The 57671-nt window shown below is 39.4% G+C and carries 57 protein-coding genes and 3 tRNA genes (2 of these 60 cut by a window edge); 27 read left to right on the forward strand and 33 right to left on the reverse strand.

Annotation, left to right across the window (positions count from 1 at the left end; translation table 11 throughout):
- From AACH28_RS24155 to AACH28_RS24165, 3 genes are all read right to left on the reverse strand, one after another.
- Positions 1 to 135, reverse strand: partial view of a dienelactone hydrolase family protein gene (locus tag AACH28_RS24155; RefSeq protein ID WP_341831763.1) — the beginning only. It extends 609 nt beyond the left edge of the window; only the first 135 of its 744 coding nucleotides appear in the window; its start codon is at positions 133 to 135; its stop codon lies beyond the left edge, outside the window.
- Between the two features lie 118 nt (positions 136 to 253).
- A complete protein-coding gene (locus AACH28_RS24160; protein ID WP_341831764.1) occupies positions 254 to 1099 on the reverse strand; it encodes an NAD(P)-dependent oxidoreductase in 846 nt (281 codons plus the stop codon).
- Between the two features lie 60 nt (positions 1100 to 1159).
- Positions 1160 to 1789 (reverse strand): Crp/Fnr family transcriptional regulator, encoded by a 630-nt coding sequence (locus AACH28_RS24165; RefSeq protein WP_341831765.1) that lies wholly within the window; start codon positions 1787 to 1789, stop codon positions 1160 to 1162.
- Positions 1790 to 2218: 429 nt separating this feature from the next.
- Here AACH28_RS24165 and AACH28_RS24170 point away from each other — a divergent pair, with 429 nt between their 5' ends.
- The 4 genes from AACH28_RS24170 to AACH28_RS24185 all read left to right on the forward strand — a co-directional run bounded on the left by AACH28_RS24170 (position 2219) and on the right by AACH28_RS24185 (position 8232).
- The gene (locus tag AACH28_RS24170; RefSeq protein WP_120332596.1) at positions 2219 to 4831 is read left to right on the forward strand and encodes a TonB-dependent receptor; all 2613 of its coding nucleotides are present in this window, start codon (positions 2219 to 2221) and stop codon (positions 4829 to 4831) included.
- A 102-nt stretch (positions 4832 to 4933) separates the two neighbouring features.
- The gene (locus AACH28_RS24175) at positions 4934 to 5317 is read left to right on the forward strand and encodes a hypothetical protein (protein WP_088162243.1); all 384 of its coding nucleotides are present in this window, start codon (positions 4934 to 4936) and stop codon (positions 5315 to 5317) included.
- 49 nt (positions 5318 to 5366) lie between these two features.
- Complete coding sequence (locus tag AACH28_RS24180; RefSeq protein ID WP_341831766.1) at positions 5367 to 6587, forward strand: tetratricopeptide repeat protein; 1221 nt, start codon at positions 5367 to 5369, stop codon at positions 6585 to 6587.
- A gap of 109 nt (positions 6588 to 6696) precedes the next feature.
- Positions 6697 to 8232: an IS1182 family transposase gene (locus AACH28_RS24185; protein ID WP_341831387.1), complete on the forward strand. Its 1536-nt coding sequence runs from the start codon at positions 6697 to 6699 to the stop codon at positions 8230 to 8232.
- Positions 8233 to 8391: 159 nt separating this feature from the next.
- Here AACH28_RS24185 and AACH28_RS24190 read toward each other — a convergent pair whose 3' ends face one another.
- On the reverse strand, positions 8392 to 9231 hold the full coding sequence (locus tag AACH28_RS24190; RefSeq protein WP_075993419.1) for a prephenate dehydrogenase: 840 nt from the start codon (positions 9229 to 9231) through the stop codon (positions 8392 to 8394).
- Between the two features lie 131 nt (positions 9232 to 9362).
- Complete coding sequence (locus AACH28_RS24195; protein ID WP_120332598.1) at positions 9363 to 10523, reverse strand: pyridoxal phosphate-dependent aminotransferase; 1161 nt, start codon at positions 10521 to 10523, stop codon at positions 9363 to 9365.
- A gap of 265 nt (positions 10524 to 10788) precedes the next feature.
- Here AACH28_RS24195 and AACH28_RS24200 point away from each other — a divergent pair, with 265 nt between their 5' ends.
- The 4 genes from AACH28_RS24200 to AACH28_RS24215 all read left to right on the forward strand — a co-directional run bounded on the left by AACH28_RS24200 (position 10789) and on the right by AACH28_RS24215 (position 15287).
- A complete protein-coding gene (locus AACH28_RS24200) occupies positions 10789 to 12624 on the forward strand; it encodes an ABC transporter ATP-binding protein (RefSeq protein WP_341831767.1) in 1836 nt (611 codons plus the stop codon).
- A 103-nt stretch (positions 12625 to 12727) separates the two neighbouring features.
- Positions 12728 to 13927 (forward strand): aminofutalosine synthase MqnE, encoded by a 1200-nt coding sequence (mqnE, locus tag AACH28_RS24205; RefSeq protein WP_341831768.1) that lies wholly within the window; start codon positions 12728 to 12730, stop codon positions 13925 to 13927.
- Between the two features lie 12 nt (positions 13928 to 13939).
- Entirely contained in the window at positions 13940 to 14566 is a 627-nt protein-coding gene (locus AACH28_RS24210; protein WP_341831769.1) for a histidine phosphatase family protein, read from the forward strand.
- Positions 14559 to 15287 carry a menaquinone biosynthesis protein gene (locus tag AACH28_RS24215; RefSeq protein WP_336838599.1) on the forward strand — a complete coding sequence of 243 codons (729 nt, stop codon included), beginning with the start codon at positions 14559 to 14561 and terminating at the stop codon, positions 15285 to 15287. Before AACH28_RS24210 ends, AACH28_RS24215 begins: the two co-directional genes overlap by 8 nt.
- A gap of 475 nt (positions 15288 to 15762) precedes the next feature.
- Here AACH28_RS24215 and AACH28_RS24220 read toward each other — a convergent pair whose 3' ends face one another.
- From AACH28_RS24220 to AACH28_RS24245, 6 genes are all read right to left on the reverse strand, one after another.
- Positions 15763 to 17016: a DEAD/DEAH box helicase gene (locus tag AACH28_RS24220; RefSeq protein WP_236590099.1), complete on the reverse strand. Its 1254-nt coding sequence runs from the start codon at positions 17014 to 17016 to the stop codon at positions 15763 to 15765.
- Between the two features lie 237 nt (positions 17017 to 17253).
- Entirely contained in the window at positions 17254 to 18300 is a 1047-nt protein-coding gene (gene asnA, locus AACH28_RS24225; protein WP_341831770.1) for an aspartate--ammonia ligase, read from the reverse strand.
- A gap of 252 nt (positions 18301 to 18552) precedes the next feature.
- Positions 18553 to 18879: an iron-sulfur cluster assembly accessory protein gene (locus tag AACH28_RS24230; RefSeq protein WP_201667755.1), complete on the reverse strand. Its 327-nt coding sequence runs from the start codon at positions 18877 to 18879 to the stop codon at positions 18553 to 18555.
- Positions 18880 to 18960: 81 nt separating this feature from the next.
- Entirely contained in the window at positions 18961 to 20139 is a 1179-nt protein-coding gene (locus tag AACH28_RS24235) for a cysteine desulfurase family protein (protein ID WP_341831771.1), read from the reverse strand.
- A gap of 26 nt (positions 20140 to 20165) precedes the next feature.
- A complete protein-coding gene (locus AACH28_RS24240; RefSeq protein WP_046675442.1) occupies positions 20166 to 20591 on the reverse strand; it encodes a DUF983 domain-containing protein in 426 nt (141 codons plus the stop codon).
- A gap of 2 nt (positions 20592 to 20593) precedes the next feature.
- A complete protein-coding gene (locus tag AACH28_RS24245) occupies positions 20594 to 21460 on the reverse strand; it encodes a helix-turn-helix transcriptional regulator (RefSeq protein WP_341831772.1) in 867 nt (288 codons plus the stop codon).
- 143 nt (positions 21461 to 21603) lie between these two features.
- On the opposite strand from AACH28_RS24245, the gene AACH28_RS24250 reads away from it, so the two are divergent.
- On the forward strand, positions 21604 to 22461 hold the full coding sequence (locus AACH28_RS24250) for a mechanosensitive ion channel family protein (RefSeq protein ID WP_341831773.1): 858 nt from the start codon (positions 21604 to 21606) through the stop codon (positions 22459 to 22461).
- On the opposite strand, the gene AACH28_RS24255 is transcribed toward AACH28_RS24250, so the two are convergent.
- The 7 genes from AACH28_RS24255 to AACH28_RS24285 all read right to left on the reverse strand — a co-directional run bounded on the left by AACH28_RS24255 (position 22458) and on the right by AACH28_RS24285 (position 27866).
- Entirely contained in the window at positions 22458 to 22616 is a 159-nt protein-coding gene (locus AACH28_RS24255; RefSeq protein ID WP_167450500.1) for a hypothetical protein, read from the reverse strand. The two genes, AACH28_RS24250 and AACH28_RS24255, sit on opposite strands and share 4 nt — an antisense overlap.
- Positions 22613 to 23200, reverse strand: coding sequence for an NAD(P)-dependent oxidoreductase (locus tag AACH28_RS24260; protein ID WP_341831774.1), 588 nt, complete (start codon positions 23198 to 23200; stop codon positions 22613 to 22615). Before AACH28_RS24260 ends, AACH28_RS24255 begins: the two co-directional genes overlap by 4 nt.
- Positions 23170 to 23586 carry a hypothetical protein gene (locus AACH28_RS24265; RefSeq protein WP_341831775.1) on the reverse strand — a complete coding sequence of 139 codons (417 nt, stop codon included), beginning with the start codon at positions 23584 to 23586 and terminating at the stop codon, positions 23170 to 23172. The genes AACH28_RS24260 and AACH28_RS24265 overlap by 31 nt, the downstream gene beginning before the upstream one ends.
- Before the next feature lie 153 nt (positions 23587 to 23739).
- Complete coding sequence (locus AACH28_RS24270; RefSeq protein WP_341831776.1) at positions 23740 to 25170, reverse strand: serine hydrolase domain-containing protein; 1431 nt, start codon at positions 25168 to 25170, stop codon at positions 23740 to 23742.
- Positions 25171 to 25201: 31 nt separating this feature from the next.
- Positions 25202 to 25942 carry a LytTR family transcriptional regulator DNA-binding domain-containing protein gene (locus AACH28_RS24275; protein ID WP_341831777.1) on the reverse strand — a complete coding sequence of 247 codons (741 nt, stop codon included), beginning with the start codon at positions 25940 to 25942 and terminating at the stop codon, positions 25202 to 25204.
- Entirely contained in the window at positions 25935 to 26981 is a 1047-nt protein-coding gene (locus AACH28_RS24280; RefSeq protein ID WP_115050663.1) for a sensor histidine kinase, read from the reverse strand. The genes AACH28_RS24275 and AACH28_RS24280 overlap by 8 nt, the downstream gene beginning before the upstream one ends.
- Positions 26982 to 26984: 3 nt before the next feature.
- The gene (locus AACH28_RS24285; protein WP_341831778.1) at positions 26985 to 27866 is read right to left on the reverse strand and encodes a LiaF transmembrane domain-containing protein; all 882 of its coding nucleotides are present in this window, start codon (positions 27864 to 27866) and stop codon (positions 26985 to 26987) included.
- A gap of 266 nt (positions 27867 to 28132) precedes the next feature.
- Between AACH28_RS24285 and AACH28_RS24290 the strand changes: the two genes are divergently transcribed.
- The gene (locus tag AACH28_RS24290; protein ID WP_075993406.1) at positions 28133 to 28468 is read left to right on the forward strand and encodes a DUF3276 family protein; all 336 of its coding nucleotides are present in this window, start codon (positions 28133 to 28135) and stop codon (positions 28466 to 28468) included.
- Positions 28469 to 28573: 105 nt separating this feature from the next.
- Here the strand turns inward: AACH28_RS24290 and AACH28_RS24295 are convergent, their stop codons facing one another.
- Entirely contained in the window at positions 28574 to 29407 is an 834-nt protein-coding gene (locus tag AACH28_RS24295) for an alpha/beta hydrolase (RefSeq protein ID WP_341831779.1), read from the reverse strand.
- 187 nt (positions 29408 to 29594) lie between these two features.
- On the opposite strand from AACH28_RS24295, the gene AACH28_RS24300 reads away from it, so the two are divergent.
- The 9 genes from AACH28_RS24300 to eno all read left to right on the forward strand — a co-directional run bounded on the left by AACH28_RS24300 (position 29595) and on the right by eno (position 35378).
- A tRNA-Arg gene (locus AACH28_RS24300) sits at positions 29595 to 29668 on the forward strand.
- A gap of 29 nt (positions 29669 to 29697) precedes the next feature.
- A tRNA-Arg gene (locus AACH28_RS24305) sits at positions 29698 to 29771 on the forward strand.
- A 172-nt stretch (positions 29772 to 29943) separates the two neighbouring features.
- A tRNA-Arg gene (locus AACH28_RS24310) sits at positions 29944 to 30017 on the forward strand.
- A 74-nt stretch (positions 30018 to 30091) separates the two neighbouring features.
- The gene (locus AACH28_RS24315; RefSeq protein WP_046675448.1) at positions 30092 to 30661 is read left to right on the forward strand and encodes an adenylate kinase; all 570 of its coding nucleotides are present in this window, start codon (positions 30092 to 30094) and stop codon (positions 30659 to 30661) included.
- Positions 30662 to 30697: 36 nt separating this feature from the next.
- Complete coding sequence (obgE, locus tag AACH28_RS24320; protein ID WP_046675449.1) at positions 30698 to 31696, forward strand: GTPase ObgE; 999 nt, start codon at positions 30698 to 30700, stop codon at positions 31694 to 31696.
- Between the two features lie 177 nt (positions 31697 to 31873).
- A complete protein-coding gene (locus AACH28_RS24325) occupies positions 31874 to 32230 on the forward strand; it encodes a TM2 domain-containing protein (RefSeq protein ID WP_046675450.1) in 357 nt (118 codons plus the stop codon).
- Complete coding sequence (locus AACH28_RS24330; RefSeq protein WP_333621677.1) at positions 32230 to 32541, forward strand: DUF2752 domain-containing protein; 312 nt, start codon at positions 32230 to 32232, stop codon at positions 32539 to 32541. The genes AACH28_RS24325 and AACH28_RS24330 overlap by 1 nt, the downstream gene beginning before the upstream one ends.
- A gap of 228 nt (positions 32542 to 32769) precedes the next feature.
- Positions 32770 to 33870 carry a glutamine-hydrolyzing carbamoyl-phosphate synthase small subunit gene (carA, locus tag AACH28_RS24335; RefSeq protein ID WP_112376111.1) on the forward strand — a complete coding sequence of 367 codons (1101 nt, stop codon included), beginning with the start codon at positions 32770 to 32772 and terminating at the stop codon, positions 33868 to 33870.
- 212 nt (positions 33871 to 34082) lie between these two features.
- The gene (eno, locus tag AACH28_RS24340; protein ID WP_046675452.1) at positions 34083 to 35378 is read left to right on the forward strand and encodes a phosphopyruvate hydratase; all 1296 of its coding nucleotides are present in this window, start codon (positions 34083 to 34085) and stop codon (positions 35376 to 35378) included.
- Between the two features lie 121 nt (positions 35379 to 35499).
- On the opposite strand, the gene AACH28_RS24345 is transcribed toward eno, so the two are convergent.
- Genes AACH28_RS24345 through AACH28_RS24355 form a run of 3 tightly spaced genes read right to left on the reverse strand, consistent with a single transcriptional unit; the run spans position 35500 to position 38224 of the window.
- On the reverse strand, positions 35500 to 36387 hold the full coding sequence (locus tag AACH28_RS24345; RefSeq protein ID WP_286767145.1) for a DUF72 domain-containing protein: 888 nt from the start codon (positions 36385 to 36387) through the stop codon (positions 35500 to 35502).
- A gap of 1 nt (position 36388) precedes the next feature.
- Positions 36389 to 37576 carry an MFS transporter gene (locus tag AACH28_RS24350; RefSeq protein WP_341831780.1) on the reverse strand — a complete coding sequence of 396 codons (1188 nt, stop codon included), beginning with the start codon at positions 37574 to 37576 and terminating at the stop codon, positions 36389 to 36391.
- A 6-nt stretch (positions 37577 to 37582) separates the two neighbouring features.
- Complete coding sequence (locus AACH28_RS24355; RefSeq protein WP_341831781.1) at positions 37583 to 38224, reverse strand: YceH family protein; 642 nt, start codon at positions 38222 to 38224, stop codon at positions 37583 to 37585.
- A gap of 157 nt (positions 38225 to 38381) precedes the next feature.
- Here AACH28_RS24355 and AACH28_RS24360 point away from each other — a divergent pair, with 157 nt between their 5' ends.
- The 3 genes from AACH28_RS24360 to AACH28_RS24370 are packed head-to-tail and all read left to right on the forward strand — an operon-like array spanning position 38382 to position 41459.
- Entirely contained in the window at positions 38382 to 39287 is a 906-nt protein-coding gene (locus AACH28_RS24360) for a histone deacetylase (protein ID WP_341831782.1), read from the forward strand.
- Between the two features lie 10 nt (positions 39288 to 39297).
- A complete protein-coding gene (locus AACH28_RS24365; protein WP_070567795.1) occupies positions 39298 to 40356 on the forward strand; it encodes a nucleoid-associated protein in 1059 nt (352 codons plus the stop codon).
- A gap of 20 nt (positions 40357 to 40376) precedes the next feature.
- Positions 40377 to 41459, forward strand: a complete 1083-nt coding sequence (locus AACH28_RS24370; RefSeq protein WP_341831783.1) for a DUF3810 domain-containing protein — start codon at positions 40377 to 40379, stop codon at positions 41457 to 41459.
- Between the two features lie 66 nt (positions 41460 to 41525).
- Here AACH28_RS24370 and AACH28_RS24375 read toward each other — a convergent pair whose 3' ends face one another.
- The 3 genes from AACH28_RS24375 to AACH28_RS24385 all read right to left on the reverse strand — a co-directional run bounded on the left by AACH28_RS24375 (position 41526) and on the right by AACH28_RS24385 (position 44892).
- The gene (locus tag AACH28_RS24375; RefSeq protein WP_046675459.1) at positions 41526 to 42161 is read right to left on the reverse strand and encodes a hypothetical protein; all 636 of its coding nucleotides are present in this window, start codon (positions 42159 to 42161) and stop codon (positions 41526 to 41528) included.
- Between the two features lie 57 nt (positions 42162 to 42218).
- Complete coding sequence (gene lpxB / locus AACH28_RS24380) at positions 42219 to 43334, reverse strand: lipid-A-disaccharide synthase (RefSeq protein ID WP_341831784.1); 1116 nt, start codon at positions 43332 to 43334, stop codon at positions 42219 to 42221.
- Positions 43335 to 43695: 361 nt separating this feature from the next.
- Positions 43696 to 44892 (reverse strand): IS110 family transposase, encoded by a 1197-nt coding sequence (locus tag AACH28_RS24385; RefSeq protein ID WP_341831097.1) that lies wholly within the window; start codon positions 44890 to 44892, stop codon positions 43696 to 43698.
- Positions 44893 to 45067: 175 nt separating this feature from the next.
- Here AACH28_RS24385 and AACH28_RS24390 point away from each other — a divergent pair, with 175 nt between their 5' ends.
- Positions 45068 to 45373: a septum formation initiator family protein gene (locus AACH28_RS24390; RefSeq protein ID WP_070567789.1), complete on the forward strand. Its 306-nt coding sequence runs from the start codon at positions 45068 to 45070 to the stop codon at positions 45371 to 45373.
- A gap of 86 nt (positions 45374 to 45459) precedes the next feature.
- Here the strand turns inward: AACH28_RS24390 and AACH28_RS24395 are convergent, their stop codons facing one another.
- The gene (locus tag AACH28_RS24395; RefSeq protein ID WP_070567787.1) at positions 45460 to 46170 is read right to left on the reverse strand and encodes a DUF4397 domain-containing protein; all 711 of its coding nucleotides are present in this window, start codon (positions 46168 to 46170) and stop codon (positions 45460 to 45462) included.
- A gap of 326 nt (positions 46171 to 46496) precedes the next feature.
- Between AACH28_RS24395 and AACH28_RS24400 the strand changes: the two genes are divergently transcribed.
- On the forward strand, positions 46497 to 46865 hold the full coding sequence (locus AACH28_RS24400) for a YkvA family protein (RefSeq protein ID WP_053003880.1): 369 nt from the start codon (positions 46497 to 46499) through the stop codon (positions 46863 to 46865).
- A gap of 54 nt (positions 46866 to 46919) precedes the next feature.
- Here AACH28_RS24400 and purH read toward each other — a convergent pair whose 3' ends face one another.
- The 6 genes from purH to AACH28_RS24430 form a co-directional block, all read right to left on the reverse strand.
- Positions 46920 to 48446, reverse strand: a complete 1527-nt coding sequence (gene purH / locus AACH28_RS24405) for a bifunctional phosphoribosylaminoimidazolecarboxamide formyltransferase/IMP cyclohydrolase (protein WP_286841610.1) — start codon at positions 48444 to 48446, stop codon at positions 46920 to 46922.
- A 122-nt stretch (positions 48447 to 48568) separates the two neighbouring features.
- Positions 48569 to 49207, reverse strand: a complete 639-nt coding sequence (locus AACH28_RS24410) for a uridine kinase (protein ID WP_046675464.1) — start codon at positions 49205 to 49207, stop codon at positions 48569 to 48571.
- A 32-nt stretch (positions 49208 to 49239) separates the two neighbouring features.
- Positions 49240 to 50163 carry a LysM peptidoglycan-binding domain-containing protein gene (locus AACH28_RS24415; protein WP_341831785.1) on the reverse strand — a complete coding sequence of 308 codons (924 nt, stop codon included), beginning with the start codon at positions 50161 to 50163 and terminating at the stop codon, positions 49240 to 49242.
- An 11-nt stretch (positions 50164 to 50174) separates the two neighbouring features.
- On the reverse strand, positions 50175 to 50930 hold the full coding sequence (locus AACH28_RS24420; RefSeq protein ID WP_112376119.1) for a hypothetical protein: 756 nt from the start codon (positions 50928 to 50930) through the stop codon (positions 50175 to 50177).
- 163 nt (positions 50931 to 51093) lie between these two features.
- On the reverse strand, positions 51094 to 52686 hold the full coding sequence (locus AACH28_RS24425; protein WP_312741441.1) for a hypothetical protein: 1593 nt from the start codon (positions 52684 to 52686) through the stop codon (positions 51094 to 51096).
- A gap of 70 nt (positions 52687 to 52756) precedes the next feature.
- Positions 52757 to 53902 carry a hypothetical protein gene (locus AACH28_RS24430; RefSeq protein ID WP_341831786.1) on the reverse strand — a complete coding sequence of 382 codons (1146 nt, stop codon included), beginning with the start codon at positions 53900 to 53902 and terminating at the stop codon, positions 52757 to 52759.
- A 178-nt stretch (positions 53903 to 54080) separates the two neighbouring features.
- Between AACH28_RS24430 and proS the strand changes: the two genes are divergently transcribed.
- The 3 genes from proS (at position 54081) to agaR (ending at position 57339) form a co-directional block, all read left to right on the forward strand.
- Positions 54081 to 55553 (forward strand): proline--tRNA ligase, encoded by a 1473-nt coding sequence (gene proS, locus AACH28_RS24435; RefSeq protein ID WP_046675471.1) that lies wholly within the window; start codon positions 54081 to 54083, stop codon positions 55551 to 55553.
- Positions 55554 to 55568: 15 nt separating this feature from the next.
- Positions 55569 to 56357: a GDP-L-fucose synthase gene (locus AACH28_RS24440; protein WP_341831787.1), complete on the forward strand. Its 789-nt coding sequence runs from the start codon at positions 55569 to 55571 to the stop codon at positions 56355 to 56357.
- 220 nt (positions 56358 to 56577) lie between these two features.
- Entirely contained in the window at positions 56578 to 57339 is a 762-nt protein-coding gene (gene agaR / locus AACH28_RS24445; protein ID WP_341831788.1) for a transcriptional repressor AgaR, read from the forward strand.
- Positions 57340 to 57447: 108 nt separating this feature from the next.
- On the opposite strand, the gene AACH28_RS24450 is transcribed toward agaR, so the two are convergent.
- Positions 57448 to 57671, reverse strand: the 3' portion of a protein-coding gene (locus AACH28_RS24450) for an agmatine/peptidylarginine deiminase (RefSeq protein ID WP_286753757.1). It continues 853 nt past the right edge of the window; 224 of the gene's 1077 nt are visible here — the last part of the coding sequence; its start codon lies off the right edge, out of view; it ends in the stop codon at positions 57448 to 57450.

Genomic DNA, 57671 nt, shown 5'->3' on the forward strand with positions numbered 1-57671 from the left:
TTTTTTTGCCCTATTGGCGGTTATCATGCCGATGAGTTTTTGTCCACCATCCTGGTAAGAAACCTGTTTTAATTGTTGGGCCTGCGTAGTCATGGTGACCATAGTAAGCATCAATAGTGTCATAACTGTTTTCATCTGTAAAGAATTTGTTCCACTCATTATTTTGTGTGATCAGAAATGAACCTAATTTGGAGTCCATCTCAACTAAATATAATTTTCAATGTACATTTTTTTCACTGTCGCCAACCTGAAGCTACGACTTGATGGATTCAATGATACCAATAACATCGAGCTGTCCGAGACCTTGGTCGTGTGCTTTCCCGTAGGTTTCGAGTAAGGTCTTGAGGAGGGGATAGTCAGCACCGGCTTGTTGAGCCAGTCGAATATCTTTCAGCATAAGGTCTAGCGCGAATGCAGGACTGTAGTTTTCTTCCACCAATAATGGTGTTTTCACTTTTGTTGCCCCACTGCCGCTGGCACTATCGTTGATGATTTCGAGCATATCGCTTCGTTGAATTCCCAGTTTATCTGAAAATAAGATCGTCTCCGCGAGACCTTGATAGATGGTGGAAAGGAAATAGTTGATCGCAAGTTTAGCGGCAATTCCCTGGCCATTTGCGCCGAGATGTTTGATCGATTTTCCCATCTGCTCGAGGTATGGTTGGGCGCGATGAAGATCTTCGGGATCACCACCCACCATAATAATAAGTGTACCCTCAGTCGCTGGTTTGGTACTGCCGGCAACGGGAGCATCCATAAAAGCAGCGCCTTTTTCTTTTAGCTTAGTGGCTATTGAAATACAGCGTTCACGAGATATTGTACTCATATCGACAAATAATTTGCCCTTGATCTCCCTTTGGAGGATTTTTTCATATACTTCGCTGACTGCTTCATCATTGGTGAGCATGGAGAATATAATGTCGCTATGATCGACTAATTCACCTATATCTTCGCTGATAATTGATTGCTCTTCAAAGCCTGCTGCTTTAGCCTTGTTTCTATTGTAAACAGAAAGGGGGAATCCTGCTTTTTCTAGATTTTTAGCCATGGGGTATCCCATGTTTCCTAATCCTATAAATCCTAATTTTTCTATCTTCATCTAAAAATTACATTAATTGCTCTTGAAATTTACGTATAGCTAAAGATACAAATGTTTTGCTCATTCCACTAATACCCTAATTTCGTTACGTAGCAGCACTATTTTATCTTCCTGTTCCAGTTTTTTTAAAATTCGGGAGACAACGACTCGGGATGTATTTAAATCGGAAGCGATATCCTGATGCGTAAGGGTGAGTATTCGGTCGTCATTCAGCTTCACTTTGGCTTTCAGATAGTTGATGATGCGTTCTTCCATATTGGAAAAAGCTAGACTATCAACAGCTTGTAACATTTCGTCCATACGACTTGAATAGCTTGATATGATGAAATTTCGCCAGGAAGGGAATTTTCCCATCCAAAGGTTGACAAGCTCATTTGGAATCATGGCTACAGTCGTTGTTTTTTCTGCGAGCGCACGAATTTCACTTTTTTTATTCCCGAGGCAACAGGCTATTGACATTGTACAGGTTTGACCTTTTTCCAGATAGTAGAGCAATAATTCGCGTTTATCTTCATCCTCCCGGACAATTTTTATTGCCCCATCCAAGAGGAGAGGCATCGCCTTGATATATTGATTGGTATCAATGATGAGATCGCCTTCACGGAAGGTTTTTATATGCGCGTTTTCCGCTATTTCAGCGATTAATTCCGGTTCAAGAATGCCTGTATAAGCTTGTTCTATGGATAACATATTTTTTAAATTAGTTAAAGTTAATTATTTATTGACTTATTTCAGCTGTTGTGGGAAGAAAAGGATGTAGGTGGGAATGGTGGATTGAAAGAAACAATTTTTAGCACCTCATGAGGATAGGCTATAAAATCTTGTATGCAATTCATAAAAATCGTAAAATTGATAAATTTTGATTTATTCAAAACAGACAAAATATTATTCTGACTATTTTTGATGTTTTTTCATGAATAGGATGGATGTGTTGTATTTATTTTATGTATGCTGTATTTTTATTGCCTCTTTTTGCGGAAATTTGCTGTTTTTCTGTGGAAGATTAAAATTTATTCTTTCTATATAGAGATACTGCATCATATCGGTAGTGTTAAAATTAGTTAAAAAGACAATCAATTCCTAATTTTGCGGCACAAAAACAAAACAATCACATCTAACATGAAAAAGTCTTTACTTTTTTTTGCCCTTGTTTTTGCTAGTTATAGTGCCGTTCAAGGTCAAACAGCAAATACTGGTTCAGTTTCAGGAGTTGTCAAAGAAGCTACTGGACAAACGGTTAAAGGAGCAACCATTAAAATTACCCACATCCCAAGTGGACAAGTAGTAAGTGGCTCAGCCGATGCCCAAGGAAAATTTCAAATTTCAAATCTTCAAGAAGGAGGCCCCTACAAAGTAGAGGTAACTTACATTGGCGAGACACCTGTTGTTTTCGAAAACATCATGCTGAAATCGGGGGAATCGTTGAATATCAATCCAATTTTTACGGCTGGATCTTCAACAAATTTGGATGAGGTTGTTGTTGTCGGTCATGGGGTTATAGATATTGCGGCAGGAAGAAAGACACCGATTGCCGTTTCGACGATCCGTAAGCAGGATTTAGAGGAAAGGGTAGGAGCACAGGATATTACTTCAGCATTAGCTAATACCCCTTCGGTTTATATCACTGGTCAGGCAAAAGGTTTTGGTGAGTCTTCTATGACAACACGTGGTTTTGATCAGTCCAATACAGCATTTTTGTTGAATGGTCAGCCTATCAATGGTATGGACAATGGAAGTGTATATTGGTCAAATTGGTCGGGACTTACAGATATTGCCTCTTTAGTGCAGATTCAACGTGGTTTGGGATCGTCTAAATTAGCGATTTCATCTGTCGGCGGAACCGTAAATTACGTGACACAATCCACTGCAATGAAAGAGGGTGGTTTTGTTCGTACCACTGTTGGTAACGATATGTTTATGAAGGCAACGGTAGGTTACAATACCGGTCTGATGAAAAACGGCTTTGCTGTTTCGGCTATGTTTACACAGTGGTCAGGTAACGGTTATATGGACCATACAGAAGGTGCTGGACAAAGTTATTTCTTGTCTGTTGGATATAAAGCGAATGAAAAGCACAACCTGAACTTTATGGTAACGGGTGCTCCACAGTGGCACAACCAGGGGTATACCTCAAAATTGTCTAACTATCTCGCTAATGGCAGACGTTATAACGACAATTATAAGGATGCAAACGGCGTGATGATGAATGCACAAAAGAACTTTTATCATAAGCCAGTAGCCAACTTGAACTGGGACTGGACGATCGATGATAAATCATCTTTGTCAACTGTCGTTTACGCATCGTTAGCTGCTGGGGGTGGCCAATCCTTGCGAAGCGATAAATACAATACAGGCAAATATTTAGCTGCTGATGTGAACAATCACCAATGGTTTGGTATAGTTTCTAACTATAATCGTAAGCTTTCAGAATCCTTGAATTTCAATGTCGGTTTTGATGTAAGGGATTATAAAGGTACACACTATCGTAAATTGACAGATCCACTTGGAAATACAAATGGTGTTGTATTAGGCGGTAATGTTAATTTCCCTAATAAGCCATTGGTTACCAATACTTACTCAACAAACCCTTGGAAAGCTTTCTCAAGTAAACCTGATTCGCGTGAAGATCGCTTAGCTTGGGATTACAATCAATACATCCGTTACGGAGGTCTGTTCGGTCAATTGGAATATGCGAAAAATGGCTTTACGGCGTTTTTCCAAGGATCGGTTTCCGAACAACAAAACAAACGTTCTGATTATTTTCAATACACACCAGGTAATGAGGATTCTAAAGACGTGAACAACTTTGGCTACAATACGAAGGGTGGTGTAAGTTATACATTGGGACATCATAGTGTTTTTGGTAATGCGGGGTACTATTCCCGTCAACCTTATCAAAACAATATTTTCATGAATTTTGCAAATGATATTAATGAAAATGCTGAAAATGAAAAAATCCTTGGTTTAGAGGCTGGTTATAAATTTGCTTCTCGATTCTTGGATGTGAATGTGAATGTTTACCGCACAACTTGGGAAAATCGTGTTACGGGTAGTTCGAGTTTAGCGACGGCAGATGATGTGAAAAAATACAATCCAACAAATGATCCTGGTATTTTGGTCGAAGGTGCCTATTTATATACAACAAATTACGGTGTAAAACAGGTGCATAGAGGGGTAGAAGTTGATTTTGAGGCCCGCCCAATCGAAAAATTAAGCTTAACAGGGTTTTTATCGATAGGTGACTGGAAATACGATGGCGCAGTAAACTCTGTTATACGTAACGATAACCGCGTCGAATTGGGACGTTCTCAGGTTAATTTAACCGGTGAACATGTTGGTAACGCAGCGCAAACTTCTTATGGATTTGGTGCTAAATATAAAGTGTTTAAGGGTTTGTCTGTTGACGCAAACTACAGATATTATGAGCGTTTGTATGCATCGAATTATCGTAGAGAAGTAATAGATGGCCAAACTTATGGACGCTATATGAAATTACCGTCTTTTAATCTGTTGGATGCCGGTCTTTCTTACAATGTCAAAGTAAGTGACAAGAACAGTATGAGTTTCCGTGTCAACATGAACAATGTGTTGAATAAGTTCTATATTTCGGAAGCTACTTCGAGTAACTTGGTGACAGATGTGAACAATACTTGGAATGGTATTGACACTTCCAATTTTGTTTTGATCGGACAGGGTAGAACTTGGAATGCATCGGTGAAATTTACATTCTAATAAGATTTACGTCGAATACAAAAGGCCCACAATTATTTTGTGGGCCTTTTTTTGTTTTTTAATAAAAACTTAATAATTTTAGGTGATCTAATTGTCAACCTGATGTTGCATAAATTAATTTGTCTGGAAAATTTACAGATCGGTACTGTCCATTTTTCTGCTTTTGTTGTTAATTTGGATGGTGGAAATACAGGCTTTGCTTTATTTATTAACCAAGAAAATGACCCAATCTTTATTTTTCGAAAAGAAAAGAAAAATGAGGTATCTTTCCATGTAAATGAAGAGCAATTCTTTTGGATTGTAAAAAACAGCCAGTTTACACCAGGAGAACGTCAAGACTTTTTTGCTGAATTTGTTGAATTCCTGCGTTTGATGGAAGAGAAGGTTTCCAATTATGTTTTCAAAAAGGAAAAATTAATCAAATTTACAAATTCGAGGGATATTGTCCGCTATAAATACTTATACCTGACAGGTGAAATTAGTTGATAAGAATACCCGATTATAATACCTGATCTCCCGTTAGATTTCTTTTGTAATGAAATTTAGCTTAGTTTTGGGTATGAAGCATATGTTTTCAAATCTAGCTGTTATTCTACAAAACAATACTTTTGTGGAATCAGATTTTACACTGCCGGTACCCGTACTTCTTGCTAAGTTTTCTTTTTTACCTATTTCATCATTTTTTCCGGAAGCGAGTTCATCTTTTTCCGCTGATTGGCTAGATACCGTCCAACAGAGCGCGATTAGATCTATATTAGAAGGATTTAATGTCGGAATCAGTGGCGATGGCAATCCTGTCGCTTTACTTGAGCAGGCGATTGCTTTGACCAATCATGCACTTGCCTATAGCTATTTGGGGCTTTATTATTTTAAAATAGCGGCATATGACCAAGCTATTGCAACGTTTACAAGCGCAATCGAACAGTATAAAGAGGAGCCATTTTTTTATGCGAGCCGTTGTTTAGTTTATCGACTCATCGATGAAGACGAAGGTGCTTTCTATGATTATCAGATTGCCAAGAGACTGGATTTTAATTACCATAGTGTATTGGAATGGGCGGAGAATCAAGCTGAACTCACTTACTTTGAGGCCGATAATTTGGTTATTCAAGAGCTGGAATCGAAGCCAAAGCAGCTGAGTACTGACGAAATAAATTCATTGGGACTTGAATATGTTCATTGCTATAGCTATCTAAAAGCAATCGGTCTTTATTCTTCTGCGATTGCGGAATCCGATAACAAGGATAGCAACCTGTTTGTTTTTAGAGGAAGTTTGTACCTGAAATTGACCTGTTTTGAATTGGCATTGTCTGATTTCAATCAGGCTATTGCTCTTGATGAGAATCGTTCTGCCGCCTATATATTTCGGGCTAAAGTGTTTGAATCCTATCGTAATTACCAAAGTGCGCTGGAAGACTATGCCAAAGCGGAGGAAATAGATCGTGATTCATCGATCGTTTACGAAGAAAGGGCATCTTTGTTTGAGCGATTGGGAAATTTTGAGGAAGCATTATTGGATTTTGACCGCCTTGTTACGCTCAATCCGGAAGATTTTTATGTGTATTCATTACGGGCCGATTTGAATGAAAAGTTGGAGGATTTACCAGGCGCACTGGCAGATTACTCGAAAGCGATCGATTTGAATCCATATTATTCTGATTTGTATTCGTATCGCGCAGCAATTCGTGAAAAATTGGGTGATCCTATCGGGGCAAAAGCCGACCTGGATAAATTCAATGAATTGGAAGATGAATAAAAAAGAGGCTGTCTCAAAAAGGCAGTCTCTTTTTTTGCATTATCTAAGGTTTATTATTTGTTTTAACGGTTTGATTTTCATATATTTATAGTGTAAACAAAAAGGATATATGCCATCTCAAAGAGCTACTTTTAAGCCTTACTATCAGGACCAGATCATGGCCATTCCTCCAACTTTGGACGAACTGGTGTCCAAAGGTCATCCGGTACGTATCGTTAACGATGTAATCAACCGGATCAACATCCAGTCCCTATTGGACGCTTATAAGATAAAAGGCTGCTCCAGTTATCATCCGCAGATGTTGTTGAAAGTTTTGGTGTTTGGCTACGTAAGCAATGTCTACAGCAGTCGCAAATTGGAAACGGCGTGCCGGGAGAACATCAATTTCATGTGGCTGAGCGGCATGAGCTATCCCGACCACAATACCATCAACAGATTTCGAGGCGTTCGTTTGAAAGAAGCACTTCGTTGTGTATTTGAAGAAGTTGTCAAACTCCTGTCCGAAGAAGGTCTGCTGAGTATAGAAGATGTTTACACCGATGGCACCAAGATTGAAGCCAATGCTAACAAATACACCTTTGTCTGGAAAAAAGCTATCCAGACCAATAAGGAGAAGATGAAAGCTGCCTTAAAAGATATTTGGGAATACGCCCAAAGTATCGCCAAAGCAGAGGACAACCTTCCGGAACCTCCCGATCTGACAACAATTGACCGCGAAAAAGTTCAGGCTACTGTCGATAACCTGAACCGGGTCTTGTCCGATAAACCTTCGGTAAGCAAGAAGATGAGGGCAAAGTTGCGCTATGCGACTAAAAACTACCCGGCCAAGATTGTTCAATATGAAGAGCAGGAAGTAACGCTTGGAGATAGAAATAGTTATAGCAAGACAGATCCCGATGCTACTTTTATGCGCATGAAAGAGGATCATATGAAAAATGGCCAGCTCAAACCAGGTTATAACATTCAGATATCTACTTCCAATCAATACATCGTCAATTACACCATACATCCCAACCCCACAGATACCACAACGCTACCCGGTCATCTGGCACAACATGAGGCGAGCTTTGGGGAAATACTGAAAACCATTACCGCAGATGCTGGCTATGGCAGCCAGGAGAACTATGCGTTACTAGAAGGGAAAAACATTGGGGCCTATGTGAAATATGGTATGTTTGACAAGGAGCAGAAAAAGAGTTATTCGGGCAAGAAGCCATTCTCCGTTGATAAACTACATTATAACCCTGCAAAAGATTGCTATATCTGTCCAATGGGACAGGAAATGAACTGCATAGGTCTATTTACACAAAAGACCTCCACAGGTTTCGAGCAAAAAATAAAAAGATATCAGGCAAAAAACTGCACAAACTGCCCATTGAACGGTGCTTGCCACAAATCACAGGGCAATAGAATCATCCAGATAAATGAACAGCTTGAGGCTTATAAAGACAGAGCATACGGATTGCTTAACAGCGATGTCGGTATAGCCAAAAGAAAACAGCGATGTCACGATGTCGAACCAGTCTTTGGAAACATAAAACAGAACCACGGGTTCCGAAGATTTATGCTCCGCGGTAAGGAAAAAGTGTCCATAGAATGGGGTTTATTGGCTATAGCGCAAAATCTAAGGAAAAAAGCAGCTTAAAAAGCTACTTTTTGTTCTTTTTCTTCCCAAATGAACAGTTCTGTGAAATAATCAACAAACAACTCACAAATCTATCGCATAGCCATATTTAATAAAAAAGCTGCCTCAATAAATTTGAGACAGCTTCTTTTATACCTGCTGCTCTAACTAGAGCACCCTTTACTTAATGATCCTTTTTATCTTATTGGAACGGGTAATAAGTTTGTGCAATTTGTCATAATCCTCTGTGGCAATAGAATCGTGCAGGGATTGCAGCTGCTTGATATGTTCTTCGAGTACTTCGAGTACATTTTCGCGATTTTGCTTGAAAATAGGTGTCCACATATCGGGCGAACTTTTGGCAAGACGTACCGTAGATTCAAATCCCGAGCCCGCCAGCTCAAAGATACGTCCTTGAGATTTCTCTTTTTCCAATACCGTTAAGGCGAGGGCGAAAGAGGTCAGGTGAGAGATGTGGGATACATAAGCAGTGTGTACATCATGTTCGTCAGCATTCATAAAACAGCTGCGCATCTCCAATTGGTCGGTGATGGCATCAGCGATTTCGAAAGCATCCTCATCAGTTTTAAATGCTTCGACATACACCATCATCTTGCCTTTGAATAAGCCCGGTATTGCAGCCTCAGGCCCCGAATACTCGGTTCCGGCCATGGGATGGGCTGCAACGTAACGCCCCCGGTTAGGGTGATCCTTGATTTTGTTTAGAATATTTGTTTTTGTCGATCCCATGTCAATGACGACCTGATCTGTAACCAGATCCAAGATTTGAGGAACAACATGTAAAATGGCATCGACAGGAATTGTGAGCACCAATACTTTACAGCTCTTAATCGCATCTTCTAAGCTTGCTGTTTCGTCAATGAAGCCGATATGCATCGCTTTATCTAAGTTCTTTTGACTCTTATCTACACCGATAATTTTGTCGCAGAATTTTGTTTCTTTTAGGCGAATGGCAACTGAGCCGCCGATCAAGCCTACGCCTACAATGGCAATGTTCATATATAAACAATTATATTAAGCGTATTTTTGTTCAAATGTTATACACCGAACGTATTATACCCTGGTTGTTTGTCGATCAATTATTCTATCGATAATTTCAAAGCAGTTAAGCTGCCCCGACATCGAATGTCTTAGAAATTATCTTTAATGCGCTGGATTGATTCTTTGAGCACCTCTACTGTGGCACAGAGACTGATGCGTATATATTGATCGCCTTTGTCTCCGAAAATTCCACCCGGTGTAATAAATACCCGTGATTTGTCCAAAACAGCATCGCTTAGCGCATAACCATCCTTATATTTTTCAGGGATGCGTGCCCATACAAATAGACCTACTTGGTCCTTTTGATAAGAACAGTCCAGTAAATCCATAATTTCATACACCTGTTGACGTCTTTCAGCGTAAATTTTGTTCAGATCAGCATACCAGGAGGCGTCAAGTTGTAAGGCTTTTGCCGCAGCCAGCTGAACAGGTAAAAACATACCTGAGTCCATGTTGCTTTTGAAACGGAGTACTTGGTTTATACGTTCTTCGGCACCCACGAGCACACCAATTCGCCATCCCGCCATATTGGAAGACTTGCTCAGCGAATTCAATTCAATGGCCACATCTTTCGCGCCAGGGATACTCATAATGCTTCTTGGCGTATCTGTCAAAATAAAGCTATACGGATTATCGTGGCAAATCAGGATATTATACTCTTTAGCAAATTGAATCAGCTCTTGATAAAATGCATCGGGTGCCGAGGCACCTGTTGGCATATGAGGATAGTTTATCCACATCAGTTTAACCTTTGACAAGTCTTGTTTTTTGAGCTCATTTAGATCGATAAGCCAATTTTTCTCTTGTGTAAGATTATAGGTAATCGCTTCAGCACCACTCAATCTCACTGCAGCCGCATAAGCTGGGTAGCCAGGATTGGGTATAAGCGCTTGGTCTCCTTCCTGAAGATAGGTCATACAGATGTGCACAATACCCTCTTTTGACCCTATCAAGGGTAATATTTCTGTATTGGGATTAAAAGTCGCGTTATAATAACGTTGATACCAATCTGCAACGGCTTGTCGTAGGGCGGGGGCGCCTTTATAATTTTGATAGCCATGCACATTTGGAAGTTGGGCATTCGTATTTAATGTCTCGATCACCTCCGGGTGTGGGGGCAAGTCTGGACTTCCAATTCCTAGGTTGATTACACGCGCACCCTGTTTGTTTAACTCATCTATTTCTCTTAATTTTTTGGAGAAATAATATTCTTCAGTATGCTGCAATCTTTTGGCAACGTCTATTTGCATTTTATTTTAATAAATTTGGTATTTGAATAAGGCTAAATTAGGGAATTATCTATTAAAAGGAGATTTTTTTATCGATTTTTCAAGCTGAACAAGCTGGATGCTTTAGTCTTGAGATGCAACAATTTTATAGTCCCTTACCAGGATATGTGCTTTTCTTGATTAATTTGTTATTTTTGTTCAATTTCCTCGTCAAAAATCTGAAAGGTAGAGGAGAGACCGACGAATGACTTTTCGTATAAAGGTGATTTGTCTTAGTTCAAAATAAATGAAAACATATTTTAGGCTCTTATCGTTTGCTAAACCCATTGAGAAATTTGCAATCCCCTATGTAATTTGCACGCTGATCACGGTTATATTTAGCACCTTGAATTTAGCATTGCTTGCTCCATTACTCCATACACTTTTTAAAACAGGAAAAGAAGCTTGTGAAGCTGCTGTTGAAGTCGTGAAACCTGAAACGTATACAGATATTTTAGGTTGGTTCAATTACTATGCATCGGTAGCAAATGAGCAGTTTGGTGCCTATGGCGCATTGCAAAGGGTCTGTATTGCAATTGTGAGCTCCGTATTTATCAGTAATCTATTTCGCTACTTCTGCCAGCGTATTATGGAGAATTTCCGTATTCATACGTTGCTCAAATTGCGTAGAGCAGTATTTGACAGTGTAATGGACCTACATGTTGGTTATTTTACAGGACAGCGAAAAGGAGATATTGTTTCTAAAGTTGCGTCTGATGTACAAGTCGTGCAGTATTCTGTGACGGGCACTTTACAGGTGGTTTTTAAGGAACCCCTGCAATTGATCGCCTATATTGTGATGCTATTTAATATCTCTGCACAATTGACATTCTTTTCACTCTTGGTCATTCCCGTCTCTGCATTTTTTATCGCAAGAATCGTTAAGAATCTCAAAAGTCAAGCGCATGCAGCACAGGAGTCCTATGGAAATATGATTTCCTATTTGGACGAAGCATTGTCTGGGATTAAGATTATCAAAGCTTTCAATGCAGTCTCCTTTATTAAGAACAGGTTTCATAATGAGAACGAACGTTACGCAAATATTGGCCGTTCCATGGCCAAAAGACAACAGTTAAGTTCACCTGTTTCCGAATTGCTGGGGGTAATTATGGTGGCTATTATTCTTTTGTATGGCGGTCATTTGGTGCTTTCAGGTGACCAGAGTTTAACTGCTCCGGCATTTATTGCCTATATCGCTATTTTTTCACAGGTGATGCGTCCGGCAAAGGCGCTAACAGATTCTTTTAGCGGTATTCATAATGGTCTAGCTGCGGGTGAACGCGTATTGGAACTGATCGATGAAAAGACGGAAGTGAAAGATCGCGCCGACGCGAAGCTTGTGAAAAGCTTTGAGAAGAATATCGTATTTAACCAGGTCAATTTTTCGTATAGCAAAGATAAAGAGATTCTCCAGAACATCGATTTGACTATAGAAAAAGGGAAGGTCGTTGCATTGGTAGGGCCTTCAGGTGGAGGGAAATCAACTTTGGTTGATTTGATTCCACGCTTTATGGACGTCACTGGAGGGCAAATTTTGTTTGACGGTACTGATTTACGGGATTTAAACCAGGATTCTTTACGGGACATGATCGGTGTCGTCAATCAGGAGTCTATTTTGTTTAATGATACGATCTTCAATAATATAGCATTTGCTAATCTTTCTGCCAGCCAGGAAGAGGTTGAAGCCGCTGCACGGATTGCCAATGCGCATGAATTTATTTTGAAAACAGAACATGGTTATCAGACCAACATTGGTGATCGGGGCGGTAAATTATCGGGTGGCCAACGCCAGCGGATCTGTATCGCACGGGCTGTTTTAAAGAATCCACCGATCATGCTTCTTGATGAGGCGACTTCTGCGCTAGATACCGAATCTGAAAAATTGGTACAGGACTCATTATATAAATTAATGGACAATAGAACGACAGTTGTCATTGCCCACCGCTTAAGTACCATTCAGAATGCGGATATAATTGTGGTTATTGAAGCCGGAAAGATTGTAGAAGTAGGTAGCCATAGTGAGCTGATACAACGTGAAGGATTATACCGCAAATTAATCGAGATGCAACAATTTACAGATTAGCTTTCTTTTCTAAGAGGTTTGTCAAATTAGTTGTTATCACATTTTTTATTATAACTTTTGTTGCCTTTTCGGTACATTTGATTTAAGATAGGAGATACATTTAATGAACGCAATAGATAAATTGAATTTCTTGATTAACGACAAAAACTTAGCTGTCGAGTTGAGAGATATAGCGGAGAAAGTTTTGCGAGAGGAGCGTATCACTTTTGAGGAAGGAGTGCTTTTATATGAAAAAGGTGAGCTAGGTTATCTTGGTGTGCTTGCTAACTATATTCGTGAGAAACGCCATGGAGATCATACTTTTTTCAATCGTAATTTTCACATTGAGCCGACTAATGTTTGTGTCTATGACTGTAAGTTCTGTTCGTATTCCAGGTTAATAAAAGAACGAGCAGAAGGTTGGGAGATGGAAGTTGACGGCATGATGGATATTGTTAAAAAATATGACAATGAGGCTGTTACTGAAGTTCATATCACTGGAGGGGTTGTTCCTAAACAAAACCTCGAATTTTATGCTGATTTCTTTCGCAAATGTAAGACGCATCGCCCCGAATTGCATATTAAAGGACTTACACCTGTAGAATATTACTATATTTTTAAGAAGGCAAAATTAAGCCATTACGATGGCCTGAAGTATTTGCAATCTTGCGGCTTGGATTCTATGCCAGGGGGTGGAGCAGAGATTTTTCATCCAGAAATCAGAGAGCAGATAGCACATGATAAATGTACCGCCGAACAATGGTTGGATATTCATGAGCAAGCACATAAGCTGGGAATGCATACCAATGCCACCATGCTGTATGGTCATATTGAGCAGTTTTGGCATCGTGTAGATCACATGGAGCGCCTAAGACAGCTGCAAGATAAGACTGGGGGTTTTCAGACCTTTATTCCTTTGAAATTTAGAAATAAGGAGAACCAAATGTCCCATATTCCCGAGGTATCCGTTATCGAAGACTTAAGAAATTATGCGATTGCTCGAATTTACATGGATAATTTTGACCATATCAAAGCGTATTGGGCAATGATATCGCGAGATACGGCCCAGTTGTCCTTGGCTTTTGGGGTCGATGATATCGATGGAACACTGGATGATACGACAAAAATATACAGCATGGCGGGAGCAGAAGAGCAAAAGCCAGGGATGACCACACAAGAGGTTGTCGAGCTGATAAAAAATGTTGGACGCCATCCGATAGAAAGAGATACCCTCTACAATGTGGTGACCGATTATAATGATTTTGTTTTTGATCAAGGTGATCAAAAGAAAAGCTATTATGCATTACCTGTTGTCAATTCATAATCATATCACACGTTGAAAAAGACATTTTATTTTATACGACACGGACAGACTGATCTAAATTTAAAAGGTATTGTGCAGGGACGGGGTGTTAATTCCCCGCTTAACAAGATGGGCATAGCTCAAGCTCAGGCTTTCTTTGATCACTATAAGACAGTGCCTTTTGATAAGATATATACCTCCACTTTATTGCGTACGCATCAAACTGTACAGGGATTTCTTGATTTGGATTTACCTTGGGAACAGCTTGTTGGTTTGGATGAAATAAGCTGGGGCGTTTATGAAGGAAAAGAACAGACACCAGAGTTGCTAACTGGTTTTGAAAAATTGGTCGCAGCATGGCGCAACGGAGAATTGGATGTCAGTATTGAAAACGGAGAGTCTCCTCATGAATTGATGGCTCGTCAACAAGTCGCCTTGGATCATATGCTCGCTCGGACAGATGAAAAAAACATATTAGTCTGTATGCACGGTCGTGCTTTACGGATTATGCTTTGTCTAATGACTGGTGTTGATGCCCGTTATATGGATGATTTCCCGCATACAAATACTGCTTTATATAAATTGCTGTATGATAATGGTCAATTTGAGATTGTGGACCATTACAATACTGCACACTTAGAAGCATTGATAAATGAATAAAATTAGAGTTTCTGCCGTATCGTATACCAATACTTATCCATTTTTGAATGGAATACGTAAATCGAAAGTGATGGAGCAAATCGACTTGAGCGTTGATTATCCAAGTGCCTGTGCACAGAAAGTAATCGATGATCAAGCTGATATCGGTATTATACCGACAGCTGCCTTATTAAGTCTTCCCGAGTATTATATTAATACCGATTTTTGTATCGGCACAGAAGGTGCTGTTGATTCTGTCTTTATTTTTGCCAATAAGCCTATTGATGAGGTAAAAACTTTACGTTTAGATAAGCAATCGCGCACGTCAAATGGTTTAGCACGTGTATTGATTAAAAATTATTGGAAAAAGGATGTAGCATTGGTCACTGATGAATCTATAGAGCCAGATGCCTATGTTTTAATTGGGGATCGTACTTTCGGTAAGAAGAATGCAGTACCCTATGTTTATGATTTGGGGGAAGAGTGGTTTAACTTCACCGGATTACCTTTTGCTTTTGCCTTATGGGTAAGTAACAAAAAACTTCCCGACTCTTTTGTGGAGCAATTTAATGAAGCTTTAGCCTATGGTGTTGAACATGCAACCGATGTGATAGCCGGTCTCCCAGAATTTGAGGGCTTTGATTATACCAAATATCTGACGCAGCATCTTAATTTCCATTTGACAGATAAGAAACGCGAAGCTGTGCAGTTGTATCTCCGGTATTTAAAAGAACTGGATTAACCTGGGGCGCTTGACCTGAACAGGGACCCACATACCCTAAAAATATTTAAATTAGAATTGTCAGGTAAGCCTTACACGGTAGTGTGAAGGCTTAACTGACAATTGATTCCCCGGGGGCACTACCCCCCCTGATAAATTCCCTTTATTTCTTGCTTTTGTTTATAACGACTTCGGTAAGGCGTATAACTCCGATTACACCATGTTTGGAATTAAAAGGGTAACAGCACCCTTTTTACAGGGTATTAACAAGGGGTTAATAGGGGTATACCCCTGTTAACCCCCTGTTATACCCCTGCTAACCCCCTGTAATACCCCTGTTAGAATCAAACATGATATTAATCAAGAGTTAATTAGGTTCCTATAAAAAAACCACTCATTGAGTGGTTTTTTTATCGACTTATTTTAACGACAATGCAGGTCTCCTTATGCATTGGAATCACAGCTTGATTATCGACTGACCTTCGCGCGCAAACAACTAGGTACGTCCAATTTTTACTTTACGCCCTTTGATTTTTTGCCCACTAGCCTTATTGATAATAACGGAAGCAAGCTTTCTTTTAACGGCAACATAAGCTACCTTATCTTTCACTTCTATTATACCGATGTCGTCTTTTTCAACACCTTCCAAATGGAGGAGAAAACCTACGATGTCAATTTTATTGACTTTATCTTTTCGTCCAGCACTGATATAAAGTGTGGCGAAAGGTGAATTTTCCGGAAGATCATAGTATTCGGGAAATTCCTCTTCAGGTATTTCCTCCGCTATATAGGGATAGGCTTCTTCAGGCTTTAAGATGACATAGACATCACCCTTTGCCTGCATACGCGCAGTACGTCCATTGCGATGAATAAAGCCATCTTCTTTATGCGGTAGCTGGTAATGAATAATGGCATCAACTTCGGGGATATCCAGCCCTCTTGCAGCCAAATCGGTCGTGATCAAAACATTGTTGGAATGATTACGGAATTTGAGAAGCGCCAGCTCACGATCTTGCTGTTCAAGTCCGCCATGAAAGGTGTCGTGAATAATATTGCGATTGTCCAGCAGTTCGCTGATGTGATCTACTGCATCACGATGATTACAGAAAATAATCATTTTTTTCGTCCCGATCTTGCAGATGAGTTTTAGCAATGCCTCCAATTTCTTTTGAACAGGAGCAACGACCTTTTTTATTGTAATGCGGGGTATGTTCTGTGAATTATTCAGAAAATCAACAAGAATAGGCTCCTTTATCTGTGTAAATGGCGGGATCACATCCATCATTGTTGCAGAAGTCAATATCCGTGATCTTATGGCCGGTATATGTCGAATAATGAAATCCATTTGATGCTGAAATCCCAGTTCCAACGATTTATCAAATTCGTCTAACACAAGGGTGTGGATACTGGTCGGATCAAAATTTCCTTCTTCGATATGTTGTTTTATACGTCCTGGAGTTCCTATAATAATTGCGGGAGCATCCTTGAATTCATTTTTTTCGATACGGGTACTATGACCGCCATAGGCACAGGTGACTTTGTGACCTGTGGCCACCTTGCGTAGCACTTGCTCTATCTGTAAAGCAAGTTCGCGGGTCGGCACTAAAATCAGTACTTGAACCTCCCGAACGATTTCCTTCAATTGCGCTAAAATGAGCAATGAAAAGGCCAAGGTTTTGCCAGATCCTGTGGGTGAAAGTAAGATGAAATCATGGTCTTTTTGATACGATTCCACTACTTTTTCTTGCATCTCATTTAAGGATGAAATGCCTAATTTATTTAAAATAGCTTGTAGCTGCATTTGACAAAAATACAAAATACCGCTATCTTGAAAGGAACAAACTAGAATGAAAATTTTTTAGGCATTTTATACCTAAAAAAACAAGGTAATCGGTCTATAAAAGATGATTACCTTGCGCTGATTTGTATCGATATATTGGAAAACGCGGTATAGTTACCGTGTTATTAATTCTTAATAAGTATTGTTTTATAAAATATCAATACCTTCTTGTCTTAGCGTTTCTTTTTTGTCCTCTTCCCAGATACTGACTTGGACTTCTCCAATATGTTGTTTCTTAAGCATAAACATACAGACACGTGATTGTCCGATCCCACCGCCCATAGATTCCGGTAATTGATCATTAAGAAGCATGCTATGGAAAGTCAGTTTGGATTTTTCAGTACAATTTCTGATTTCCATTTGATGTGCCAAAGCGGTTTTATCGACACGGATTCCCATGGAAGAAAGTTCAAACGCTGAATTTAAGATCGGGTTCCATACGAGAATATCGCCGTTTAATCCTTTGTGGCCAGCCTCATTGGCGGTACTCCAGTCGTCGTAGTCGGCTGCGCGTCCATCGTGTGCAACACCATTGCTGAGTGCCCCTCCGATACCATATAAAAACACAGCTCCATATTCTTTTGTGATGGTATTTTCACGTTCTTTTGCAGTTAGATTAGGATATTTTTGCAGTAGTTCTTCTGCTGCAATAAATGTAATGGTTTCTGGGAGAATAGCTTTTATCTGTGGATACTTGCTTTCAACCTGTTGTTCTGTATAGCGTAATGCATCGTAAATTTTTAATACGGTTTCTTTCAGCAAGGCCAAATTACGTTGATCTTTATCGATTACTTTTTCCCAATCCCATTGGTCTACATAGATCGAATGGATAGGGGTGTAATCTTCATCAGGACGCAGTGCTTTCATGTCTGTCACGATGCCTTCCCCAGGTAACATTTCAAGCTCTTTTAAACGGACTCTTTTCCATTTTGCCAATGAATGTACCACGACAGCTCTTTTTTCATTCAATGATTTAATCGGAAATGATACCGGACGCTCAATTCCATTTAAGTCATCGTTTAATCCTGTGCCGTCTAAAACCACCAATGGTGATGAGATCGGAATTAAATTTAATGCTTTCTTTAGTTGTTGGACAAATGTATCTTTAACGAAGCTGATAGCAACTTCGGTATTTAAAAGTTTTCTTCCCTCCATATGAGTCAAATGAAATACCATGCATGGATTGATACGCATGGTTTTATTTTTTATTCAGTTATTTCATACAAAAGTATGAAAATATCATTGGTTAATCTGTTTGGTTGTGATTTTTAATATTTATCCATTAAAAAGTTGAAAAAATAAAAAAATTCTAACAAAATGAAGGTAGGTCAATATTTAATTATAAAACTAATAATTTGTTGGTGCAACCAAAAGTGTTTGGTTACTTACCAAAAGAGCCCTGAAATATTTCAGGGCTCTTTTGTTTATGGTGGATCGATTGATTGATTAAACGGAGAAGCTTTCGCCACATGCACAGGTCCGGCTCGCATTCGGGTTGTGGAATTCAAAACCCTTTCCGTCTAAACCATCGGAATAATCCAATTCTGTACCTGCCAGGTATAAAAATGATTTTATATCCAAACAGACTTTCACGCCTTTATCTTCGAAAAATTGATCACCTTTTTTTTCTTCGTTATCGAAGTTCAGCTTATAACTCAAGCCCGAACAACCGCCACTTTCCACAGCAACACGCACAAAGTAATTGCTGTCATATTGCTCATCCTTCATGATTTCCTCGATACGAGTTTTTGCTTTGTCAGTAACTGTAATCATAGTAATTTCCTTTGTATGACACAAAGATACATACAATCTTGTTATATTTCGTCTCCTATAAAGTTTTTAGAATGTCATAAATTAATCGATCAGGCCAGCTTTGAAAAGTTGCCAGATGGGGGATTGATCGCGGATTTTGCGAACCGCTGCTGTGATCAATTGGGCACATTGTATAATATCCTCTTGCGTCGTAAATATGCTTAAGCTAAAGCGAATGGCCGATAATGCATCTTCTTTGGAAATACCCATAGCCATTAAAACATGAGAAGGTTCTCTGGATCCGGTCACACAGGCCGAGCCCGAGGAAAGGGCCAATGTGGGACAGGTAGTCATTATTTCGCTGGCCAGGATATGTTTAAAACTAATGTAACTGGTGTTTGGTAGGCGGGGTGCATTCTTTCCATGAATGATGATTTCAGGAATCTCACTTAAAATTTCTTCCAACAGATTGCGGTTTCGTTCGACCGTATTGTAAGATGCTGGCTTAATCAGAGATATGGCTTTTCCAAAGCCGACGATAGCTGGCACGTTGTATGTTCCGCCTCTAAATCCGCTTTCCTGACCACCACCTGCAATCAGCGGGGCAATCTGAATCGGCTTTGATTTTCGACGAATGTATAAGGCGCCGATTCCCTTTGGGCCATGAAGTTTATGCGCACTCAGACATAAGAGGTCGATCGGGATTTTTTGTAGATCAATGTTGATTTTTCCGACAGCCTGCGTTGCGTCACAGAAAAATAAGATGTCTTTCTCTGTACAAATAGTAGCGATTTGTGCTAGTGATGTACATACCCCTGTCTCGTTATTGGCAGCCATGATGCATACGAGTATGGTCTGGGAACTCATTGCATTTTTCAAGTCGTCTATATTTATCATTCCTTGTGCATCGACGGGGAGATAGGTGATCTGCGCTCCTTTTTTCGTCAATTGTTCACAGCAACTTAGGACAGCCTTGTGTTCTGTTGAAACGGTGATAATATGATTCCCCTTGGATTGATATTTGTCAAATATGCCACAGATTACGGTATTAATACTTTCTGTTGCACCTGAATTGAAAAATAGTTCTTTCGCTGAGCAATTCAGCACTTCAGCTAATTGTCCTCTAGCAAGTTGGATGGCAGCATTGGCTTCACGCCCCATTTGGTGATAGACACTTGATGCGTTCGCATAATTTTGGATGAAATAGGGAGTCATGGTATTCCATACTTCATCCAAAATTCGAGTTGTAGCGTTGTTGTCCAAATAAATGATATCCTTCATCAGGATAAAGATAAGGATAATGAAGGTTATGCTGAAGCCTTCACATCAACTTCCTTTTTTTTGACATTCGGATCATATCTTAAGCCTGGCGTTAACCAATACATCAGTATGATACGGGAATAGCGGTAGTTGAATGGCGACATTAAAACAACGCTCATGATCGCAACTGTTGCATAGAGTATAAAAGAAGAATCATTGCCTGTCAGGATATAGGTTGCCATACAGGCAGTAACCATTTCGGCGATGGAAAACGCATAGGTAACATACATGGCACCATAAAAATAACCTGGCTCACGTTCGTAACGAAGTCCACAGTATTCGCAATGGCTATTCATTTTTTGTACTTTCAGACCGTATGCAGGCCCTTGGTACACATGGCCGATTCTACATCTTGGACATTTTGCTTGCCATGCGGCTTTAAATTCAGATAATTCGTATTTAACCTCTTCCATAGTTATAGTTGTTTTCTGAACTCTTCTGGTGTGAGCCCAGCGGATTTTTTGAAAAATTTAGTAAAGTATGAGTTGTCCTTAAATTGCAGCTCATCTGCAATTTCGGTAATATTTAAATTTCGATTGACCAGGAGCCGCTTCGCTTCAAGGACAATGCGGTTCCGGATGATCTCTCCTGCAGATTGCCCAATATAGGATTTACAGATCGCGTTGAGATGATTGGGCGTGATAAATAGCTGATCCGCATAAATGCTGGGCAGCTTGGTCGATTTAAACTGCTGCTCAACCAATTGCTGAAAGCTATTAAATATTTTATGATTGTAGGGGTTGCCTCTTTCGAGATGTTCCTTCTCTGTAGCAATCGAAATATATAATATAAACTGCAGTAAAAGTGTACGGATATAGTCTTCCGGTAATCGTTCAGCTTTTGCAGATAGGATTTGATCGAGAATAGCAGTGGCCTGGGGTCGATATTGTTCAGCTAACACAAATATCAGATGTTCAATTTTACCCTGTAAAAAGCTAAAGCGCTCCAGGTAGTCGGTACGTAAAAGAAAAGATTGAAAGTAATCAATCGAAAAATTGACAACATAACCTGCTTCATCCCCCACAAAATTCCAGGTATGTACCTGACCCGGAACCATAAAATAGATCTGATAAGGCGCTATCTTATAATGATTAAAATCAATGATATGCTCTCCGGACCCCTTGGTGAAAAGGACGAAATGAAAAAAATTATGCTTATGTGGGAACACCATATCCTGATGTTTGATGATATATTCTTTCAGATCATCAATATGAATCGTTGTGTTATTGTTGAGATCAATACTACAACTATCAATGATAGGTATGGTGTTTTTTCTATTCATATTACAAAATTAGGGTAAATATTCTTTTATAAGTGGTGTTTATTTGTTGTTTTGTGGTATTTTTCAATGATTTTGATCTTTTGATAGGTAGTGGACGATGTTGGAACAATCCTTGTGTCTAAATTTTTAAAATATATTAATAAATGGAAAGTAATTTGAATAGCCTAGAAACGAGATTTGGGCGTTTGACAGACATTGTGATTGAGTCTATTCCGGGGATTATAGGGGGGATTATCCTATTGATTCTCGGTAAATATGTGATTGGTTTTGTGGACCGATTATTACATAAACGTTTTGAAAAGAAAAATGTGGATCCTTCGATCCGGGCTTTTATCTCTAGCATCGTCAAGATTGTCATGTGGGTGATGTTGCTTCTTACTGTAGCCAGCCAGATTGGGATTCAGACAACCTCGTTTATTGCAGCGTTGTCTGCTTTTGGATTGGCTGTTGGTATGGCACTTCAGGGCAGCTTGAGCAATTTTGCTGGCGGAGTGCTCATATTGATGTTTAGGCCTTTTGAAGTAGGAGATTCCATATCGAGTGCAAATGGTACTGCAGGTACTGTAGAGAGGATTGATATCTTGTATTCCACTTTAATAGGGGATGATGGGGTACGTGTTTTTAGCCCTAATGGACCCTTAGCTAATTCGGTTATCAAAAATTATACGAAAATTGTGCAACGGATGTTTGAATATACCATCAGTATCTCTTATGATAAAAACGTGAAAGAAGCGAAAGATATTATATTAAGAGTTCTCCGTTCGAATGAAAATGTGTTGACAACTCCAGAGCCAACTGTTTTTATCAAAGAATTGGGAGACAGTGCCATGGTTTTGACCGTTCGTGCCTGGACGAAAAGAGAGCACTATGTCGCTGCGCGAAACTCGATGCAGGAAAAGATTATGTTGGAGCTGGAAAGGAACGATATTAGTTTATCTTCCAATCCGACACAGATTAGCATTGTTTCGAATTCAAGCGACCTAGGGACTGCAAAAGCTTAGTCCTGGTCCGTTTCCAATGCATGTATAAGGACAAAGTACCTGTAGGCAATGATAGCCTGCTGGTACTTTTTTAATTTTAACGGATCCATCTTACCGTATTTTGGTAAGATGGCTTTATTTAAGCTATTTAAAAGCTGAAAAAATCTTCGTTTCATTGATATACCTCTTTATTGATAATCTGCGGCATTTTTTCGCCTTTAATTGCTGCCAGTAAGTTACTGGCGGCCATCATTACCATATTATCCCTTGTTTCTACGGTGGCAGAGCCGATGTGTGGCAGGATACAAACATTTTCCATCGTTAAGAGTGGGTTTTTTGGATCCATCGGCTCCGGGTCTGTTACATCAAGCCCGGCTCCCCATAATTGGCCAGTCTGTAGGGCTTCTGTTAGATCCAATTCATTGACCAATCCGCCCCTAGCCGTATTCACTAATATAGCGGAGTTTTTCATGCGCGTAAACGTATTTTTGTCAAACCGGTTTTTAGTCTCCGCTGTCAAAGCTGCATGGATTGAAAGTACATCGCTCCGCGTGAGCAGATCGTCGAAATTAACATATTGTGCGCCAAGAATTTGTTCTGCTTCCTCATTACGGCTCCGATTGTAATAGATAATTTCCATGTTATACGCTGCTTTGGCTTTTCTGGCGAATTCAAAGCCAATTCGTCCCAGTCCATAGATGCCCAGTGTTTTGTTATTGAGCTCGATGCCTAGGTTTGCCGTGGGATCAAACCTTTCCATTCGCCCTGCAAAATTCTTTTGTGGTTGAAAAATGCTTTCCGCGATACTGATAGCATCAAGAGGAAAGCAACGTCTGCTGTTGCTCCCGAAAGGATGCCCGGTGTATTGCTTACGGGGATTCCATGCTGTGTAGCGGCTGAGATATCCACATTGTCATAGCCGACGCTCATGAGAGATAGGGCTTTTAGGTTGGGGCAGTTTTGGAAAAAATTAGCATCAAACTTTTGCATCCCACCGTTAAGGACGTAGTCGGCCTGTTGGCTAGCTTTGATAAGCTCCGTTTCGGATAGGGGAGTACTTGAATCGTGTATAGAAATGTCGTGCCCAGCAGATTTTAATAGATCTATGCCTTTTTTTGGAATTTTTTTAGTGATAAATATCTTCATGTAAATAGATGCTGTTTAGCTTGTTGTTGGTTGATTCCTCTGAATCCATTTGTTTTGTCCTATCTTCAAAATTAATGATCACTCATCGCTATTACAACAAAAAAAGCCATATTGTTGTTTCAATATGGCTCATTATTTCTTGTTTTTTGAACTTTACTTTTTACGGAGTAGGTAATCCAAGATAGCTTTTCCCGTGTCATCGGCAGAGATGGCTGAATTGGACAAGATGACTACGCCACTTTTTTTGTCGGGCGATAAGGCTAGATAGGAGCTGCTTCCAGCAGTTCCGCCATTGTGCCAATAAACCGTTAGGTCGTCAATCAAATTCATATGCCATGCGAGTCCCAGGTCTGTGTCTGGAGGTAGAAAAAATGTAAATAACCGGGTATTTGCCATCGCATTTTCCAAGGGAGTCTGCGGCATCTTAAATTGCGCATTCGCAAATTTAAGCAGATCCTCCAGGGTCGATTTTAATCCACCAGCGGGACCGAAAGCGTCAAACGCCCAAGGAATTACTTCTTGGCCTTCTTTGTTGTATACTTTAAAAGTATCTTTTCTCTTAGGGTCTAATACTTGAAAGGTATTACTCATTTCAAGTGGTTTACAGATGATATCTTTTACAAGCTGATCATAACTTTTTTTATAGATACTGCATATAATGTCTCCTAATACAGCGTAACCAAGGTTGCTGTACTCATATTCTTCACCTGGATTTTTTTTATTTTTAAAGCTTGCGAGGTAATTATAAAGTGCTTTTTTGTCGTATGTTTTGTAGGGGTCGTTTTCGTTAAATCCTTTGACTTTGTCAAGATTGTCAGGAAGCCTAGGTAAGCCAGAAGTATGATTGGCCAGCATTTGAAACGTTATTTTCGAAAGTTCTCCATTTTTCTTGAGTGTATCAGGGAGAAATAGCGCGATAGGCTGATCTAACGTTATCGTTCCTTCTTCGACAAGATTTGACAAAAGTATAGCCGTAAAAACTTTGCTCAGTGAACCGATCTCATAAATAGACGTTTTTGTAGGCGGAGTTTGGTTGCCTTTGGCCGTCTCGCCATAGAAATAGGTTTTGGTTTGTCCATTTTTTAGAATGCCAATGGCAAGTGATTGCGTATTTTGTTGTTTTAAATAAGCATTTGCAACCGAATCGACAAAAAGGTCGTCGTTATCGACTGATTTCTGTGTGGCGGGTACCACAATAGTTTTTTCCACTTGAGGCTTTATTGCCAAAGGACTGAACTTTAATGTGTTGAATTTTAAGCTTGTGTCCGTCGCAAAAAGAACCTCATACGATCTGTTGTCGAAGTCCATCTGATAAGTTGCAAGCCCTTTCTCAAACTCTTTTATCGTTGAGCTTTTTACTCTTCCGAGAGGGTAGAGCTCCTGTAGTACTTGGTTGAATTTGGCTAGGCTAATTTGCTGTTTGAAAGAATCACTGGCCAAATTATAGGCGGAGTCTGTCATCTGGGAATTGATAAAAAATTCCAGCTTATTGTAAACTCCTCTGTTGATCTGTTCCGCAGGATTCGTTTGGGCAAAGGAGTAAGAAGAGATGCCCAGCAATACTATTGTGATTAAATGTTTCATAACTATTGATGGGCACAAATCTACGGAATGTTTAAATTCCAATCAATTGTTTTAATCGTGCATAGCCTGATTTACTGATATTGAGCTTTTCGCCCGATGTCAGTGCAGCAATATAAGAATCCTTTTCATAAGGTTCCAATTTGGCCAACTGATCTACCTTAATGATAAAAGATCGGTGTATGCGGACAAATTGATTCGGATCCAAAGATTTTTCAAAAAATGCCATTGTTTTATTTTTCAGGTACATGCCATCTTTGGTATGAATTTTAACATAATCATCATAAGACTCCAAATATTTGACTGTATCAATCGGAATAATCTTGATCTGCGTACCTGTTTTTACAACGATACGGTCGATTTTTGTTTCGTCTTGCGCTGCAAGGACTTCGTAGTTGGGTTGGACTTTTTTCTCAGGTGCGGAGTAGCTTGTCCTGAATTTTTCTAAAGCTTTTTTGAAACGTGTTGGTGATACCGGTTTTAATAGGTAATCCAGAGCGTTCTTTTCGAAAGCTTTCAAGGCGTATTCGTCAAAAGCGGTTGTAAAGATGACCGCAGGAGGATCGTCAACGAGTTCAAGCATTTCAAATCCAGTTAATTTGGGCATTTGTACGTCCAGAAAAATTAAATCCGGTTCGTGCGCATGGATAGCCTTAACAGCTTCAAAGCCATCACCGCATTCTGCCATGATGGATATATCGTCTTCATTTTTTAGGTAACCCGCAATAATGGAGCGTGCAAGGGGTTCATCATCGATAATAACGACTTTAATCATATTGAGGTATTTTTAGGGTGCTAATAAATATGTTGTCCTGAATTTGAGTTTCCAGTAGATCATTTCTTCCATACAGGAGATATAATCTGCGCTGAATGCTCGATAGCCCAAATCCAGTGCCTTTTTTCGGTTTCGACTGTTCTTCGGTGTCGAAGGGGTTGGTAATCTGAATCAGCAGCTGACCATCATTCGAATGGCATTTTATTTTAATTTCTACTTGATCCGTTACATTATATAAGCCATGTTTAATCGCATTTTCTACCAGTGGTTGAATAATCATGGCTGGTAATCTATTGTTGAAAATTTCTTCTGAGGAAGAGATGGATGTATTTAGTCGATGACCGAAGCGTACTTTTTCAATATCGAGATAAAGTTGAAGGTGATCGAGCTCTTCTTCAAGTGTGATAATTTGATTGTTTTCTTTTCTTAATGTTCCTCTTAAAAAGTCCGATAGTTGGAATGTCATGTTTCGGGCTTCATCCGGATTGGCACCAATAAGTGCTATAATGGAGTTGAGGCTATTGAATAGGAAATGCGGCTGTAACTGTTGTCTTAAATTATACAGTTCGGCTTCCCGAAGTAAATTTTCGGATTCCTGCTTCCGTTTGATATTGTTGATGTTGTCTTCCTGAATATTCCAAACGATATTGATAATGGCAACAGAAGTCAAAATGAGGAAGTTAACGATACCCCGATAGGGTAATGTTAAATCCAGCAAAGGGGTAAAGGTCGATTGGATAAAGTAACTCATCAAGAATCGGCTTAATGCGATGCTTATTGCGCCCATGATTAAACCGATGATGAGTACCTTCCAGATCTCCCGGGGTTGTGGGGTATAGAAATTGAGTGCTGATGACATGCCATAACAGCAAAACATCATCACCACACTGTTTATAAATGAATCTTTGAATGCGAGTTGTTGGTCAAAACCAGAACGAAGCATCAATAAATACTGTAACGCGAGATATCCGATAAATACGGATATGCAGATAATGCCAATTAATCGACTTTTAACACTGAGGAACAGCTTACTTTTCATCTATTAAGCATTTTTTATAGTTAAATTACCTAAAATACAGGTGCCTGTTATATAGATTTTTTTATCTGTATCGGGGTTATAAATCGTTTGGAACCGGCGGTCATCGACAGAGCCCAAGACTGAGGCGACGTTGCTAAATACCGTCCAATGCGGAGGTATGATAATACGTGCGCTGCCAAACAATTGGAATGTATCGATCACAATAGGCTGCTGAATATCTGCTTTAGTTAAATCCAGTTCTACACTTCCAAATACATTGGTCACATTGCCTCCTCTAAAATGTTTGGAATAGATTACTTTCTTTTGGCCCGCAAAGATGGTGTTCAGATTGAGGTTGTCCTCAAATGACTGGTGAAAGGAATCTTTATCTTTGTCGCCAAAAGCCTGCTGATTAGGCGAGGCTTGTTGGCTTGAACCGTATTGTTCGTTAAATGGTCTGGATTCCTGGTCAGTAACGCCGCTGTCTGTAACGCCCTCTGTAGGTACAGTGACTCGCTTATCCCAGTCGTAAGAGCCTTGCGGCGGATTAGGGTAAGTTGGGGGAACCATCGGAGGTTTCCTTTTGCTCATGATAAAGTAAATCCCGAGAGAAATGATGATGATTGGAACGGTTACGGAACCAAAATCTGTGCGCATCATTCTTGAAATAAGGCTTGCTCCGCCTATGATCAGTAGGATAATTGCCGATTTTTTCTGAAATTGGGAATTTATACCGATGACCAATCCAATGATGATTAATATCGTTTGCCAGCCAAATAACCAATCCGGAAACCAGCTTCCTAAATTGAGGTTATTCAATAATAAGAATATACCTACGATGATCACAATCGCTCCTACAATATTGCGGCTATTATTGCTGTTTGGTATGATGGGTTCTTTTTCCATAATGTTTTTACTATTTATGACTCAAAGATAGAGGCACAAATATATTCTACATATTTGCTTTAGGTAATACAACTTATATTTTCGGTAAATGTAATGATTTCGTCGGTAAAAAATCTTGTTGTTTAATTTTTATCCCGGCTATAAATAGAAGTGAACTGCCATTTTTATGCGTAATTGTCTTTTTTTTTAATATTATTTGGTGTATTAAAATGAATTATTATATATTTATCAAAGATTAAGATTACTTTAAACTTAAATAACAACCAATGGGAGATTTTGAAAACAAAGAACGTGAAGAAGTTTTTTCAAAAAAGGTGAGAGCAGGTAAGCGTACTTATTTTTTTGATGTAAAAGCAACTCGATCGAACGATTACTACATTACTATCACAGAAAGCAAGAAGCGCTTTGAGGATGGCCAGTTTATTAAGCATAAGATTTTCTTATATAAAGAAGATTTTGAGAAATTCGCTGATGGTTTGACGGATGTGGTTAATTACATCAAGTCTAATCAGGAAGTAATCGAGAAACGTTATGAGCCTAACTTTGATGATGCATACGCTGAGGAAGCGGATGTTCGGTCAAAAGATGATTTTTCGTTCTAGTATCCGTAGAACGAAATCTTAATGAAAAAAAGAAATAAAAGCCACTGTTGTGGCTTTTTTTATTGTTTTTATATCCGATGCCGCACTTGACGACCAAGGTGATGGTTATAATGGTATATTTCGCAGGAAATCATTGAGCACCGCATTGAATTTTTCGGGTTCCTCGAGATTTGGCAGGTGCCCGGATTCTTCAAACTCCATATAGCGGACGTCGGGTATATTTTCGATCAGGATATTTGTTTGCTCTTCGCTCATCAACTTGTCGTGTTTACCTTTTATGATCAGTGCTGGAATAATAATTGTCTTCAACGAATGGGTTGTATCTGTTCGTGAAGCGAGAGCGAGTTGTGTCGCGCAAATGCTGGCGACTTCATTTCTGCGAATACAGCTTTTGATGAGTTCAACAGCTTCGGGGTTTTCACGGATTGTTTTATCGTGAAACACGTTTGCGATAAAGCCAATGGCAAATGGTCTTCTGCCATATTTTAATAAAGCCTGAATGGAATCAAAACGCTTTTGTTTGCCTTTGTTGTCGTCGGAAAGAGAATTCGTGTCACAGAGGATAAGTCCTTTGAGCTGTTGTCCGATCAGTTCATAGGTCCTGAGGGCGATGTAGCCACCCATAGAGATTCCACAAAGGATGACATGATTGAGGTCGAGTTTACGAATAAACTCCACAAGATCTTTGGCAAAAACATCGACGGAGAAAAAACCATGCCCATTGGTACTTAGGCCATGTCCTCGAACGTCAATGGCGATGCCGGTATAATCTTCGTCGAGTTGCAGGAGTTGTTGTTTCCAGGTGTTTTTGTTGAAGGGGAAACCATGAATGAAAATGACTGTTTTCGGAGAGGGGTATAATTTGCTTGGGCGAATATAGTAAGAGATACTGATATCTCCGATGCGAATTTTACTGAGTTTTAATTCTCTTTTGCTCATGAATGCTAACATTTGTCCGTGTCTGAAAAAAAAAGTTGATATTTTAAATATAATATTATCAACGAGATAAAAGAAATGTTGTTGTATAAAGTTTAAAAAAGAGAAAAAATGTTTGTTAAATCGATAAATATAACGATATTTGCATCACCAAAACGGAAAAGGATAACGGATTTGTTTTGGTTGCTTAGCGCTCCTAGCTCAATTGGATAGAGCATCTGACTACGAATCAGAAGGTTAGGGGTTCGACTCCCTTGGTGCGCACAAATACAGTTTTTGTATTGTTAAAAGAGGCATTCCTAGCTCAATTGGATAGAGCGTCTGACTACGGATCAGAAGGTTAGGGGTTCGACTCCCTTGGAGTGCACAAATAAAAGCCAGTCAATTTGATTGGCTTTTTGTTTTTAGAAGCATTATTGCAGGGCAGTCGGTGGAAGGAGGGAACTTCTTTTTGAAAAAAAATTTGTAAAAAAACGAATTCTGACTATATTTGCGTCACCAAAACACATGGGACAGAGTTCTAAACGTAATGGTTTATTGCGCTCCTAGCTCAATTGGATAGAGCATCTGACTACGGATCAGAAGGTTAGGGGTTCGACTCCCTTGGAGCGCACAACTGAAAAGCCTAGTCATCATCTGTGATTAGGCTTTTATTTTTTAACTCGTTTTAATTTCTTAAATAAAACTATGCTAAACCTTGTAATATTTGGCCCTCCGGGTGCAGGTAAGGGAACCCAATCTGCAAAGCTTATTGAAAAATATCAATTGGTTCATGTTTCAACTGGTGATATTTTTAGAGCACATATTAAAGGTCAAACGCCACTTGGTCAACAAGTGAGCCAGATTATTGCTGAGGGAAATTTAGTGCCAGATTCGATTACGATAGCAATGCTGGAAGAGGAAGTAAAGAAAAATCCGGATGCAAAAGGATTTATTTTTGATGGATTTCCTCGTACTGTTGCTCAAGCTGAGGCATTGGATGCTTTTTTAGAAGGTATCAATACATCAATCTCGGTAGTAATCGCACTGGATGTGAATGAGGATGAATTGAAAGCACGCATCGCTAAACGTAAGGAAATTTCTGGTCGTGCGGATGATGATGCGGATAAATTGGTGAAGCGTATTGATGAATATTTCACGAAGACGATTCATGTGTTGCCGTATTACGAGGCACAAGGTAAACTTTCTAAAGTGAATGGTATCGGTGATATCGATTCTATCTTTAAAAGTTTAACAGATATCATCGATAATTATTAATTAAGATAAGTACTTTTTAGACTGTAATAAATTGTAATGGCGCAAGGTTCGAATTTTGTTGATTATGTGAAAGTGTGTTGTCGTTCTGGACATGGTGGGGCAGGTTCGGCTCATTTGCACCGTGACAAGCACACAGCTACCGGTGGACCCGATGGTGGTGACGGCGGTCGTGGAGGGCATATTATACTGAAAGGAACGACTAATCTCTGGACGTTACTCCATTTAAAATATCGTAAGCATATTATTGCGTCAAACGGTGAGTCTGGCGGCAGTTCTTTGCGTACGGGGGCAACTGGACGTGATGAGATCTTGGAAGTGCCATTGGGTACAATTGCGAAGGATGCAGAGACGGGAGAGGTGTTGTTCGATATCACAGAAGACGGTGAAACCAGAATATTGGTTCCGGGAGGAAAAGGGGGGCTGGGCAACTGGCATTTTAAGTCGCCAACGCAGCAGACACCACGGTTTTCGCAACCTGGTCTTCCTGGTAAAGAACAGTGGATGATTCTCGAATTGAAGGTTCTTGCTGATGTTGGGTTGGTTGGATTTCCAAATGCTGGTAAATCAACGTTGTTGTCAGTCGTCTCTGCTGCGAAACCAGAAATCGCGAATTACCCCTTTACAACACTGGTGCCTAATTTGGGTATGGTGAGCTACCGGGATAACCGTTCCTTTGTTATGGCCGATATTCCGGGTATTATCGAAGGCGCTTCAGAAGGAAAGGGACTAGGGTACCGTTTCTTGCGGCATATTGAACGAAATTCAGTTTTGCTGTTTATGGTGCCTGCCGATACCGATCGGACGATCCGTGAGGAGTACGCAATCTTATTGAATGAACTGACTGCGTATAATCCAGAATTGGCAGATAAACCCAAATTGCTGGCTATTACCAAGTCTGATATGCTCGATGAGGAACTGGAGAAGGAAATGGAGCAGGAGCTACCGGAAGATGTACCCTATATTTTCATTTCTTCGGTGACAGGTAAAAATATATTGCCATTGAAAGATATGATCTGGAAAGCAATCAACTCCTAAAGGTTGAATATAGAAACAGAAAAGGCGCTCCACACCGTGAAGCGCCTTTTCTGTTTCTATTAAATGCTATATGTTGCTAAAAAAAGAACATTTTATAAGTTTTTTTATTAATTTCAACCTATTATTTAATCCCTGATGGACGACTGTTTTTCAGTTCCATCGCCAAACTAAATCTAAATGAAAACAGAAGACGAAAAGTATTGTGTAGAGTGCGGTAAGTTAATCAATATCAAGGCGGAGGTGTGCCCATTTTGTGGTGTGAGACAGCCTATTTTTTATGCTAACCAACCTTTTCAACAGCAAAACAACACCTTTCAGGATGACAGGTGGTTACCAGCACTGTTATTTTGTTTTTTTCTCGGCCCTTTTGGAGCGCATCGATTCTACTTGGGGCAAATTGGTACTGCTGTTATTCAGCTGCTTACCTTGGGGGGATGTGGTATCTGGTATCTAATCGATTTGATTATGATTATTGTCGGAAAATATAAAGATGCCAACGGTAATTATATCAAGAGTCCAATTAACAATAATTAATGATTTTGCTCGTCCTGAAATACCTTAAATGTCATTGGATATATTCGTTGGTGCTAGGGTATTTCGGGATTGCCATTGGCTTGTATCTTTTTACAGATATCCATATCCTTATTCCCTGTCTTTGGAAGAGTATCAGTGGTTCTGATTGTCCCGGTTGTGGGTTAACAAGAGCCTTTATCGCCTTGCTGCGGATGGAATGGCAAGAAGCTTGGTTAGAAAACCCGCTGATTTATATGCTTGTCCCATTATTGACTGTGCTGATTTTGAGGGACTTTATTCGGTTTCGGGAAGTCCAATCAATGGAAGGATAAAAAAATAAAAAATGTTTTCACTTTATAAGTGATATGTCGTAACTTTGTCTCCCGTGAAAATTAAAGTAGAGTCTTTACTGGTAGGTGCCTTAGGAAACGGTTTGTCAATCGTAATGATGCATTGTTAATTGATATTTAGCCCATTTGAGGGCTTTTTTTATATCCAGTCAAGAAGGCTTTAAAATTCATAAAAGTAAGGATACACATTTTTATAATATTACATCGATAATGACCAACTACAGCAAATTGCCTGCAATTTTAGTTTTAGAAGATGGTACAGTTTATCACGGTAAAGCCGCTGGTAAAATTGGTACGACTACTGGGGAGATCTGTTTTAATACAGGAACAACTGGTTATCAAGAGATTTTTACAGATCCATCTTATTTTGGACAAATCATGGTAACGACCAATGCGCATATTGGTAACTATGGTATTGATGCGGATGATACCGAATCAAATCAAATTCAGATTGCTGGATTAGTTTGTAAAAACTATAACATCAACTACAGCCGCAAAATGGCTGATGAATCGATCCAAAGCTACTTTGAGGAAGGAAATTTAGTTGGTATTTCTGATGTGGATACCCGTTCATTAGTGCGCCATATTCGTGATAAGGGGGCGATGAATGCGATTATTTCTTCAGAAACATTGGATGTTGAAGAATTAAAACGTCAATTGGCGGAGGTTCCTTCAATGGATGGTCTTGAATTGTCTTCGAAAGTAACGACAGCTGAGCCTTATTTCTTCGGTAATGAAAATGCTTCGTTGCGTGTTGCAGTTTTGGATTTGGGAATCAAGAAAAATATCTTGCGCAATTTTGAGGCTCGTGATGTATATACAAAGGTTTTTCCTGCGAAGACAACATTTGAAGAAATGGAGCAGTGGAATCCGGATGGTTATTTCATTTCCAATGGTCCTGGCGATCCAGCACCGATGGATTATGCTATCGAGACTGTAAAAGCTATTTTAAACGCAAATAAACCGATGTTTGGTATTTGCTTAGGTCACCAGATTTTAGCATTGGCAAATGGCATCCGCACAAGCAAGTTGCATAATGGACACCGTGGTATCAACCACCCCGTGAAGAACATTATCGCCAACCGTTGTGAAATTACGTCGCAGAACCACGGTTTTGGAGTTGTGGCTGAAGATATCCAAAATTCTGAGAACGTCGAAATTACACACGTCAATTTGAACGATCAGTCTATTGAAGGTATCCGTATCAAAGGACAGAAAGCATTTTCGGTGCAATATCATCCAGAATCATCACCGGGTCCACATGACTCGCGCTACTTGTTTGATGATTTTGTAGCAATGATCAAAAACTAAATTGCACAATATTCTATAAAAAACCCTTCAGATTTTGAAGGGTTTTTTATTGTTTTTAGTTGAACAGTTATGCCGATGGAGCATATTTTATTTCATAATAAATAGGGGAATAAATACATTTTTTATTATATTTGATTGTGAAAAATGTCTGTAGATAAGAGTGTGTCTTATCTACACTAAGTAATGAAAATAAATTATAGTCTAATAAAGAGATGAGTTTAATTATCGATGTTCATGCGCGTCAAATTTTGGATTCGCGCGGTAACCCTACAATTGAGGTAGATGTTACTACACAAAATGGTTTTGTTGGTCGTGCAGCTGTTCCTTCAGGTGCTTCAACTGGTATTCACGAAGCAGTAGAATTACGTGATGGTGACAAGTCAAAATATCTAGGAAAAGGTGTTTTGAAAGCTGTTGAGAATGTAAACACTAAAATTGCAAAAGCGCTAGAAGGTGTAGATGTTTTCGAGCAAAATGCCATCGATAAAATCATGATTGATTTAGACGGTAGCGAAAATAAAGGAAACTTAGGCGCAAATGCTATTTTAGGAGTTTCTTTAGCTGTAGCGAAAGCTGCTGCACAAGAGTCACGTCAACCATTATACCGTTATATCGGTGGTGTAAATGCGAACACGTTACCTATTCCTATGATGAATATCATCAATGGTGGTTCACACTCTGATGCACCTATCGCATTTCAGGAATTTATGATCATGCCTGTGGGTGCGCCTTCATTCTCTGAGGCTTTGCGTTGGGGTACTGAGGTTTTCCATACGTTGAAAAAAATCTTACATGACAGAGGTCTTTCAACTGCAGTAGGTGATGAAGGTGGTTTCGCGCCAACTTTTGAAGGTACTGAGGATGCTATCGAAACAGTTTTGAAAGCGATTGAAATTGCCGGTTACAAACCTGGTCAAGATGTTTGTTTAGCGTTGGATTGTGCTTCTTCTGAGTTCTACAAAGATGGTAAATACGATTATACTAAATTTGAAGGTGATAAAGGAGCTGTGCGTTCTAGCGAAGAGCAAGCAAGCTATTTGGCTGAATTAACAGCTAAATACCCTATTATTTCTATAGAAGATGGTATGGCTGAAGATGATTGGGCTGGTTGGAAAACATTGACTGACAAAATCGGTGACCATGTTCAATTAGTAGGTGATGATCTTTTTGTTACCAATACAAAACGTCTTCAACAAGGAATCGATACTCATACAGCAAACTCAATTTTAGTGAAAGTAAACCAAATTGGTTCATTGACTGAAACAATCAATGCGGTTACTTTAGCTCAAAATTCTGGTTACACTTCTGTGATGTCACACCGTTCGGGCGAGACTGAAGATGCGACTATCGCTGACTTAGCTGTAGCACTGAACTGCGGTCAGATTAAAACTGGTTCTGCTTCACGTTCTGATCGTATGGCTAAATACAACCAATTGTTACGTATTGAGGAGGAATTGGGTGGTAATGCACGTTTCATCGGTAAAAACTTTAAATACGCTAAAAAATAAGCGAAAGCTTATTTTTTATATAAAAAGCCGAAGTATTTTCTACTTCGGCTTTTTTTGTGGGCAAAATATGCTGAATGATTTTTTCTATAGTTGGCTTTAGCACCGGAACTGATATCCTGTCTTAGAATAATGTATTTCCTGTGTTTTTGTTGGGATAGGTTAGATCCAAGTCGAATGTTGTATTCAGTTTTTTGATAAAATGTGTTGCCAGTAATGGCGATTCTATCTCAATATTCTGGTGGATAAAGAAATACAGTTTTTGCAACCCGTTTTCGCGCCATAGTTTCAGCACATCGATCCATTGATCTAGGCGATCGTAATCTGACGCGTGGTTGGCACCTACATACCGTATAAAAGCAGTCGGTGTGGTTAAGCGCATATGGAGCATGTCTCTACGGCCTGCGGTATCGACCAGTACGTTGGTCACGTTGGTTTCCTCCAGCAGCGCATAGAGTTCTTTTGTTACTTCGGGTTTGGAAAACCAATCTTTATTTCGTACCTCTAAGGCTAGAGGGACTTCTTTTGGCCAGTCATGAAGAAATAGTTTTAGACGGGCCATATCCTTTGGACTATAATTGTCGTGCATCTGTAAAAAGGCCATTCCCAGTTTCTCATCGAAATGAACAATGGAATCCGTAAACAACTTCACTTTATCACCCGTATTTAATAATCTGCTAAAATGGCTGATGGATTGTGGGATTTTTGGGAAGAACTTGAAGTTGGAAGGTGTTTTCTTTTTCCAGGTTTCTACCTGGTCTATGCCGGGCGAATTGTAGAATGTGGCATTGAGTTCAATGCTGTTAAATTGCGTGGAGTAATAAGCAAGTTCGTCTTTTGTACCTCTGGGGTAAAAGCCTTTTAAATCTTGTTTATTCCATTTTGCACAGCCTACAAATACCTCAAAAGGTTGACCGTTTTTGAAATGCTGTAATAGGGTTAAGGTTTCCGGTGGAGTAGGAGGAAGGGTAAAATCGATTTCCTCCGGATGTTCAACTTGGCCGAATTTCATATTAGTTTTTTCTTAATTTATAATCAAATAATAGATGAGCCAACAGTGCCAATACCGTATAACATGTGCCTACGACAATAACACCGGGCCATTGGAAGTGTTGCCATGCTTGTGCAGCAAAAAAAGTGCCTGTTGATCCGCCAATAAAATAACTGACCATGTATACGGTGTTTAGTCGGTTGTTGGCCCCGAGGTTCAGCGCATAGAAATCGCTTTGATTTAGGATGTGCATCGACTGTAGACCAAGATCAATGAGAATAACACCAAGAATGAGACCCCAATAGGTATAGCCAAAGAGGGTAAATAATAACCAGCTGAATAACATCAATAAGATCGCATATAAGATGATTTTTGCTTTGCCTATATAAATGGTTAGTTTATTGACAAAAGCAGCGGCAAGCGCACCACAGGCACCTACGAGACCAAAGGCTCCTGCAGTTGCGGGGCCATCAAAAAAAGGTGGGGCCGAAAGATGGAAAACAAGCGTTGTAAAAAATGCGGAAAAAGCCCCAAATCCCATAGCTCCACGAAATGCAGCCAATTGTAATACAGGTTGTTTTCTGGCAAAGTTCCAGACTGATCGCATCAATTCCTGGTAAGAACCTTTAAAATTTGGCAGTACCTCCGGTAGCTTGATTGCTATGGCGATGGCTGTAATGACCATAATTGCTGAGGCTATCCAGTACATTTCGCGCCATCCGAAGTAGGAGCCGACAAACCCGCTTACAACCCTAGATAGTAATATACCAATCAGCAGGCCCGACATGACCATTCCGATCGCTGAAGCCTGCTTTTCTTTGCTCGCAAGCTCAGCGGCCATGGGCACAAAAACCTGCGGAATAACGGAGGTGAAACCTATCAGAAAGCTGAATAGCAAGATCGATAGGATAGAAGTGGACATGGCCATACCGACTAAAGAAAAAATAATGAAAAAGAAATCGATCAAGATCATTTTTTTTCGCTTAAACATATCCCCTAAGGGGACGATCAGTAACAGGCCAAAGGCATATCCGATCTGCGTTAACATGGCCGAATTACCGACCATGGCCTCGTCAATATGTAGGTCTTTGGCAATCAGGTCCAATAGTGGTTGATAATAATTATTGGCGACAACCAAGCCTGTGGCGATGGTCATCAGCCACAAGGTTGCTTTGGATATTTCGTTTTCGGAATCTATTGTTTGCGACATGAGCGACTAATGTAATTCATCCCAGAGATCCTGAAATTTTTGTTTCAATGCTGCAACTTCCTGTTCCAATTGTCCAATTCGTTCGACTAAGGTCTGGTCGTTCGAGGAGCTGCCTGCAGGAACGCTATTTTCATACGCTTCCAGGTTGATATCTCCTAATAAATGAATATAGCGGACTTCTTTATGCCCCATTTGTTTAGGCAGGGACTTCAAGTAGCCTTCTTGTGCCAATTTTTCCAATTGTTCATTGATTTCGCCCAATGATTCAAATTCATAAAGTCTTCCAGAGTTTGAATTAATTTCCCCGGCGGTCATTGGACCTCTGAGTAGTAATAAACAGACAATGGTTAATTCGGAAGGAACCAGTGGAAATTGTATGGCAAAATTGTGTTTATACTTTGTTACGCGAGATCCTCCGCCAACAACTGTCGAGATTAAGCCCTTTTTCTTTAATATATCCAATGTAGCGATAATATCTTCTTCTGTATATTGTACAACCGGTTTGCGGGAAGTCTTTTGATTACAAGCAGCTTGTAAGCTGTTGATTGTCATTGGATAATATTCTGGGGTTACTTTTGATTTTTCGATTAGTGAGCCTAGTACACGTTGTTCCATGGCAGACAATTGGGGCAAATGAGTTGTTTCCATTTATCTTGAAGAATATAAATTTATGATTGAATACAAATATGCTGTTATGCAACGTAACATTGGCTTGCAGTTTGTTCCTTCTCAAAGATGCCCTTTTTCCCCTACAACTCCAAAAGATCTTTTTCTTATCTTCGCATGAGTAATAGAAGATTTTAAGGTGCTTAAGATAGCTTTTCGTCAAGAATTTGTCCATCCCGTCAAAGAGGGGCATCGATTTCCGATGCTGAAATACGAGTTGATTCCTTTAAAGTTAAAGCATGAAGGGCTGGCAGATGAGTCAAGTTTTTTCAGTCCTGAACTAGCAAGCTTTGAGACATGCTGTTTGGTCCATGATCCAGTGTATGTAAAGCAGTTGTTTGAGCTTACTTTGGATTCGAAAATGATCCGTAGAATAGGTTTTCCATTAAGTCAAAGCCTTGTTGATCGGGAGCGATATATCTTAGATGGGACGATCCGAAGCGCCGCATATGCACTTGAGTATGGTGTTGCTTTTACCATTGCAGGGGGGACACATCATGCCGGTTATGATTTTGGTGAAGGCTTCTGTCTGATGAACGATCAAGCGACTGCCGCCGGGTACCTGTTGAAGCATAACTATGCAGGTCGTATCCTTATTATTGATCTGGATGTACACCAAGGAAATGGTACTGCGCATATTTTTGAGGGGCATAATCAGGTGTTTACCTTTTCAATGCATGGCGAGAAAAACTATCCCTTTGTCAAACAGCGTTCCCATTTGGATATCGGCTTGGAAGATCAGGTTACTGATGCGGAATATCTCACTTTATTGAAAGAAAATTTGGTTGATGTGTTCCGGAAATTTGAGCCTGATTTCGTTTTCTATCAGGCTGGAGTAGATATTTTACAAACAGATAAGCTGGGGAAATTGAATTTAAGCAGCAGTACCTGCCGTCGAAGAGATGAATTGGTCTTTCATATGTGCCATAAACACCATATCCCTATTCAGGTAAGTATGGGGGGAGGTTATTCTCCTGAAATTAAAGATATTGTCAATGCACATTGCCAGACTTTTAGAATAGCAATAGATTTATATAATTTATAAGATAAGAAATATGTTTTTTCACCAAGATGCAACTTTTGAAGCGTTATCCATTCATCGTGTAGGCAATAAAGCGCAAGATGAATTTTATATTTTGTCGGATGCCCCGGTATCTCTTGAAGGAGATGAAGTGTTGCCTGGACTATTGATGCAGTATTTTATGAGTCCTTTTGCAAAGGTGAATGAGGTATATCGCTTATATCATCCGAATGGAGAGCTGGAACTGAATGAGATTTTCTATTTTGCAAGACAGTATTTTAAGGAGCAGCTTCCATTTCACGATTTTTCCCAACAAATTTCAAAACACCTTTATGAGGTATCCAGCCATCCAAAAATTAAAGCTGGGGAGGTGTACGTAGTTGCCTTAAAGAATGTACAGATCGAAGGGGAAGAACATGATGCCATTGGTATATTCAAATCGGAGAATAAAGAGACTTATTTGAAAGTATATCCGGAGCAAGGTGCTTTTATGTTGGAATATGAGCAGGAGGCGATCAATATCAATAAACTGGACAAAGGCTGTATTATTATCAATGTAGAAGAAGAAGAAGGTTATAAGGTGCTGGTTCTCGATCAGACAAACCGTCAACAGGAGGCAGTATACTGGAAAGATGAGTTTCTACAGCTGCGCGTGCGTAACGATAACTTCAATCAAACAGGGAATTATCTAAAAGTCTATAAGAACTTTGTTCAGGAAAAACTAGATGAGACATTTGAACTGGAGAAAGCGGACAAAATTGATTTGATGAACAAATCCATGAATTACTTTAAGGAAAAAGAAACTTTTGTCCAAGAAGAATTTGAGGAGGAAGTACTGGGCAATCCGCAGGCTATTGCTTTATTTCAGGACTTTAAAGCTGGTTTTGAAGACGAATTTGACTCCCCATTTCAGGCAAGTTTTGAAATAGCAGATAAAGCGGTGAAAAAAATGGAATCTTCTTATAAGTCTGTTTTAAAGCTGGATAAGAATTTTCATATCTATGTTCATGGCAAACGTGAATATCTTGAGAAGGGGTACGATGAGGATAAAGGCATGAATTATTACAAGGTCTATTTTGAGAACGAAAGTTAATCGTTTTATAGCTTATTTGAATGGAGAAACGCGATAAAATAGCTGTTTTCACGGTAGTATTACTTCTGATTGGAATTTTTATTTTCTCCTTGGTTGAGCAACATAGCCAATGGATTGAGGCGTTTTATGCACGCGGGTTTTACCGTTACTATAGTCATGTGCCAAGATTTATTTTTGGGTATGTTCCCTCCTTTAGTTTAGGTGATCTATTTTATGTCCTAGTCGTTGCATTTCTACTCTATTCAATTGCTAAATTAATCGGAAATTTATGGAAAGGAAGATGGAAAAGTTCTTTTCGTTCGGTTTTGACTATGATCAATTTGGTATTAGGTCTCTATTTTTTCTTTTACCTATCATGGGGTATGAATTACTATCGTGAACCAATCAGTATAAATGCCAATTTGAAAGTTGATAGCTTAAAGTTAGCGGATTATCTCGTGGTTTTGAATGGGTTTTTGGACAGTACAAATAATCTGCGGGAACATGTGAATCCATCCGAATGGGAAGAGCATAAAGAAACTATTCAAAGGGATTTGAATACATGGGTACAACAGGATACGGCTTTTGCAGATTTCCTGTCAAGAGGTCAAATTAGGGCAAAATCACCCATAAATAGCAGGATAGTTTCTTTTTTTGGTGTCTCAGGTTATTTTAATCCGTTCACTCATGAAGCACATGTTAATAAAGCCATGCCGGTAACCTTTTTACCTTTTACTACAGTGCATGAACTTGCGCATCAACAGGGAATTGGTTTTGAAGACGAGGCGAATTTTATCGCTTTTGCTCGCTTACAGCGACATCCACAGATCTTTTACCGATATTCGGCTTATCTACAGACCACACTGTATATGTTACGTGAACTGCAGGGCATGTATCCTGATTTAGGAAAAGATTACAAGGGAAGATTAAGCGCAAAAGTATTGAACGATATGGAAAAAGAAAGGTATTTCTGGAGTCAATACACAGGTTGGGTCGACGATGTGATGGGATTGTTTTATAATCAATACCTCAAGCACAACAATCAACAGGAAGGCATAGCACGATACGATCGGATGACACGGTTGGTGTTGGCCTATGAGCTTAAAAGAAGAGGTTGTAGATAATAATGAGTCCATTAAAAAAGGCGTATTAGAGAATAATACGCCTTTTTTATGGATTAAGGAATTTTGTTATTGTGTTGAAATTAGTTCAAATGTACCTTCAGTTCCGGCACTGCCCGAATAAATTTGCCCTTGAGGCAAGCCTCTCAATCCGGTGGGAGCGGTTTTAATCCGATCATAGATGTTTCTCAAGTCCGTGTTTGCATTGACAGCCCGCCCACCTGCTGCAACATCTCCATAAATATAATTAGGCGCTTTTTTATTTGTTGTCTGAGGTTTAAGGCTACCAGTTGTTAAATTGACTTTAATTTTTCCTCCGTTACCATTCGGAAAAGTTTTGGTGCCATTAAAAGCGTCATCTCCCTTTGCAATGATATAAAGAGAACCTAATTTTTGAAAATTAGCATTGATGTCAAAATTTGCACCATTATTCTTTCCATCTGTTCCATAGATGGTTGCTTTATTTCCAATTTCAGCATAACCAATTGTTAGCTTGACATTTTTCTTACCATAGAACGAAAGGGTAGAATTGTCTTTCATGATTAAGGTATCGATGTGCATGACAACAGTAGAGTCTCTATTATCGATATTTTTTTTCGCTTTTTTGCCAATTTCCAGTTTAGAAATATGTTGTGTTTCTTGTGCTTTCCCAGTGAAGGTCATTGCAAAGCAAAGAAAAAAGCCTAGAATAAATTTAAATTTCATAAAACTTTTAATTAATTGTAACTAACTAGTAGTTTGACAAATAAAAGGTAAAAGAGTTTAAAATTTAGCGAGATATTTTACAATTAATTTGGCAGTTTTCTCTGATGCGCCAGGAGAATCTAGCTTTTCGGCTAAAATATCATAGTTTTCCATCACACTTGCACGGTGAGCTTTGTTATTGATAAGTTCACCTACTTCATAGGAGATATCGTATGCCGTGCATTCGTCTTGAATCAATTCCCGTACTGATAAGAAATTGTTAATTAGATTGACTAGTGAGATAAATTTAACCTTGATGACTAATTTGGCAATCCATACCGATATTGGGTTAGCTTTATAAACGACAACCTGAGGTACTTTCAAGATACCTGTTTCGAGTGTAGCCGTTCCACTCGTTACGACTGCGGCTTCTGCGTTATGGAGAATGTCGTAGGTTTGATTGAAGATTACGGGAATATCAATACCTTTAAAAAATTGCTTGTAGTAGGCTTCATCAAAATTAGGCGCACCGGCAATGACAAATTGATGTACAGGAAAGAAAAATGGAAGTTCGGCCATGATGGGAAGGAGGTTGGCAATTTCCATTTCGCGGCTTCCGGGTAAAAGGGCGATCAAGGGTTTTTCTGAAAATCCATGCTGCTCCCTGAACTTTGGGTTGAATTGATAGGCTGAAATCGCATCCAACAGCGGGTTTCCAACGTAATCAACGGGCATGCGCCACTTTTTATAAAAATCTACCTCAAAAGGCAGAATACAAAACATATGGTCGACAATCCGTTTGATTTTCTTTACGCGGCCTTGATTCCAGGCCCACACTTTAGGGGAAATATAATAACATGTTTTGATGCCATTTTTTTTTGCAAAATCAGCAATTTTCAAATTGAAGCCAGGGAAATCTATAAGAATGACGGTATCCGGTTTTTCTTTCAATAGATCATTTTTAACAAGTTTGAGATTCCTAGATATCTTGGGCAGATTTTTTAAAACCTCTATAAAGCCCATAAAGGCCATTTCTGAAGTATGTATCAACGCTTTTTTTCCCGCCTCTGCTTGCATGAGATTGCCCCCTACGATTTGGAAAGTCGCATCGGGGTCTTCAATTTTTAATGCTTTAATAAGATTGGCACCATGTAAGTCTCCTGAAGTTTCACCTGCAATAAGATAGTATTTCATATGTCAATGATTTTATTCTTTATGATCTTATGAGATATCTTTTTTTCGTTAAAACTGCGTTTAGTCTTAACCATGGATATTTCATTCAAATGATCGTTTTTGAACTGTTAAAGATAAGATTATTCTAGGTATATGATGAATTCGAGCATATTATTCCATATCTTTCCTCTATAAATTAACTATAATACAGTCCCCTTGCGCATTGGGTTTTGCGATTTTCCTCTTCGAGTTTGGTCAGCCGTAAGGCTGGCATTAACTCATGCTTGTGTACTTATAGCCTTTTCAGGCATTTGCATTGGCCAATTTAAAAACGGGGTCTTTTAGCCACCATAAAGATACCCGGCCTTTACGCAAAAAATTGTTATGGTTTAAGTTTCGCTATGCGTTCCATTTCTTTTTGGTGATACCGTATCCTGGCATCTAGTTTGGCTGGTTCGTAGATCACCTGTAGTGCCGGATTATAAGGGGTTAAGTCTTTTAGGATATTCCATACAACAACGGATATTTTTCGTGCGATAGCGATCAGGGCCTTTTTCGAGGATTTTCTTATACTTAGACGGTTGAATTTGTCTTTAAAATAGGAGCCTTTACAGCGGCTTGCCGCCCAGGCAACCTGTACCAGTATTGGCTTGAGATATCTGTTTCCTTTAGTGATCGCTGTACTTTTATATTTCCCTGCGCTTTCATCATTCTTTGGTCGTAATCCGACCCATCCGCTCAGTTTACCGCTGTTTTCAAAAACTTTCATGTCTGCGCCGGTCTCGGCGATGATCACAGCGGAACTGATACGGCTAACGCCGGGAATCGTCTTTAGCAAGGCACTCTGCCGTGGAAAATCACGCAGGCAGATAGCTTCAATCTTTTCTATATACTCAGCAGACTGCTTGATCAACAGGTCGTATTCAGCTTTTGCCATCTGCAGGTTGAAGCGGTGGTGCTCCTTCATGCAGCCGGTTAGTGCTGCTGCCAGCTTTCCGTTTTCTTTGTTCTTCTTACTGGCATAGACCAGTTTGCTTAAACGTACGGCATCACGCTCCCCGGCTATCAGGGCATCAATGACACTCAGCATACTTTTCCCTCCGATATCGGTCACAAGACTACCCAAACGGATTCCGGCCTGTACGAGGATATTGTCCATTTTGGTAAGCATACGGACTATCCGCTGCTGCAACTTGCTATAGGAACGGGTGTAGCTCCTGAGTTCCTGTATTCGCTCACCGGGCACAAAACTCCCGCGAAGCATATCTTTGTGAAGTAGCTGGGCAATCCACTGTGCATCCTTTACATCGCTTTTGCGGCCGGGCAGCTGTTTGATTAAAAAGGGATTCACCAGCATCAGATCAAAGCCCATTTCAGAGAGAATATTCCAGACCGGGATCCAGTAAATACTGGTACTCTCCATCGCTACTCGGAGAACACCCGCAGCCTTCAAGTAGGCTCCCAACTGTCGAATGCCCGTACTGAAGGTTTCGAAAACCTCCACATCCGAATAATGCTTCCCATTAAATACCGCACAAAAAATACTATCTTTATGCACGTCAAGTCCTGCTGTTTTCATATAACTTTTTTTTTCAACATAAAGATAAGCAGCGGGACTTGCTTTGATTGCGATAGCTCTCGCCAATTTTTATCCGCTTGTGTGTAATCGGAAAATTAAATGTAAATTTAATTAAAGATGTTCAAGTTTTGAAGAAAATATCCGAAGTATAAAAGGTAAATAGTAATTTTGTCTTATGCAACGATTGTGGTCCTTAATAAGAAATAAGTATTTGTTAGCCGCTTTGGCTTTTCTCGTGTGGATGTTGTTTTTTGATCGAAATGACTTTGCCACGCAGTATAGTTATCAAAAGCAGAAAGCGAATTTGGAAAGTGAACGCTCCTTCTACCTTAAGGAAAATGCGGCTATCATTAAAACAATAAACGATATTCGATCAAATCCGCAGGAAGTACAACGTATTGCACGTGAGAAGTATAAGATGAAAAAAGATAATGAAGATATTTATGTGATTACTAAAGTAGCACCTAAAGAGAATCATTAAGATCTACGATATGATATAAAATGAGAAACAACGGCCATCATGTTTACATGACGGCCGTTGTTATATAGTATATAGATATGGGTATTTTAATTTGCGGCTTGGGCTACTAGACCAATATATAAAGGTTTCTTTTCATCATTAGCCTTGCCTATGAGTATTAATGAATAATAATAACCTTCAACCAATTTAATGTCGCTACGTGTTGCGATAGTTTTTCCGGCTTTATCACGAGCGGTGACAGTGAATGTGCCACTCTTTTGAGCAATAAATCCCTGATGGGCACTTGCTGAATTTTGTGTTTCTTGTGCTCTATTGGTCCATTCTGAGGGGGAAGCCTGATCGCCTATTTTCAGGGTAACTAAATCTGTACCTTCAGCAAGATTAAAGAAGCGTAAACCAGACTCTGTATTTTTGATGTCTTTATTGATTCGATCTGTTGTGATCACCTGTACGGGTTTGGCTTTAGTTCCAAATAAAAAGGATGTATAGATGGTGCTATCTTTGATTGTTACAGTTGTATCCGTTAATTTCGTGTTATATTCAGCGGAGACTGCAATTCTACGTGCTCCTGTAAATAGCCCAATTTGAGCATAACTCTTGAATCCCAATGGATAATTAGGGTTTTGAAGCGGGCCGCCGTCTGCAAAATATATAACTGCATTGGCATCCGTGTATCCATTAACCATGGTAAGCAATGCGGCAGGAATTGGCTGGTCATCGTTATCTTTTAGACAGCTTGTTAAAAAGAATGCCGCTAAAGCAATAGCAATAAAATTAAATAATCTATAGTTTTTCATAACCGTGTAATATTAAAATTTGTTTTTGTGACTCACATTGCGCTTGTGTTGTCTATTATACGGAGATGACTGACACTTTGCTACAGCGATTTGTAAAAATAATAAAAATCCATATTCAGACCTCGTTTTTTATTCCGATGACCGTTGTAAATGAATATATAGAGTAGTTGGTTGGACCGACAGCGGATCAATAAGGGTTTCTAGGCAAAATTTAGTCGGTGTGAGGGGAGGGATTTGGTTATGTCCGCTGCGCATTCTGATTCTGGTTCGTGTTTGGTTTAGCGCGAGGATTTGGATTGTTAAACTAGTAATCCTAATTTTGAAGTATGAACAATAGAATCAAAAGAATTGCGAAGGGAATGTTTGAGCAGTTTAGGCATCGTAAAATTACGGAATCTGAATTTGTACAGGCGGAGGCAAAAGCGAGGAATCTAGGAGGCTATATGGACGACTTCAACGTATTAATTGCGATGTGTAAGGACACCATTACGGGGAAGTATAAAATGGACAAATGGAATTTATCGATTATTATTGGAACGATACTTTATGTGGTTTCGCCAATTGATGCAATTCCCGATTTTATTCTCGTGGGCGGGTGGATCGATGATGTGGCCATTGTGGGTTATGCGATTCGCAAACTCAGCGCTGAGATGGAACAGTACAAGCGTTCAAAGTTTCCTGTCGAAACGAGATAAATAAAAAAAGCTACTTTTCTAAAGTAGCTTTTTTTATTTATTATTGAAGTTCAATTAGTGCTTAAAGTGTCTAACACCTGTTGTCACCATGGAAATTCCTTTTTCATTGGCCATATCAATTGATAATTGATCTTTAATTGAACCACCAGGTTGTAACACGGTTGCTATTCCAGCTTCCGAAGCAATCTCCACACAATCAGGGAAAGGGAAGAAGGCATCAGATGCCATTGCACAGCCTTTAAGGTCAAAACCGAAAGAAATTGCCTTCTCAATAGCTTGTTTCAATGCATCTACTCGAGACGTTTGCCCTACGCCTGAAGCCAACAAAGTACCATTTTTAGCAAATACGATTGTATTTGACTTGGTGTGTTTTACAATTTTGTTCGCAAAATAAAGATCCTCCAGTTGTTCTGCAGTTGGCTCTACTTGTGTTACCGTAACCATTTGTTCAGGTCCTTCAATCGTATTGTCTTTATCTTGAAGAATGACGCCATTCAATAAAGTTTTGAACTGTTGGCCAGGTAATGTAACCTCTTTACGAACCAAAATAATTCTGTTTTTCTTTGCGGTAAGTATATTGATCGCTTCTTCAGAATAAGAAGGTGCAATCAACACTTCGAAGAATAATTTATTAATCTCTTCAGCTGTTGCAGCATCAACTTGACCATTCGTTATTAAGACTCCACCGAAAGCTGAAACAGGATCACATGCTAAAGCATCTAACCAAGCTTGTTTGATTGTTGACCGTGAGGCAACTCCACAAGCATTTGTGTGTTTTAAGATCGCGAATGTAGGCTCTGTGAACTCATCAATCAAAGCAACGGCAGCATCAACGTCAACCAAATTGTTGTAAGATAGCTCTTTACCGTTCAATTTGTCAAACATCTTATCTAAGTCGCCGAAGAAAATACCTTTTTGGTGCGGGTTTTCACCATAGCGCAACACCTGCGCTTTTTGCTCAGATTGTTTAAAAACCTGAAGCGGATTTTCTTGATTGAAATAGTTGAAGATTGCCGTATCGTAATGCGAGGATGTATTGAATGCACGTTTAGCAAATTCTTTACGTTGTTCCAACGACGTATTACCTTCTTGGTTTGCTAGTATTTCTTCCAATTCTTTGTAATCATTTTTGGAAGAGATAATAACCACATCGTTAAAGTTTTTAGCGGCAGCGCGTATCAATGAAATTCCACCGATATCTATTTTCTCGATAATATCTTGTTCCGATGCACCGGAAGCAACAGTTTCTTCAAAAGGATACAAATCCACAATAACCAAATCGATCTCAGGTATTTCATACTGAGCAAGCTGTTGTTGATCCGACTCAAGCGGGCGGCGCGCCAAGATACCGCCAAATACTTTTGGATGCAATGTTTTTACACGGCCTCCTAAAATAGAAGGGTAGCTGGTGAGGTCTTCAACTGGAACAACATCTATACCTAAATCTTTGATAAATGTTTCTGTTCCACCAGTGGAATAGAAGGTAACACCGTATTTGTTTAATAATTCAACTAAAGGAGCGAGGCCGTCTTTATAATAGACTGAAACCAATGCATTTTTAATCTTTACAGGATGGTTCATTATGATGGATTTGTTTCGTGGCGCAAAGATAGGTATTTAAAATCTTGATATCAATAAATCAAGTACTTTAAATAGAAAGGAGAATCTGTTTACGAGATTCTCCTTTCTAGATTGTTTTAATTTTATACCAAATTGAGCTTTAATTTTAGCTCTTCAGAAATTTGGTTGGTGATTTCCCAGATTGGCTCTGGTTCATCGGTATTGTTAAATATGACCTGATCGCAAGTGTCCTGATACGGCAGTAGGTACTCGTTGTAGGAGGGTAGAACATGGTTTACCCATTTGTACATGACATCATCTTCAAAGTATCCCCGTTCAACCAGATCACGGTGTAAGCGTCGTCTTAACGCGATATCCTGATCAGCGCTTAAAAATATCTTATGATTGATTAAATTATTTATCTCTGTATAATAGAAAATGAATAGACCTTCAATAATTAAAATAGGTGCCGGTTTAATCTCTAATATTTTGGGTGTTAATGAAGGGTTGTTAAATGTATACTCTTCCTTATATATTGTCTCACCGTTAAAGAGAGCCTTGATATCTTTATAAAAAGCATCTCTGTCGATTGATGTCGGAATATCGAAGTTATAGAGCCTGTTTTCCTCCTGAGTTTTAGTATTGGCAGGGATGTAATAATCATCTTGGGAAATTAAGGTCACCTCATGTGGGTTAAAATGTTTTAAAAAGCTATTTAAAAAAAAAGTCTTCCCAGAACCACTACTTCCGGCAATTCCTATGACATACGGTTTGTTATTCATTCTTACTATGCTATAAAAGCTATTTTATTCTGTTAATTTTCTAGAGGTAATCCATACGCAATTTCAACCTGGAAGCGTTTATCAAGTGCGCCTATGCTCGCGGCGGCAGATTTTGACAACACGACAATTGCATTTTGGTTTTCGGCATTATCATTAAATTTACCAACCACTTTTGCATAAGTCACACTTTTGGTCATTGGGTTAGTAATTTTTAAAATAGTACCTACTGGAGCTGACTTATGAAGAGCGAGGTTGCTTGTACCTTGAGATGATAGCCCATCAATCCAGACGCCAATACCACGTTCGGACTTTTCACGTATTCCGTAGCGGTTTGTTGAAATTTGATTTTCTTCTTTATCATCACCGTCAGTAGAATCGGGGCTTACAATTTCGATTCCTTTAGGTTCAACTAATTTTGGTGGTTCAGGAGGCAGGGGCTGATTGGGGATCATGAGTTTCATTCCACCGCCAATAACATTATTTTTTAAGTTATTTGCTTTTTTGATGTCTTCAACAGAAATACTGAACCTTTTAGATATGGCATAAAGTGTCTCTTTCTCACCAACGATATATTCCGTGAAACCTTCTTGCTGCTGCGGATTACGCGGATTTTGCACTGTCATATTTCCACGGTCATTGTTTACTGTTGATTTCGCTTTACGACCTGTTGGAATCTTAACAATTTGACCCAGGCTTAATGTTCCATTACCGTTTATTTGGGTCAATTGGCCTACCGTCGTTTTATACTTTTTACTTAACTGGTAATAATTATCTCCTTTTTCAATTTTGAACAGCACGTATTCTTCACCATTGATTGCTTCTGTTCCTACTGAATCAGGGATAAAATCAGCGCGTAAAGAAGTTGAGTTTTTTGCTTCAACTTGTTGAATAGCTAATATCGCGATGGATAGAATAGCTATCTTTTTATATGTCTTTAATTCGAATAAAACTTTCATATATTTTGCAATTATACTAAATACGAAACAAACTCCCGTTTATTATCTGTCAAAAGGAATATTTGTTCGTGAATAAGAAAATAAATGTTGAAGAGCTTTAGTTCCAGTTTGGAAACTGCAATAATAGACTCTGTCAATGTTTCTCTTGTGGATTGCACTAGCCTGATTTGATAACAATTGTTTCTGTCTTTTTCATAGAAAGCCCAAATAAAGTAGTCATTCACTGTATTTATCCAGATTTCACCATCAATTGGGAAATCCTTCAAAAAAAGGGGTATTTCACCATTGTAGATAATAGGATAGACGAGCTCGCTAGCATAAGGTTTAAAGAAAATTTCATTTTTGCTTTCAATCGACATCGATTGGAGGTTCAAAAATAATTGGAAGCCTTCTGCTATTACTTTTGGTCTAATAAGCACGCCTTGATCAACCATGCCGATGAATATGTAGTTGAACCAGGTTTCTTGAAGCTGCGGATTGTAGCAATCGATTACCTGTATGCCTGCGTCAATAGGTGAATTATTGGCAATCTTCTTAAGTATTAATTTTTTGCATTGAATTCCTGCTAGGACCCACTCTTTGGCTATTGCCTTGAAGTCTTGTAATACGTAAGTTCCTTCAAAAGTGATGACATTAAAATAGGGAAAGGTATCATCTGGATTTCTTGTCTCTATAGCGATCAATTTATTCTCCGCATCGATTTCTATCCGCCAAATGGGGTATGTAAAAATGAAATTGAATGCTTTTGAAATTGTGTGATTTGCCATGTAATTTTCAATCCAAGGGGACAAACTTAGATAAAGTTACTTTTATATACAAGTATAATCACGCGTAAACTGATTTTATCGTGTTTTATGTTTGTTTTAAACAGTATTTTTCTCAAAAAAAAGTCCAGACATAGCTGGACCTTTTTTTTGAGAAAAATACTGTTTAAAATTTAGAACCAATTGTTAGTACAACATTAGTCCGTTGATTTTTTATATCGGCTACCGGACTAGCATTATTCCAGTAGTTCTCATTAATCAAATACGGGCTTTCTTTGTAATTGACTGCATTATACGCACCGGTCAAATCAACATACATGCCGCGGCCAAGTTTAGCGCCGATACCTAAAGATGCTGTATAATTCGTGTAGTCTGCATTTTTATAGGGGTTGCCACTGTAATTGAAACCAGCTCTTCCGCTGAATACATTATCAAACATCACTTCACCACCAATTCGGGCATTAAATGCACCTTGGTAAGTATCTTTGATGTTTTGATTCATGTTCTTTTCTAACGTTTTACTGTAATTTCCCACATCTTTAAAACGCATAGCGGCATAGTCTACCCATTCGACATCAGCCGTTATTAATCCTCTTGAGAATAATTGGCTTGCACCAAGAGACAATTTATAGGGTGTATTCATGTTATACTCCAAGTAACTGTGCCCTGCGTCATCACTGGTTCTATACTCTTTAAATGATTTGTCTTCATTTGGTCTGAAGTAACGGAACTCAGAATTGCTATATGATTCATCCCGGATGCTCATAAATGTAGGTGACTTAGCAGTGAATCCCATGCTAAACGTTGGCGTAAATTTATAGATTACCCCAAGTTTAAAGTCTACACCGGTACCATCAGTGGCCTGCGCATAATCATCATATAATTCATAATCTTTATCCAACATGGCATACTTTTGGGCATTGGTTGGTTTTAAAAATTCTGAATCTTTGTTGATGGCTTTTAATTGGTCGGCGGTCATTGTTTGACCATATTCAGTAAACCAGCTGGAATTGTCGTACGTAAACGCAGTGAAACCTAAAGAGGCTCCCAAATACAATTTGTTGCTATAATTCGCACCAAATGACAAAACAGATTCGGATTTACTACCTTTTTCTAAGATCGAGTTTACTTGATTAAAGCCATTTTTTCCATCAAAAGTTCCGCCAACAGTAATTGGGATATAGGCGCCCGCATTTTTGGGGTCTACGTCGAATAACAAAGAGTTGTTATAGACTTCCTGACCCCAGCCTTGAGTTCCTCCGACATCTGAAAGACGGTCTGAATAAGCATCTGATATCGAACTCGTATTATTTACTCCTCGATATTCTAACAGGTTGTTATAGACGTAATTTCGGTTGTAAGCAATACCAACATTGAAATTTAACCAGCCTCGATCTAAGTTCCCGCCATTGCGGTAAGTTGGTAAGTGAAAAACAATTCCAGCATTATCTAAGTTGAAATTGTTCTTGCTACTGTTTGAATTTTGACCAAAATAGTCGGTTTTGTTTTTATTGTTCAGGTACCTGCTAGTTACTGATATATCAGACTGATTGAAGTAACCCAAACCTGCGGGGTTACTCGTAATCGAACTTATATCTCCACCTAATGCGGTAGATGCATTTCCCATGGCCTTAAAACGAGCTGTTCCGCCATTGTCCCCTTGGGAGAATAAAAGTACATCTTTCGTATATTGCGCTTGAGTAGTCCCTGCTGCACCTAAAACGAATGCAGTTCCAAAAAGTAATTTTTTGATTGTCATATGCTAAAATATCGTCAATAATAATCAGTAGCAAACAAGATGCTGCGTGCTACTGTTTAAATGCTTTTAACTATCGAGTACGTCCTCCACTTGATCTTGAGCTACCGCCTCCAGAGAAGCCTCCTCCCGAAGATCTAGAACTACCACCTCCAGAAAAACCACCGCTAGAGCGGGAAGATGAACCACTATCATAGCTTCTTGTTGGCGGAGTATACGACGGTCTTGACGTTGAGCTTGGGTTGCTGGAACGTGTTTCCATCGAACGGCTCATCGGACGAGATACCTCTCCCGAACTGTTTCGTGATCTGGAATCATTATTATAATATCCGCTAGAGGTGCTACGTGTGTTGTTTGGATAGGAGCCATTGACTCTGTCTGACGTTCTTGAACGCATACCGTCTGAGTAAGCTCTGTTCGAAACGCCATCTGATGTTCTTGTTCTTCCTCCAGTTCTATCGTATGAAGAACTCCGTGAAGATACCGTGCCATCAGAATTTCTTGATCTACTAGCAACGGATGTGATTCTGCCTCTAGAATCACGTGCTACGCCAGTACGGTCGTATCCTCCAGAACTCCGAGCAACACTGTTACGGTCATATCCACCTGAAGTTCGGGTTCGTGATGATGAACTGCGCGTGTTATAGTTATCTCTGTATACAGATCTACTTGATGCATAGCGTGGTCTTGAGTTACCCCAGTAGCCACCGCCCCAGTAACCGTTTCCATACCAACCAGATCCCCAATAGCCGCCGCCATACCAGCCACCCCAAGGTCTGTAACCGCCATACCAAGGAGAGCCCCAGCCCCAGCTAGATCCCCACCCCCATCCCATTCCGAATGAAGGGCCGTATCCATACCAACCACCGAAACCATAACCATACCATGGATCAAAAAATGGGTCAAAGTACGTCATGCCCGGACTAGCGTAATAGAAACGATTGATACGGTTTGCATATTCAAGATCTTCATAGGAATCATTGTTGTAATCCTGATCAGAATATTCGTCATCATAGTAACCACCTTGTGCCTGTCCGTTTGGTTGGGACTGATCTGCATCTGTGTAATAGTAATCTGGGCTTTGATAAACCTTTTGTCTCGCTTGCCCATTATTGCCATAGACATCGTCGCCATAGATTTGCCTACTTGTACCGCAGGAACCAAGCATGAACGCTCCTGTTATGGCAAGTGCTCCGATAAATAATCTATTTTTTTTCATAATATCCTAAATCCTTATTTTCGATTATACAGCCTTATTTACTATCTTAGACGCAGATTTCTCGAAGGGGTTTAATCGAAGTAATCAAAAATACAAATATTTTTTATTGAACGCTTTTCGTATTAGAATTACAGACGGGATTTAACGTAATAATGTTACAATAATTTATCAATTTCATATGAGTAAAGGAATAACAAGTCGTGCTGAAGATTATTCGCAATGGTATAACGAGCTTGTGATCAAAGCTGATCTAGCTGAAAATTCAGCTGTACGAGGCTGTATGGTGATCAAACCATACGGGTACGCCATCTGGGAACGGATGCAAGCGATCTTAGATAAAAGATTTAAAGAAACAGGTCATAGCAACGCTTATTTCCCTTTATTCATTCCCAAATCGTTTTTTTCAAAAGAAGCTGCGCATGTGGAAGGTTTCGCTACCGAATGCGCGGTAGTAACTCATTATAGATTAAAAAACGATGGTACAGGTAAGATCGTAGTGGATGAAGAGGCGAAATTGGAGGAAGAGCTAATTGTACGTCCGACTTCTGAGACGATTATATGGAATACCTACCGTGGTTGGATTGAATCTTATCGTGATCTTCCAATTTTGGTCAACCAATGGGCCAACGTCGTACGATGGGAAATGCGTACACGTCTTTTCTTGCGTACTGCGGAGTTTTTGTGGCAGGAGGGCCATACAGCTCACGCAACCAGAGAAGAGGCTATTGAAGAAACCGAACGTATGCTTGATGTCTATGCGGAATTTGCTGAAAAGATATTGGCTGTGCCTGTTGTACGTGGTAGAAAAACAGAAAACGAACGTTTTGCGGGTGCCTTGGATACCTATTGTATTGAAGCATTGATGCAAGATGGAAAAGCATTGCAAGCAGGAACTTCTCATTTCCTCGGCCAAAACTTTGCAAAGGCGTTTGACGTGAAATTTACGTCTAAAGAAGGAAAATTGGAGCATGTTTGGGCGACTTCTTGGGGTGTTTCTACACGTTTGATGGGTGCATTGATTATGGCTCACTCAGATGATCAAGGATTGGTATTGCCACCAAAATTGGCACCAATTCAAGTTGTCATTGTTCCGATTTTTAAAACTGATGCAGAAAAAGCACAGATCGATGAATTCGTGAATCAGTTGACAAAAGAATTACGGGTGAACGACATATCCGTAAAATACGACGATCGGGACACTCAACGTCCGGGCTTTAAATTTGCAGAATGGGAGTTAAAAGGTGTTCCTGTACGTGTCGCAGTCGGGGCAAGAGATATGCAAAATGGTACGGTAGAATTAGCGCGACGTGATACCCAAACGAAGGAAACGGTTGCTCAGGAGGGCTTGGCCGGTACTATTGTACAATTGCTAGATACTATACAAGAAAATATATACCAAAAAGCATTAAATTTCAGGACATCGCATTTCACTGAAGTGAATTCGTATGATGAGTTTAAAGAAGTGCTGGAAGGTAAGGGTGGTTTTATCTCTTGTCATTGGGACGGAACAACAGAAACAGAAAAACGCGTAAAAGAAGAAACCAAGGCAACAATTCGTTGTATTCCTCTGGATGCGAAAGAAGAGGAAGGTGTTTGTATCTTTACCGGGAAGCCTTCAAATCGTCGTGTACTCTTTGCAAAAGCCTATTAATAGTCTTATCAGAATATGAGGATACTCATTTTGGGATGTGGTTGGCTTGCAGAATCTTTTGCGCTACATATGAAGTATCAAGGCCATGAGGTTTGGGCTAGTACGACAACATCTGAAAAATACCATCGGTTGAATGCCGATGGTATTTTTTCATTTATTCTAGACTTTGATTATGAAAACTTTCCAGCAAGGATAGATTTACCTACTCAATTTGACTTCGTATTAAACAGTATTCCGGCAAGTCAGAAAAATAGTGTAGCGATTCTTGAAAACAGATTTTCGAATATTAAATCATTTTACAGGCACATTACTTGGAAGAAACAAGTCTTTCTGAGCTCTATTGGAATTTATCCGGATAAAGATGCTGTATTTGATGAATTCTATGCAGATACAACCGAGCTCTCATCAAAACTCTTGCTTGCTGAAGCATGCATGTTGGGATTGGCTGATACCATAATTTATCGATTAGGAGGTTTGTTTGGTAAAAACCGTGTTTTTGCCAAATATTTTTCCGAACGTATTTGTACGACGGGTGAACAGCCAGCCAATTTTGTTCATATCGATGATGTGATCAGACTGTTAGAGGCGGCATCTTGCAATGTGCTTAAACATACTGTATACAATGTTGTTGCTCCCTTACATCCTAAAAAAAAGGACGTAATTCTAGCGTCGGCAAAAAAATATGGCTATATTTTGCCACTTGCATTCGAAGCAACGAATACGATTCAAAAAATAGTTAGGGGTGAATTACTTCAAGAGGAACTGGAATATGAATATGTCCTGCCTAATCCTTTGCAATTTTAATTCATTTTTATTTTAAAAAGAAAAATGAATTTGTGACTACCAAGGTGAAAAAATTAAATAATTTCATTATTTTAACATCAATTCTACTATGGGAAATTTAAGTAGGGGGTCATATTTGCGGGAATTTACCCATATCGAGAAATTTTTGCCAGATATTGGTGTTTTCCTTTGAACAAACCGATAATAGATTAGTATTTTAACAGCATATTATAATAGAGCCATGACAAATGTAGAGAGACATCAATATATCTTAAAACAATTAAAGGAAGTCGGCGTAGTTCAGGTAATTGATCTATGTGAGGAATTGGGCGTTTCCTCTGTGACCATTCGGAAGGATTTGACCTTGTTGGAAGATAGTGGATTGTTGTTTAGGACGCATGGCGGGGCAACACAATATAATCCTTATACGACTGATCGTACCGTATTTGAAAAAGAGAAACTTCGTTCGGATGATAAAAGCAGGATCGGGAAAAAAGCGGCTGAAATGATTGAGGAAAATGATTCCATCATTATAGCTTCAGGAACGACCATGCAGTCGCTAGCAAAGCAGATTGTTCCTAAAGGAAATATTACTGTAGTGACTTCGGCATTGAATGTTGCAATGGAATTGATCAAATATCCTTCGGTTGAAATCATGCAGATGGGGGGGACGCTTCGCAAGACCTCAACATCCGTAACGGGAAAGTATGCAGAAAATTTATTACAGGATTTTTATTGCAGTAAATTGTTTTTGGGTGTAGACGGGATTGACCTGGAGTACGGGATATCAACGTCAAGTGCGCAGGAAGCTCAATTAAATCGCATTATGATCGATACGGCTCAAAAAGTTGTCGTTCTTGCAGATTCTTCCAAATTTGGAAGAAGAAGTTTCGGACGAATTTGTGGTTTTGATAAAATTGATATATTAATTACCGATGACAAAGTAAATACAAGCTTTGTGGAATCGTTAGAAAAAGCTGGGGTAAACGTCATAGTTGTTTAACACAGTTTAACAAAAAAAACTCAAAACTATGCTCGACTTTTTATCATAAAAAATGTCCCCAAAAGAGTGTTTAACTTTTTGGGGACATTTTTTCTATGGATAATTTTTTTAGCTCAGTGCCGGCTCCTGCTGGCTTAAACAGTGGAAACTTCCCAGCCCCCAAATAATGTCAACGGAATTTATACCGATGACTTTACGTGTAGGGAAACAGCCTTGGATAATATCCAGTGCTCTTTGGTCATTTTTATCGTTGAAGATCGGTACAACAACGATATCGTTTGCAATGTAGAAATTAGCATAAGAAGCAGGCAATCTTGTTTCGTCATAGATGA

It is taken from the genome of Sphingobacterium thalpophilum, from assembly GCF_038396785.1.
GTDB lineage: Bacteria > Bacteroidota > Bacteroidia > Sphingobacteriales > Sphingobacteriaceae > Sphingobacterium > Sphingobacterium thalpophilum_A.

Coding starts and splice junctions, on each gene's coding strand:
- AACH28_RS24160 (WP_341831764.1), bottom strand. CDS start 1,099: ATGAAGATAGAAAAATTAGGATTTATAGGATTAGGAAACATGGGATAC.
- AACH28_RS24165 (WP_341831765.1), bottom strand. CDS start 1,789: ATGTTATCCATAGAACAAGCTTATACAGGCATTCTTGAACCGGAATTA.
- AACH28_RS24170 (WP_120332596.1), top strand. CDS start 2,219: ATGAAAAAGTCTTTACTTTTTTTTGCCCTTGTTTTTGCTAGTTATAGT.
- AACH28_RS24175 (WP_088162243.1), top strand. CDS start 4,934: ATGTTGCATAAATTAATTTGTCTGGAAAATTTACAGATCGGTACTGTC.
- AACH28_RS24180 (WP_341831766.1), top strand. CDS start 5,367: ATGAAATTTAGCTTAGTTTTGGGTATGAAGCATATGTTTTCAAATCTA.
- AACH28_RS24185 (WP_341831387.1), top strand. CDS start 6,697: ATGCCATCTCAAAGAGCTACTTTTAAGCCTTACTATCAGGACCAGATC.
- AACH28_RS24190 (WP_075993419.1), bottom strand. CDS start 9,231: ATGAACATTGCCATTGTAGGCGTAGGCTTGATCGGCGGCTCAGTTGCC.
- AACH28_RS24195 (WP_120332598.1), bottom strand. CDS start 10,523: ATGCAAATAGACGTTGCCAAAAGATTGCAGCATACTGAAGAATATTAT.
- AACH28_RS24200 (WP_341831767.1), top strand. CDS start 10,789: ATGAAAACATATTTTAGGCTCTTATCGTTTGCTAAACCCATTGAGAAA.
- mqnE (WP_341831768.1), top strand. CDS start 12,728: ATGAACGCAATAGATAAATTGAATTTCTTGATTAACGACAAAAACTTA.
- AACH28_RS24215 (WP_336838599.1), top strand. CDS start 14,559: ATGAATAAAATTAGAGTTTCTGCCGTATCGTATACCAATACTTATCCA.
- AACH28_RS24220 (WP_236590099.1), bottom strand. CDS start 17,016: ATGCAAGAAAAAGTAGTGGAATCGTATCAAAAAGACCATGATTTCATC.
- asnA (WP_341831770.1), bottom strand. CDS start 18,300: ATGCGTATCAATCCATGCATGGTATTTCATTTGACTCATATGGAGGGA.
- AACH28_RS24230 (WP_201667755.1), bottom strand. CDS start 18,879: ATGATTACAGTTACTGACAAAGCAAAAACTCGTATCGAGGAAATCATG.
- AACH28_RS24235 (WP_341831771.1), bottom strand. CDS start 20,139: ATGAAGGATATCATTTATTTGGACAACAACGCTACAACTCGAATTTTG.
- AACH28_RS24240 (WP_046675442.1), bottom strand. CDS start 20,591: ATGGAAGAGGTTAAATACGAATTATCTGAATTTAAAGCCGCATGGCAA.
- AACH28_RS24245 (WP_341831772.1), bottom strand. CDS start 21,460: ATGAATAGAAAAAACACCATACCTATCATTGATAGTTGTAGTATTGAT.
- AACH28_RS24250 (WP_341831773.1), top strand. CDS start 21,604: ATGGAAAGTAATTTGAATAGCCTAGAAACGAGATTTGGGCGTTTGACA.
- AACH28_RS24255 (WP_167450500.1), bottom strand. CDS start 22,616: ATGAAACGAAGATTTTTTCAGCTTTTAAATAGCTTAAATAAAGCCATC.
- AACH28_RS24260 (WP_341831774.1), bottom strand. CDS start 23,200: ATGGAAAGGTTTGATCCCACGGCAAACCTAGGCATCGAGCTCAATAAC.
- AACH28_RS24265 (WP_341831775.1), bottom strand. CDS start 23,586: ATGAAGATATTTATCACTAAAAAAATTCCAAAAAAAGGCATAGATCTA.
- AACH28_RS24270 (WP_341831776.1), bottom strand. CDS start 25,170: ATGAAACATTTAATCACAATAGTATTGCTGGGCATCTCTTCTTACTCC.
- AACH28_RS24275 (WP_341831777.1), bottom strand. CDS start 25,942: ATGATTAAAGTCGTTATTATCGATGATGAACCCCTTGCACGCTCCATT.
- AACH28_RS24280 (WP_115050663.1), bottom strand. CDS start 26,981: ATGAAAAGTAAGCTGTTCCTCAGTGTTAAAAGTCGATTAATTGGCATT.
- AACH28_RS24285 (WP_341831778.1), bottom strand. CDS start 27,866: ATGGAAAAAGAACCCATCATACCAAACAGCAATAATAGCCGCAATATT.
- AACH28_RS24290 (WP_075993406.1), top strand. CDS start 28,133: ATGGGAGATTTTGAAAACAAAGAACGTGAAGAAGTTTTTTCAAAAAAG.
- AACH28_RS24295 (WP_341831779.1), bottom strand. CDS start 29,407: ATGAGCAAAAGAGAATTAAAACTCAGTAAAATTCGCATCGGAGATATC.
- AACH28_RS24315 (WP_046675448.1), top strand. CDS start 30,092: ATGCTAAACCTTGTAATATTTGGCCCTCCGGGTGCAGGTAAGGGAACC.
- obgE (WP_046675449.1), top strand. CDS start 30,698: ATGGCGCAAGGTTCGAATTTTGTTGATTATGTGAAAGTGTGTTGTCGT.
- AACH28_RS24325 (WP_046675450.1), top strand. CDS start 31,874: ATGAAAACAGAAGACGAAAAGTATTGTGTAGAGTGCGGTAAGTTAATC.
- AACH28_RS24330 (WP_333621677.1), top strand. CDS start 32,230: ATGATTTTGCTCGTCCTGAAATACCTTAAATGTCATTGGATATATTCG.
- carA (WP_112376111.1), top strand. CDS start 32,770: ATGACCAACTACAGCAAATTGCCTGCAATTTTAGTTTTAGAAGATGGT.
- eno (WP_046675452.1), top strand. CDS start 34,083: ATGAGTTTAATTATCGATGTTCATGCGCGTCAAATTTTGGATTCGCGC.
- AACH28_RS24345 (WP_286767145.1), bottom strand. CDS start 36,387: ATGAAATTCGGCCAAGTTGAACATCCGGAGGAAATCGATTTTACCCTT.
- AACH28_RS24350 (WP_341831780.1), bottom strand. CDS start 37,576: ATGTCGCAAACAATAGATTCCGAAAACGAAATATCCAAAGCAACCTTG.
- AACH28_RS24355 (WP_341831781.1), bottom strand. CDS start 38,224: ATGGAAACAACTCATTTGCCCCAATTGTCTGCCATGGAACAACGTGTA.
- AACH28_RS24365 (WP_070567795.1), top strand. CDS start 39,298: ATGTTTTTTCACCAAGATGCAACTTTTGAAGCGTTATCCATTCATCGT.
- AACH28_RS24370 (WP_341831783.1), top strand. CDS start 40,377: ATGGAGAAACGCGATAAAATAGCTGTTTTCACGGTAGTATTACTTCTG.
- AACH28_RS24375 (WP_046675459.1), bottom strand. CDS start 42,161: ATGAAATTTAAATTTATTCTAGGCTTTTTTCTTTGCTTTGCAATGACC.
- lpxB (WP_341831784.1), bottom strand. CDS start 43,334: ATGAAATACTATCTTATTGCAGGTGAAACTTCAGGAGACTTACATGGT.
- AACH28_RS24385 (WP_341831097.1), bottom strand. CDS start 44,892: ATGAAAACAGCAGGACTTGACGTGCATAAAGATAGTATTTTTTGTGCG.
- AACH28_RS24390 (WP_070567789.1), top strand. CDS start 45,068: ATGCAACGATTGTGGTCCTTAATAAGAAATAAGTATTTGTTAGCCGCT.
- AACH28_RS24395 (WP_070567787.1), bottom strand. CDS start 46,170: ATGAAAAACTATAGATTATTTAATTTTATTGCTATTGCTTTAGCGGCA.
- AACH28_RS24400 (WP_053003880.1), top strand. CDS start 46,497: ATGAACAATAGAATCAAAAGAATTGCGAAGGGAATGTTTGAGCAGTTT.
- purH (WP_286841610.1), bottom strand. CDS start 48,446: ATGAACCATCCTGTAAAGATTAAAAATGCATTGGTTTCAGTCTATTAT.
- AACH28_RS24410 (WP_046675464.1), bottom strand. CDS start 49,207: ATGAATAACAAACCGTATGTCATAGGAATTGCCGGAAGTAGTGGTTCT.
- AACH28_RS24415 (WP_341831785.1), bottom strand. CDS start 50,163: ATGAAAGTTTTATTCGAATTAAAGACATATAAAAAGATAGCTATTCTA.
- AACH28_RS24420 (WP_112376119.1), bottom strand. CDS start 50,930: ATGGCAAATCACACAATTTCAAAAGCATTCAATTTCATTTTTACATAC.
- AACH28_RS24425 (WP_312741441.1), bottom strand. CDS start 52,686: ATGACAATCAAAAAATTACTTTTTGGAACTGCATTCGTTTTAGGTGCA.
- AACH28_RS24430 (WP_341831786.1), bottom strand. CDS start 53,902: ATGAAAAAAAATAGATTATTTATCGGAGCACTTGCCATAACAGGAGCG.
- proS (WP_046675471.1), top strand. CDS start 54,081: ATGAGTAAAGGAATAACAAGTCGTGCTGAAGATTATTCGCAATGGTAT.
- AACH28_RS24440 (WP_341831787.1), top strand. CDS start 55,569: ATGAGGATACTCATTTTGGGATGTGGTTGGCTTGCAGAATCTTTTGCG.
- agaR (WP_341831788.1), top strand. CDS start 56,578: ATGACAAATGTAGAGAGACATCAATATATCTTAAAACAATTAAAGGAA.